Origin of the sequence: Cryobacterium adonitolivorans (genome assembly GCF_004402695.1) — a bacterium.
GTDB classification, from domain to species: domain Bacteria; phylum Actinomycetota; class Actinomycetes; order Actinomycetales; family Microbacteriaceae; genus Cryobacterium; species Cryobacterium adonitolivorans.
Window position 1 is genome coordinate 1 of record NZ_SOFL01000053.1, and the last position, 56,574, is coordinate 56,574.

Below are 56,574 nucleotides of genomic sequence, written 5' to 3' on the forward strand. Positions count from 1 at the left end.
CCGACGACGCTTGTCCGTTGCCCAGGTAGTCGCGGATGCTGTGGCCCAGGCCACGGCGCAATACGCTGCCCAGAGCGTGACACTGACGGTCACCATGACCCCAGCTGCCCGCGACGCTGCTGTCAGCGGGGACAGCGATCGCGTCGGTCAGGTCTTGACTAATCTCCTCGACAACGCTGTTCGACACACCCCGTCAGGCCGTGAGGTGGTCATCTCCGCCGCGGTAGTCGGCAGCATGGCAGTGATTGCGGTGTCCGACGAGGGCGATGGAATTCCGGGCGATCACATTTTGCATGTCTTCGAGCGGTTCTACCGAGTGGACGCCAGCCGGGACCGCGCCCACGGCGGCTCGGGCGTAGGTCTGGCGATCGCCAAATCCATCACCGAGGCCCACGGTGGAAGCATCCGCGCAGACAGCGCGGGTGCCGGCCGAGGCGCGACCTTCACCNCAGCGCTGAGGACAACTGGTTACAGAGGCCGAGCTCAGGCCACCGATATCAATTTGCCACGGCGACGGATCGGTTTCACCTGCGGAATTCGCCAAGAATCTGAATCTGTTCGCGGTATTGCTCGGACGTGAGCTCGCCCCGGGCGTATCGTTCGTCCAAAATCTGACGAGCACTGCTCAAACTCGTCGACATTTGCGTTGAGCCGGAGTCATTGCCTTGGTTGCTACGCCCACTGAAGATGCGCACAGTCAGAATGACAAGCAGCACGATGCCGATAAGAACTACCAGGCCTAACAGCCAGGACCAGCCCATGTCCCACCCGTATCCCCACATCATCGTGAACGCCTCACTCTCGCAGCGAATGCAGCTAATGAGAGCCATGGTACCCCTGGCGGGTATCGACGCATAGGGATCGGATGAATCCGAAGTCGGCCGGACCGCTTCGGTTAGGGGTAAAATTCCGCGTGGACTGCATGAGCAGGCGGCGGTGGAGTCCGAGTCCGAGAGACTCGAGTGCTTGCGTGAGTTGCTCAGTGGTGGGGAGGCCTGCCAATCCCGAGGGCGTGAAGTAGATCCGGCAGGCAAGATCCGTCGTTCGGCCGTCTGTGGCGAACAGGTCTTCTCCGTCAAGGGTGATTGTAGGGGAGCCAGCGAACGACACTTCGGCTGCCTCGTCGGGCGTCCGAAGTTGACGGTTGGCGGTGGCCCGGGCGGATCGGATCATGGCTCCGGTTAGTGGGTCGCACCAGGCCAGTCGAGGCACGTGGTTGCGGACCAGGATTCGAGAGACGGTGCGGGCCGGAACCCTGGTCGCGGCGGCGCGGTAGCTATTCACCCAGCGATGGGCGCACTGGCGGGAGATGCCGAGCTTTTTAGCGACGTGAGCGACAGGGCGACGATGATGCAGAACCCGAGTTATCAACAGGGTCCGGCCGTGGATATTGAGTCGCGCCTTAGCGCTGGTTCGAACGGCCGTAGTCGCGCACGTAGCGGCGCTGCGCCCCGCCCGGGTGGTTGCTCGCTACAGGTAGATCGACGATCGGCCGCAAAAGGCGAGGATGCCTGATTCCTCAACATGACCAAACCTCACAAACGGTCGCAACGAACCCTCTGAGACCAAAGGGGCCTGCCCGTTGGCCGATGACTAAGGAGAAAATCGTGAAACGACAATCAATGGGGATTCTCGGAGCTTCGACCGTGGCACTACTCGCCGCTGCACTCGGATCGGGGCCGGCGCAAGCGCATAGTTCTGAGTCCAAGGGCGCGGAGAAATCGGTGACGCTGTCCGCTGAACTCACAGAGCTGAACAATTCGGGGGCATCCGGAACAGCTTCCGCGGTAGTTCGCAACCAGAAAATTGAGCACATAGAGGTGCATGCGTCCGGGCTGACGCCAGACGCTCCGCACGCGCAACACATCCATTACGGGAATCAAGCGCTGAACGAGTGCCCCACCTTGGCACTGGACAGCAACGGTGACGGCCGCCTCAACACAGTGGAGGGTATTCCAGCATACGGACCAGTTGTCGTGTCGTTGAACACGGCTGGCGATACAACTCCGGCCAGCTTCCTGGACGTCTCCCGCTTCCCGGTTTCTGATGACGGTAGCTACCACTACAGCCGCGACAACATCCACATCACCAAGGTGGCGGGCACCGGATACCCCGGCCCCAACGGAACCGGAACGGCCAAGGAGATCGCGGACTCCATCCGCGATGGTGAGGGCGTCGTCGTGATCCATGGCGTCGACTACAACGGCAACGGCTCCTACGACTTCGGTGCAGGGGAAAGCGAACTCGACCCGACCTTGCCGGCAGAAGCGACAGACCCCGCCGCCTGCGGAGTCCTGCAGTAAAAAACACCTCACGCTTCACCTTCAACACGGCCGATGGCCCGTCCTCCTGGGCGGGCCATCGGCTTAGCACGCTGCGTCCCGCACTGTTGAGCGCCTCCGCTACAGACACCGATGGGAATTGGAGAGCACAATGGTGCGACGAAGATCGAAATCCTGCACATGATGAGTGCTCGAACTGGATTGCGGCTGGCAGTGGAGCGGAGGCGTGACCCTGGACTCGGCCTGAGGGGCTACTGCAGGAGTGCTACTGAGGCGAGATAACTCGGCTGGCTGACGTAGTAAGTGACACCTTCTCTATTGACCAGTGCAGGGTTGTCGTCGCCCCACCGCGCGCCCAGCATCGTACCGGAGATCGGATCGTCCGACTCTGTATACGCAGCTGCCGTGAGTTGCGCTCGCTGTGCGCTCCAGGCGCTCTCGTCCATCGCGATCTGGCCGTACCAGAGGGGGACATCGCCGCCGGCGCTGGTCCAATAGCAGCTCAACCCGCCCTGTTCGGCCATCGAGGCCATGAGGGCGCTGGGACCTCCGGGCAGGTCGGTGTGAAGGATCCAGCCTGCGGATGCGATGTCAGCCAGAGCTGGTGCTGTCAACATAGTCTCGCAGGTCGGATCGACAATGGGGCCGGCGGCGGACGGTTCCACGGTCGGCGTGACCGTGGGCTGAACGGTCGGCGTTGAGCTGGCCGACTTGTCCGGCGTCGTTGAGGGTGCTGTTGTCGTTGGCTGCACGCCCGCGGCGCAACCACTCAACATGAAGAGTCCGGCCAGAACCGCCGTTGATCCGCGAAACTTTAGCATTTCCCCCACCTTGCTGTGAACACTGGACGTCGCCGTGGCCTCGGACACACACTACTCCGACAGGCCGGTCAGGGCGGGGATGCCGATCAGTTCTACGGCCAGGAGCGGCACGATGGCCGTGTGGGCGTACCGGGTCCGGACCGCGTCGATCTCGGGGAGTTCGTTGGCGGCCCGGCGTCTCAGCAGTGCCGAGGTCGGTGCCGCCGCCGCGATCGAGTTGTTCACGACCCAGGCCCACGGTTCGATGCCGGCACGACGCAGGTCTTCCTGCAACCCGGCGGGACGACGTGCATCGTGGTCCCCATCTGCCGGGCGACCTCCCGGTGGTAGGAGCCCGTCGAATCCCGCAGCAGCAGGGTGTGCCCGGTGGGGGCCGTAACGAGCACCACAAACTTGTTCTTGCCCCCCCGGCTCACCCTGGAGAAGGCCTGGAAGACGGCGATCTCTTCGGTGCCCGGTGACCGCAGGTCTTAGCGCAGCATGGCCAACCCCTGCCTGTCGAGGTGGGCGCCCTTGGTGGCCAGGACGTGCTCGCTGTAGCGCTCGATCTCCACGGCCGGGTCGATGCGGGACACCTCGAGGTTGGCGAGTTCGCCGGCGAGCGTGTCGGTCAGGTGTGCGGCGGGGTTTGTCGTGGTGAGGTGCACGGCAAAGTCGCGTTCGGCCAGGGCGACGGCGACGCCGGCGGCACCGAGATGCCCTACATCGGTCGAACTGTCCCGATGCGCGGGGGCAGCTGGTCCGGACGTGGGCACCTCGGCGGCAGGCTCGGCGCTCGCAATGGTGTTGTCGCGGGGGAGCAGGCCGCGGGCCCCGCCACCGCAGCAGCCGTCAGCGGATTCGGCGGGCTGCGCGGCGCTGAGCAGCGACGGCCGGTCCTCGGCCGCGGGGGCGCCCAGGCCGGCCCACCTGGGGCGCGACGGGTCGCGGCCAGTGAGCACGGTGGCGCCGTCGACCATCGTGACGGGCAGACCTTCCTGGCCCACAGCGTGCAGGAAGCTGCACACGGTCTCGTTCTCCGCGAACGCCAGAGGCTCCTGGGCGAGGTTGAATCGGCGCACGCTGCCGCCGGCCGACGTGGCCCAGTCGATGTCGCCGAGACCGTCACGAGCTGCTGGTCGACGTCGACGCCACAAATGCCGGTGCCGCAGCACAGGCCGAGTTCGAAGATCTGGATGGTCGTCATGGGAGCCTCGGTATCCGCCGGACATGCGACACGGTGTCAAGCGCGTCCGGCCCTCGCATGATATCGACGTCCATCGATTTATACGGTCACGGTCGCACCGCGGGTGGGTAAACGGGGCGTGAACGGCGAGTGTGCGGCCAGAGACAAAATCGTTCCCGGATGCCGATCCCGGCGCGAATCGTCTATATTGACAGATATCGATCAATCGCCATCCGAAGGAAGCCCCATGCCTGACACTGCCGGTACGTCCGCGGCCAAGCCCACAGTCCTGTTCGTCTGCGTCCACAACGCGGGCCGATCCCAGATGGCTGCCGGCTACCTTACCGCGCTCTCCCACGGGCAGGTTGAGGTGCTCTCGGCTGGCTCAGAGCCGAAGGACCAGATCAACCCGGTCGCCATCGCGGCCATGGCCGAGGATGGCATCGACATCGCGCACAACGTGCCCAAGATCCTCACCACCGAGGCCGTCAAGGACTCCGACGTGGTCATTACCATGGGGTGCGGTGATGCTTGCCCAATCTTCCCCGGCAAGCGCTACGAGGATTGGGAGCTGGCCGACCCGGCCGGCCAGGGCATCGAATCGGTGCGCCCGATCCGCGACGACATCAAGGCTCGCATCGAGAAGCTGCTCGCCGAGATCCTCCCCGCCACCGTCTAGCCACCGACACCCGCACAGACAAGTCGTAGACACATGGATGTTTCGGACCGTCGCCCCCTGCCCGGGCTCGTCTACCCGGAGGCGTACCTTCACCGCCTCTCCGACGACCTGTCGCTCAAGTTCTCCGGCATCTTCGGCCTCGAAACCGTAGAGCGTTATGTCCTGGAGTCATACACCAGCCTGTTGCGCAGCTCGCGGGTGCGCGCTCACGTCGCCGCTCGCACGGTGCGGTTCGCCACTGACCGGCTCACCGCACTCGCCCTGGCGGAGGGAGCGATCGCGCGAGAGGTCCCCGAGGTGCTCTTCGTCTGCGAGCAGAACGCGGGTCGGTCTCAGATGGCCGCAGTACTCACCGCGCACCTCTCCGGTGGGCGGGTGCACGTGCGAAGCGCCGGCTCGATGCCGTCCGGCGAGATCCACTCCATAGTGCTCGAGGCCATGCGCGAGATCGGCCTGGACCTGGGCGAAGAGTTCCCCAAGCCGCTCACCGATGACGTGGTGCGGGCGGCCGACGTGGTCATCACGATGGGATGCGGCGACGCCTGCCCGGTCTACCCGGGCAAGCGCTACCAGGATTGGGATCTGGCTGACCCGGCCGGGCTGTCCCTGGAGTCGGTGCGGCGTATCCGTGACGAGATCAGCACCCACGTGGTGGCGCTGCTGGAGAGCCTCGGGGTCGAGGCGAAGGCCTAGCTCAACCCGCCGGGAAGCGCAGCGGCCGGGACAAGGCGGCGGGCGGCCGGCTATTCGGCGTTCGGGTTCTCTTTGTGCTTGGTGAGTTCGGCTCGATCGTCGGCGGAGGACTGGCGATCGCTCTTGGCGTGCGACCGGTCCAGTGCTGCTGCCCGGCGCTCTCCGTGGCCTGAATACGTCTCGCTGGTGTCCAGAAATGCCTCGAGGTCGGCGGCTTCCGCACGCTTGTCAGACTCGACATCGCGGATGTCGGCTTCATCATCCCGTCGGTGTGCGTCCACCAGGATCTTCTCGATCTTCTGATCCCGGGCCGATTGACGAGGAGTCTGGGCCTCGTCCGGCTCTTCCTCCGGCATCTGGGCTGATCCGGGTTCGGCCGAGTCGGCGCTGCTGTGCTGAGAGTCCGTTGGATTACCCACAGCCTCCATCTAACACCAATGGGTCGAAAGGAGCATCAGTGTCGTCGACGAAAACAGCGTCACCACAAGACAGAACGGCCCCGCACGAAGGTGCGGGGCCGTTCTGGTGGTGCAGGTCGAACGGTTACTGCGGTGACACGTGGAGCCTACTTGCCGGCCTTGCGGGCCGGCTTCTTGGCGTCCCCGGCCGGGGCGACAACCTCTGCACCGGTCTCGAGCGCGGCGTCAACGACGGCTGCGCGTCCGGCGCGAACCTCGGCGAACGACGTGCCGTAGTACGCGGCTTCCATGAGGGTCTTCATGTCGTCCAGCATCGGCATCCGCGGGTTGGCGGGTGCGCACTGGTCGCCGTAGGCGCCCATGGCGAGCGAGTCAAGGCGGCTGATGAAGTCTTCCTCCGGCACACCCTGTGCCTGGAAGGACGGCTTGATGCCGACCTGGTCGCGCAGTTTCTCGACGGCCTTGGCGTAGGACTCGACGCCCTCGGCCGGGGTCGATGCCGGGAGGCCGAGGTGCTTCGCGATTTCCTGGAAGCGCTCCGGGGCAATGTAGTGCTCGTACTTGGGCCAGCTGGTCAGCTTGGTCGGTACGGTGCCGTTGTACCGGATCACGTGCGGCAGGTAGGTCGCGTTGACCCGGCCGTGGATCAGGTGCAGCTGCGCGCCGGTGACGTGAGCCATCGCGTGGACTATGCCCAGGAACGCGTTACCGAATGCCATTCCTGAGATCGATGCGGCGTTGTGCATCTTCTCGCGGGCCTTGATGACGCTGTCATCGTTGCTGCCAATGGTGCCCTTGACGCTGGTTTCGATGTTCTCGAAGATCAGCTTGATGGCGTGCAGGCAGAGGCCGTCGGTGAAGTCGTTCGCGTATACCGAGACGTACGCCTCAGTGGCGTGGGTCAGGGCGTCGAAGCCGGAGTCGGCGGCGAGGAACGACGGCATCATGGCGGTGAGCACGGGGTCGATGATCGCGACGGACGGGATCAGCGCGTAGTCGGCCAGCGGGTACTTGACTCCGGTGACGTCGTCGGTGATGACGGCGAACGGGGTCATCTCGCTACCGGTGCCCGAGGTGGTCGGGATACAGACCAGCTTGGCGAGTTCACCGAGGTCGGGGAACTTGAACGCGCGCTTGCGCACGTCGAAGAACTTTTCCTTCATGTCGGCGAATTCGATTTCGGGGTGTTCGTACAAGAGCCACATGACCTTCGCGGCATCCATCGGCGAACCGCCACCGAGGGCGATGATGGTGTCCGGCTTGAAGGCGCGCATTTCCTCTGCGCCCTTCTCAACGGCGGCAACGGTGGGCTCGGGGAGCACGTTGTCGATGATCTGCAGGGCAACGCGGCCCTCGCGGCGGTTGAGCACGTCGAGGATCTTGTCGACGAAGCCCAGGCGGGTCATGGTCGAGTCGGTGACGATGGTGACCCGGGTGACGTCGCGCATGTCGGCCAGGTAACGAACCGCGTTCGGCTCGAAGTAGGTCTTTGCGGGGATCTTGAACCACTGCAAGTTGTTGTTCCTCCGGCCAATGCGCTTGACGTTGATCAGGTTGATCGCTGACACGTTGTTCGAGACGGAGTTGTGTCCGTACGAACCACAGCCGAGCGTGAGAGAGGGGATGAACGCGTTGTAGATGTCACCGATGCCACCGAGCGAGCTGGGGGCGTTGGTGATGATGCGAACGGCCTTGACGCGCTTGCCGAATTCCTCGATGATCTCGGGGTTCTCGCTGTGGATCGAGCCGGAGTGGCCCAGTCCGTCGAATTCCACCATCTGCTCGGAGAGCGAGATGCCCTCTTCGGCGTCCTTGGCGTGCAGGACGGCGAGCACCGGTGCCAGCTTTTCGCGGGTCATCGGTTCGTGCGGTCCGACTCCGGAGACCTCGACCAGGATGATCGACGTGTCTTCGGGAACGGTGAAGCCAGCCTGGGCGGCGATCCAGACCGGCGACTTGCCGACGACGGTCGGGTTGAGCTTGGCGCCGGCGCAGTTCTCCGAGTTGGCCTGCACGCCGAAGATGAACTCTTCGAGCATGGCCTTCTCGGCGGTGCTGGCTAGGTGGGTGTGCAGGATCTTGAACTCGGCCATGGCCTCTTTGTAGAGGGGCTCTTCAATGATGACGGCCTGCTCGGAAGCGCAGATCATGCCGTAGTCGAAGGACTTGGAGAGCACGACGTCGTTCACGGCACGCTTGAGCTTGGCGCTCTTCTCGATGAAGGCGGGCACGTTTCCGGCGCCGACACCCAGGGCGGGCTTGCCGCAGGAGTACGCGGCGCGGACCATGGCGTTTCCACCGGTCGCGAGGATGGTCGCGATGCCGGGGTGGTTCATCAGCAGGGTGGATGCCTCGAGCGAGGGGGTTTCGATCCACTGGATACAGTTCTCGGGGGCGCCGGCCTTGATGGCGGCGTCACGGACGACGCGGGCTGCGGCGACGGAGGACTGCTGGGCTCCCGGGTGGAATCCGAAGATGATGGGGTTGCGGGTCTTGAGAGCGATGAGGGACTTGAAGATCGCGGTCGAGGTGGGGTTGGTAACCGGGGTGATGCCGCAGATGACGCCGACGGGCTCTGCGATCTCGGTGATGCCGGTAATTTCGTCGCGACTGATGATGCCGACGGTCTTGAGGTTCTGCATGGAGTTGGTGACGTGCTCGCACGCGAAGAGGTTCTTCACGGCCTTGTCTTCGAAGACGCCACGGCCGGTTTCTGCCACGGCGTGCACGGCCAGTTCGGCGTGCTTGGACAAGGCGGCGACGGAGGCCTTCTTGACGATGAAGTCAATCTGTTCCTGCGTGAAGTTTGAGTATTCCTTGAGCGCGACCAGGCCCGCGGAAACCATGGAGTCGATCTGCGCAGCTAATGGAGTGGCGACTGGATGGTCTGTGATCGTCATTAGTATTCCTCCTGGACAACCCGATCTGGGATCTTTGTCTCTGGTTCTAACATAAGCTGCCGCAACGTCCAGGTCACGGGCCAAAGGTCCCACAGCACCGCCATTCTGGAGCCGTTCAGCCTCCGTTTGCCAGGCCGCGGACCGTGGCCACGGCCTCGCGCACACGGGCGGCAGCCTCGACGAGCTCCCCGGCCGTCGTGGTCGCCGACAGCGTGAATCGCACGGCCGTTTGGGCGAGGTCGCCGGGGATGCCGAGGGCGGTGAGCACGTGCGAGGGCTCGTCGCTACCCGCGGCGCAGGCCGACCCGCTCGAGCACACGATGTCGTGCCGCTCCAGTTCGAGCAGCACGGCCTCCCCGCTGGTGCCGGCGAACGTGAACGAGGCATTGCCGGGCAGCCGGTGCAGCGGATGCCCGGTGAGCCCAGCGCCCGGAGTGCTCTCGAGCACCGCCGTCACGAAACCGTCTCGCAGCTCGGCCAGGGCGGGCGCGAGCTCCCGCCGTTCGGCCTCGGCCAGGTCGAGGGCGACGGCCAGCCCCACGGCCCCGGCCACGTTCTCGGTGCCGCTGCGCTTGCCGCGCTCCTGGCCGCCGCCGTGCAGCACCGGTTCGACCTGCAGCCGACCGCGCAGGTACAGCGCGCCGACACCCTGCGGCGCGCCGAGTTTGTGCCCGGAAATGCTCAACGCGTCGACGCCGAGGTCGGCGACATTCAGCTCCAGCCAGCCGGCGGCCTGCACGGCGTCGGTGTGGAACGACACTCCGGCCGCGCGGGCGATCGCGGCGAGTTCACGGATCGGCTGCACGGTGCCGATCTCATTGTTGGCGTAGTGCACGGTGACGAGGGTGGAGTCCGGCCGGATGACCCCGGCGAGTTCGGCGGGATCGACGCGGCCGGAGGCATCCGTGGCCAGCAGGGTGATCTCGAAGCCGTGCAGGCGGTGCAGGTAGTCGCAGGAGTCGAGCACGGCCTCGTGTTCGAGGGCGGTGGTGATGATGTGCCGGCCGTGCGGGGCGCCCAGCGCAAGGCCCTTCACCGCGAGGTTGTCGGCTTCGGTGCCGCCGCCGGTGATGGTGACCTCGCCGGGCCGGCAGCCGAACACTCCGGCGATGCGGGCGCGCGCGGCCTTCAGCGTGGCGGCGGCGGCCTCACCCACCCGGTGGTGGCTGGACGGGTTGCCGAAGCCGCGGGTCATGACCGGCCAGATGGCTTCGGCGACCTCGCGGCGGAGCGGTCTCGTCGCGGCGTTGTCGAGGTAGATCATGACGGCTCCTGGGCATGGATGGTCGGATGGATGCTCAGGCCTGGGGGAACTCGGCGTCCGGCAGGATCACCACGTCCAGGCCCAGGTCAAGGGAGCGAACGCTGTGGGTGAGGGCGCCCACCGAGATGACGTCGACGCCGGATTCGGCGATGCGGCGCACGGTGTGGAGCGAGACCCCACCGCTGGCCTCCACGATAGCCCGGCCGGCGACCAGACGCACGCCCTCGCGGAGGCTGTCGGCGTCGAAGTTGTCGAGCATGATCGTGTCGATGCCGGCCGCGAGCACCGGTTCGATCTGCTCGAGGGTGTCCACCTCCACCTCGAAGTGGGTGGTGTGCGAGAGCCTGGCGCGCACGGCCAGCAAGGCCTCGGTGATACCGATGCCGCCGGCGCTCAGCACGGCGAGGTGGTTGTCCTTGGCCATCACGGCGTCGGAGAGGCTGAACCGGTGGTTGTGGCCGCCACCGTCGCGCACGGCTTGGCGTTCGAACGCGCGCAGGCCCGGTGTGGTCTTGCGGGTGTCGACGATGCGGGCAGCGGTGCCGGTGGTCTCGGTCACATACTGCGCGGTGAGGGCAGCGATTCCGCTCATCCGCTGCACGAAGTTCAGGCCGATCCGTTCGGCCTGCAGGATGCCGCGGGCCGGGCCTGACGCCTCGGCAAGCAGGTCACCGGCAGCGAAGGTGGCGCCGTCGGTGACGTGCAGGTGCACGGAGATGCGCGGGTCCACCAGACGGAACGCGGCCGCGAAGATGGCGCCGCCGCTGAAGACGCCGGCTTCCCTGGCGACCAGCTGGGCGGTGGCGACGGCGTCGGCGGGGATCAGCATCTCGCTGGTCAGGTCGCCCCACGGGGCGTCCTCGTCGAGGGCGGCCCGCACGACGGTGTCGATGGCGTGAGTGGTCAGCATGCGATGGCCTCCGAAGGCTGCGATGGAACGGTGACAAGAGGGCGGGTCAGCGATGACGGCCGGCGGGTGAAGCGCGGCCGGGCCAGCTCCGGCCGGCTGTCGGGGAAGTCGGCGCGGTGATGGGCGCCGCGGGATTCCTCGCGCGCCAGGGCCGCGGTCACGATGAGGCGGCCGAGGTCGAGCAGGTTGCCCGTCTCGAGCTCGGCGACGGTGGCCTCCGCCCGGTCGACGGCCCGCCAACCGGCCAGGGTCACGGCGGCACGGGTCAGGCCTGAACCTGACCGGTGCACACCCGCGGCCTCCCAGAGCTGCTCCTGCAGGGTGCTGCGGTCGACGAGCGTGCCTGCGTCATCCGCAGCGTTGCCGAATTCGGCGAGGATGTCGGTTTCGATGTCGTCGAACAGCGGCGGTCGTTGCTCCGGTTCACCGAGCGCGCGCACGGCCCGGTCGGCGAAGACCGCGGCTTCGAGCAACGAGTTGGAGGCCAGCCGGTTGGCACCGTGCGCTCCGGTGCGGGCCACCTCGCCCACGGCGTAGAGGCCCGACAGCGAGGCGCGGCCCCAGCCGTCGGTGGCGACGCCGCCCATCCAGTAGTGCGCGGCGGGAGCGACCGGGATCGGTACGAGAGCCCAGTCCAGCCCGGCGGCGCGGCAGGCGGCCGTAATAGTGGGGAACCGGCTTTCGAGCAGATCGCGGCCGAGCCCGGTAGCGTCCAACAGCACCGGCGCCCCGCCCTGCTTCTTCATCTGGGCGGCGATGCTGCGCGCCACGATGTCACGGGGCGCGAGCTCGGCATCCGGGTGGATGGCCGGCATGAACCGTTCACCGGTGCTGGTGAGCAGCACGGCGCCCTCGCCCCGCACGGCCTCCGAGACCAGCGGGGTGCCGGGAACCGCGAGCGCGGTGGGGTGGAACTGGTAGAACTCGACGTCGGCGATCGCCGCGCCGGCCCGCCAAGCGGCGGCAACACCGTCTCCCGTGGCGATGGCCGGGTTGGTCGTGTGCCGGTACAGCGCCCCCGCGCCGCCGGTGGCGAGGATCACGGCGTCGGCGGAGACCGTGTGCTGGGCGCCGCCGGGGCCGAGCAGGATCGCGCCGGTCACGCGGGGGGAGCCGGGGGTGTCGGCGAGGACCAGGTCGACGAGCATGGTGTGTTCGTGGATGGTGATCTGGTCGCCGCCGAGCGCGTGGGCGCGCTTGGCGCGCTCCTGCACCGTGGCCACCAGCGCGGTTTCGATGGCGGCGCCGGTGGCGTCGCCGCCGGCGTGCAGCACGCGCGACCTGGAGTGTGCGGCCTCGAGCCCGCGGGTGATGCCGGATTCGTCGCGGTCGAAGTCGACGCCGAACCGGATCAGGTCCCGGACCCGCGCCGGGCCTTCCTCGCAGAGCACTCGCACGGCGGCGGGGTCGCAGAGTCCGGCGCCGGCGCGCAGGGTGTCGAGGATGTGCGCGTCGGTGGAGTCGTCGGGGAACAGCGCCGCGGCGATGCCGCCCTGGGCGTAACGGGTGTTGCTGTCGGAGAGGGCGGCCTTGGTCACCAGGGTCACCCGGTGCCCGGCATCCGTCGCTCGCACCGCGGCGACCAGCCCGGCGAGGCCGCTACCGACAACCAGCACGCGGGTCATGGTCAGGCCCCGGTCACGACGGGGACGACGGAGCCGGCCGCGGGCGGCTTGGCCGCGAGCATCCGTTCGAGCGCCACCCTGGCGTGCCCGGCGACGTCGTCGGCGACCGTGATGCGGTTGAGCACTTCGGCCGGCACTCCGTCGCCGCCCACGAGGGCTTCGAGCACCCAGGCCAGGTAGCCGGAGTGGATGCGGTACATGGTGGAGCACGGGCAGACCACCGGGTCGAGGCAGAAGATGGTGTGCTGCGGGTACTGGGCGGCGAGGCGCTGCACGAGGTTGATCTCGGTGCCGATCGCGAACGTCGACGCGGCAGGTGCCGCCGCGATGGCCTTGGCGATGTAGTCGGTGGAGCCGTATTCGTCGGCCGCGTCCACGACCGCCATCGGGCACTCGGGGTGCACGATCACTCGCACACCGGGGTGGTCGACGCGTGCGGTCTCGATCTGGTCGACGGTGAAGCGTCGGTGCACGCTGCAGAAGCCGTGCCAGAGGATCACCCGCGAGTCTTCGAGCTCGGTCTCGGTGTTGCCGCCGAGGGCCTTGCGCGGATTCCACATCGGCATCTGCTCGAGGGGCACGCCCATGGCCTTGGCGGTGTTGCGGCCCAGGTGCTGGTCGGGAAAGAACAGCACCCGCTGGCCGCGTTCGAAGGCCCACTCGAGCACGGTCTCGGCGTTCGAGGAGGTGCAGACGATGCCGCCGTGCTCGCCGCAGAAGCCCTTGAGCGCTGCCGAGGAGTTCATGTAGGTGACCGGGATGACGGGAACGCGGCCGTCGGCATCCGGTCCGGTGCCGTAGAGCTCTTCGAGCTGCTCCCAACACTCGGTGACGGAGTCAATGTCGGCCATGTCGGCCATCGAACAGCCGGCGGCGAGGTTGGGCAGGATCACGGCCTGCTCGGGACGGGAGAGCAGGTCGGCGGTCTCGGCCATGAAGTGCACGCCGCAGAACACGATGGCTTCGGCATCCGGCCGGCTCTGGGTCGCGACGGCGAGTTGGAAGGAGTCGCCGATGAAGTCGGCGTGCTGCAGCACCTCTTCGCGCTGGTAGAAGTGGCCGAGCACCACGACACGGTCGCCCAGGGTGGCCTTGGCGGCGCGAATCCAATCGCCGAGTTCGCCGTTCGACGCGGTGCGGTAGCGGGCGGGCAGCTCACCCTGGCGGGGGGAGCCGGTGGGAATGACATCGCCCATCGATGAGCCGGGCCCGTAGCCGGGGTCCTTGGCGTCGAAGTACCACGGGTCCACCGCGAGGTCCGGGGTGCAGGTGCTGCCGGCAGATTCGCCCGTGCTGATCAGGCGGATGGTGCGGTCGACCGATGCGGTGGTCATGTCGTGCTCCTCGGGTAGTGCAGGGTGGATTGAAGGGGAGTCTCTGGCCAGCCGACCGTGGAGCCCAGGGGGCCCTGTTCGGCAAGGGAGTGGGAATCGTTGTAGCGGTAGAGCCGTGGGGGCCGGTGCGGTACCCCGGCCAGGCGGAGCCCGGTGTCAACCACGGTTCCGGACGACTCGATCATGCGGCGGAAATTCGCCGGGTCTAGCGCTCGGCGCAGGACCGCCTCGTGCACGTCGCGCAGCTGGGCGAGGGTGAACGTCTCGCCCAGGAAAGCGTGCGCGATGCGGGAGTATTCCACCTTGGTACGCAGGCGCCAGAGCGCGTATTCGACGATGCGGTTGTGGTCGAACGCGAGCTCAGGGAGCCGGTCGGCCGGGAACCACTGCACATTCTCGTCGACGGCAGCAAGGTCGGCCTCGGTGGACTGCACCAGAGCCCAATACACGATCGAGACGACGCGGCTGCCGGGGGAGCGGCTGAGGTCGCCGAAGGTGTACAGCTGCTCGAGGTACTTGGGGGAGAGGCCAGTGGTCTCGCGCAGGGTGCTGGCCGCGGCGGCGGAGAGCTCCTCCTCGGGCGGCAGCCAACCGCCCGGCAGCGCCCACAGGCCCAGGTACGGGTCCCGGGTGCGGCGAACCAGGGGAAGCCAGAGCGTCATGAAACCGGATTCGATGTCGGGCCGGAGAGCGAAAATGACCGTCGAAACCGCCAGCACGGGCGGGTGTGGATCGGTCATCGGGGCATCCCTTTAGTAAAGGTCAATGTGACTCTAACGTGAGGTCCATCATATAGTCATCCTGACCAGAAGTAGCAACCCGTGGGTAAACGTGCAGGTTCACGTGTGCGGCCTTGGCCAGGTCTGCCTCAGTTGACGTGCCGTGGCAGCCGGATCTCGACCGCGAGTCCGCTGCCGGTGTTGCGCAGTATTACGGCGCCGTGGGCCCGCTCGACGATGGCATGCACGATCGCCAGTCCGAGGCCTGATCCTCCGGAGCTGCTTGACCGGGAGTTGTCCGGCCGGGAGAACCTGTCGAAGGCCAGGGGGATGAACGATTCGGGAAGACCGGGGCCGGTGTCGACGACGGTGATCAGCGCTCCGGAGCCTGAGCGGGTGAGCGAGACCGTGACGCCGCCGTGGCCCGACATCGCCGTGATGGCATTCGAGATGAGGTTGTCGAGGAGCTGGCCCATGTTGGTGGTCGAGATGCCGTAGCGCCCCTCGGGATCGTCGCCGTCGATGCGGTAGACGACCTCGAGGTCATGGCCGTCCCTCACCACCCGAGCCCGGTCGACCGATGCCGTGACCTCGTCTACCAGGCCGGTCCAGTCGGTCTCGGGCGGCGACTGCTCGCTTTCCAGTTTGCTCAGCTCGAGCAGGTTGGTCGCCAGCCGGCTCAAGCGCCCGGCGGTCGCCGACGCTTCGCGGATGTCGCGCTCGAGGGCTGGAGCGTCGCCGGAGTCGAGATGGGCCAGTTCGAGCTGCGCCTGAAGCACCGCCAGCGGGGTGCGCAGTTCGTGGCTCGCGTCCGACACGATCTGTTTTTCGCGGTCAACGCCGCGCCGGAGCCTTTCGATGAAGTCGTTGAGGGTGCGGGCGAGCTGGCTGACCTCGTCCTTGCCGGCCGGCACCCGCAGGTGGGCCGAGGATCCTGTCGTGCTCAGGGTCTCAGCTTCCTCACGCAGGCGGGTCACCGGGCGCAGCGCCGCGCCGGTGAGAAGCCAGGAGGCCAGTCCGAATCCGGCGGTGAGGATCAGGGTGCCCAACGTCAGGACCCCGGTGAGCTCGTCGAGAAGCAAGGTGGGGGCCTGCTGGCTGCGGGCGGCGATGATGATCCAGTCGCCGGATTCCGAGCTCACTGGCGTCGCCGAGACCAGGTAGGTGGCGGCGGGGGTGTTCACGGTCTGCGGCTCGCCGCCAATTTCGGTCAGGGCGTCGATCTGCCGATCCAGGCTGCGCGGCAGCGACGATTTACGCACGGTCCCGGTCGGGTCGACGATGGCGAGCAGCTGGCCCTCGCTCGGGCTCTGGATGGCCTCGGTGGGGTTCGTCGCGAGCTGGCTGAGCAGGGACTCGGCGTCATTGCGCAACATCGTCTCGTTGGTCTCCGTGAGAATCGACTGCACCTCGAGGCGGAAGAAGAACGCGGCGGTGCTGAACAGCAAGGTCGCGACGAGGAGGCTTCCCACGGTGATGCGCGCGCGGATCGACAGCGCAGGCAACCAGTGGCCACGCGGATGATTCACCGGGAGGGCCGCCTCATTCGGCGAGCTCCACGGCGTAGCCGGTGCCGCGCACGGTGACGATGCGCACGCCGGCGGCCTCGGTGTCGATCTTGCGGCGCAGGTAGCTGATGTACTGGTCGACGATGTTGGGGTCGATGTGGTTGGTGCCGTTCCAGATCTCTTCGAGGATGGTGGTGCGGTCCACGGTGGTGCCGGCCCTGCTGCAAAGCAGTCGAAGCAGCGCCACCTCCTTGGGGCTCATCGACACCGCACGCCCGGCGACGGTCACCCGCAGGTCGCGTGAGTCCAGCACGATGTTGCCGATCTCCACGGTCGCCGGGGCGCCCATCGATCGGCGGCGCAGCAGGGCCCGCACCCGCGCGGAGAGTTCGGCGAACGCAAACGGCTTGGTGAGGTAGTCATCGGCCCCGCTGTCCAGGCCGAAAACCCTGTCGTCGACGGTGTCGCGTGCGGTGAGCAGAAGCACGGGCATGGTGTTGCCCGACTCGCGGATGCGCCGGCAGATCTCGAAACCCGACATCTGCGGCAGCATCACATCAATGGCGGCGAGGCTGAAACCGTCCCCGGCGATGGCGATGAGCGCGTCGATGCCGGTGGAGACCCGTGCGGTCTCGTAGCCTTCGGCCTGCAGTCCGCGTTCGATGAGAGCGCCCATCTGGTCATCGTCCTCCACGACCAAGATCTTCATCCGTCACCCTTCGCTCACATCAGGATCTCATGCTGACACGTTGCGGGACGCTTCGCTCGCGACCTGCCGCCGGCAGGCTGGGAAGCCGCCGCTAGGCTGGCGGCATGGTGGATGCGCGCGCGCGAGACGAACTCGGGGTGGCCGTGGCGCAGTTCGCGCCCGGCGCCGATCAGGCGGCGAACCTGGCCGTGATGCGCTCGCTGGCCGGCACCGCCGTGGCGCGTGGTGCCGGCATCGTGGTGTTCCCCGAGTACTCGTCATTCTTCGAGACCCGGTTGGGCGACGCATCCATTGCCGCCGCCGAACCGCTCGACGGGCCGTTCGTGGCCGCGTTGGGGCGACTGGCCGCCGATCTGGATGTGCACCTCGTGGCCGGCATGCTCGAGCGCACCGCCGACCCGGATCGGGTGCAGAACACTCTCGTCGCCGTCGACCCCGCCGGGCAGATCGTGGCGCGTTACCGCAAGCTGCACCTCTACGACGCGTTCGGTTCACGAGAATCCGACCGGGTGCTCGCCGGTGTCATCGAAGCGCCGGAGACCTTCGACGTTGCCGGTCTCACCGTGGGCCTGCAGACCTGTTACGACATCAGATTCCCCGAGGTGACCCGCCGTCTGGTCGATGCCGGCGCCGACCTCGTGCTGGTGCCCGCGGAGTGGGTGCGCGGACCGCTCAAGGAGCAGCACTGGCGCACCCTGGTCACGGCGCGGGCGCTCGAGAACACCGTCTATGTCGCCGCCGCCGACCATGCGCCGCCAAGCGGCGTCGGTGCGAGCATGGTGGTCGACCCGATGGGGGTCGAACTGGTCACGATCGGTGAGACCACGGATGTCGCCGTCGGCTGGATCTCGACCGCCAGGCTCGCCGAGGTGCGGAGGGTCAACCCCGGCCTTGCCCTGCGCCGCTTCGGCACGGTGCCCATTTAAGCGCTGTGCCCATCGAAGCGCTGTGCCATTAATGCCCCTACTCGGGCGCGGCCACCGACAACTTCGGCATCGCGGAGGCCGATTTCACCGCGAACGACGCATCCATGCCACCCGCGTGGCTGGATTCGATGCAGCGTTCTTCGCTCGTCGCGATGAGCCCCTGCGAGCTGTTGGCCGAACGAGTCAACTGCGCGATCCACTCCGGGTTGAGAGTGGGCGTGTGGCCGCCGGTGAACTTGAAGTACAGCGGTATGGCCGGATTCATCCACGCCGAGCTGCGGCCATCGCCGACCTCTACGGCGTTGCGCCAAGAGAACAAGAAGCTCTCGCCTCGGCGGAGTTTTTGCACGATCACGACTTGCAGATGCGTCAGGATCCTGTCGTCAAATTCAACGACGACCCGGTCATAGGACAGGGTGCCCATGAGTATTCACGTTCACTTCCAGATTGCCACGCACGGTGCCGGGAACGGGTGAAAGCGATGATGGGACACTGACAGAAGAACCGGAGAATTCCTCAACTCTCCTCTGACGCCCGGCAAAGCGCAAGGAATCCGGCCGAATGCAGAGCCGTGAGCGTGTCGACCGGCCGCTCGACGTGGCCGAAGTGGCCGGTGCCGGTGAGTACCCTGACTTCGAGGTCGGCGACGACACCGGCCAGTCGCCGGTCATCGTCGACGGTGACGAAGACATCACGGTCGCCGTGCACGGATCGCACCGGGCACTCGATGCGCGCCCAGGACGCGTCGGCGTCGTAGTGCCCGGCCCGGTTGGCAGCCAGAGCGAACGAGCGTGGCCGCGCTTCGGCAGCCAACGCCGCCACTACGCTTACGTCGACTCGGCGGACGGAGCTGAACAGCGGAGCCACTAAGGCACGCAGCAGGCCCAGCCGATGTAGACCGGCCGCCAGACCGCGGCCCGCGGCACCGAACACCGAGAGCACCCTCATCACGCCGAGCAGGGCCGTGAAGCCGGGCAGCACGGCGAACCGGGCCACCGGATGCCGCACGCTGTCGATGACGCTGAACGTCGTGGCGGATACCAGGCCGACGTAGGTCGTCTGCCGGGGCGTGCTCGCCGCGAGTTCGAGGGCGACGAATCCGCCCAGCGAGTGCCCGATCACCCGCCAGCGCCGATAGCCCAAGGCCCGCGCGATCTCCGCCACCGCAGCGGCCAACGATTCGATGGTCTCGGTGCTCTCGTCAAGCGGCAGGGGAGTATCGCCCCAGCCGGGCAGGTCGGGGATGATGAGGTCCGCGAGCGGGGCCGCAGCCGACCGGTCTGCCGCACTGATCAGCGGTGTCCAGGTGGTCCAGGATCCTGCCGCTCCGTGCAGCAGGATAGTCGCGGTGCCGGTGGCGCCCGTCGTTGTGCGCCGACCATGCCGCACCGTGATCGGCCCGAGGGCAGTGTCGATCACGCTCGTGCCAAGGCCCAGCCGGCCGGAGTCCTTCGATAATCCAAACGGGCAGTAATCCAGGTCGGTGTCGAAGCCGGCCGGGACGTCGGTGGCGGTGCTCATGACAGGGATTCGGTGCCGCCGGGCACCCGGATTGGTGGCCAGGCGAGTCTGAGTGCCGGCTGATCATCGGGCGGGTTCCGGAATACCTCGCCCGATCGCACAGTTTGCTGAACGGGACGCGTGTTCGACACCGGCGGCACAGCCGCGCATCCGCTGCGTCCACATCACACAGCTAGAAGGAGCACTACTTGAGTCTTTTCACCCCGCTGAACCTCGGCGCCCTGGAACTGCCCAACCGAATGGTTATGGCACCGTTGACCCGGATGCGGTCAGGGGTTGACGGCGTTCCGGGTGTGCTCAACATCGAGCACTACCGTCAGCGGGCCACCCTCGGTCTGATCGTGTCTGAGGGCGTCTACCCCGACAAGACCGGCCAGGGCTTCCCCGGCCAGCCGGGCCTGGTCACCGCGGAACAGGTCGACGGCTGGGCCAAGGTTGCCGACGCCGTGCACGCCGCCGGTGGACGCATCGTGGCGCAGGTCATGCACGCCGGTCGGGTGTCCCATCCCGAGATCAACGGTGGCCTCCAGATCGTTGCCCCCAGCGCCATCGCCATCCAGGGCGAGAGCCACACTTACAAGGGCAAGCTGCCCTACCCGGTGCCGCGCGCGCTTACTGTCGAGGACCTGCCCGGTATCGTCGACGGCTTCGTACAGGCCTCCCGCAACGCTGTCGCTGCCGGCCTCGATGGCGTCGAGCTCCACGCCGCCAACGGCTACCTGCTGCACGAATTCCTCTCTCCTGCCGCCAACCAGCGCGATGACGTCTACGGCGGCTCGGCCGGGAACCGGGCCCGTTTTGTGATCGAGGTGGCGACGGCTGTCGCCGCGGCGATCGGCGCCGACCGGGTGGGCATTCGCATCTCGCCCCAGCACAACATCCAGGATGCCCTCGAGACCGACGATGCCGACGTTCTGGCCACCTACGGTGCGTTGGTCGACGGCCTGGCCCCGCTCGGGCTGGCCTACCTCAGCATCTTGAACCGCGATCCTGCGGGCGAGCTGGTCCGTTCGCTGCGTACCCGGTTCGGCGGACCGCTGCTGGTCAACACCGGTTTCAGCGCGGTCACCACCCGCCAGGAGGCGATCGCCTTGCTCGACGACGGTCTCGGCGACGGCGTCGTCGTCGGTCGTGCCGTTATCGCCAACCCCGACCTCGTACGCCGCTGGCTGGAAAACCTGCCGCTCAACGAGCCCAACCCGGCCACGTTCTACGGCCCGGATGGCGTTGGGTACACCGACTACCCGGCCTACGCGAACTAGCAGGGGGCCGTTTCGTGCGCCGCGCCTGATTACAGGCGGGCGAGGCGCGCGGCGGCGTCCTCGAGCACATCGACGCGCTTGCAGAACGCGAACCGTACGAGCGACGCGTACTGCGCCTTGTGCTCAGGCAGGCAGAACGCCGTGATCGGAATTCCGACCACTCCGGCCAGATCGGGCAGGGCGCGGCAGAACTCGACGGCGTCGGGATGGCCGAGCGCGGCGGCATCCGCCACGATGAAGTACGACCCCTGCGGCACCGTGAGGGTGAATCCCGCGGCGCTGAGCCCGCCGGCCAGCAGGTCGCGCTTGACCTGCAGGTCGGCCGCGATGCCGGCGTAGTAGCTGTCGGGCAGGTCGAGGCCGATCGCCGTGGCCGGCTGGAACGGGGCGCCGTTGACGTAGGTGAGGAACTGCTTGACGGCGAGGATCGCCGTGACGATGGCCGCCGGGGCGCTCAACCAGCCGATCTTCCATCCCGTTGTGCTGAACGTCTTGCCGGCGGATGAGATCGTGACGGTTCGCTCGCGGGCGCCCGGCAGGGTTGCGACCGGCATGTGGGTAACGCCGAAGGTGAGGTGTTCATAGACCTCGTCGGTCACGATGAGGGCGTCGTGCTTGTGCGCGAGCGCCACGATCAGTTCCAGGGTCTCGCGGGTGAAGACCGTGCCCGTGGGGTTGTGTGGGTTGTTGATCAGGATGATCCGGGTGCGGCCGGTCACGACAGCCGCGAGCTCATCGAGGTCGGGTTGGAAATCGGGGGTGTGCAGCCGCACCGTGCGGTGCACGCCGCCGGCCAGGGCGATCAGGCCGCCGTAAGCGTCGTAGAACGGCTCGAAGGTCACGACCTCGTCGCCCGGTTCGAGCAGCGCCAGCAGGGTGGCGGAGAGTGCCTCGGTGGCGCCGGCGGTGACGAGCACCTCGGTGCCGGGGTCGACGGTCAGCCCGTAGAAGTGCTGCTGGTGACGCGCAATCGCCTCGAGCAGCACCGGTGCACCCCGCCCGGGTGGGTACTGGTTGACGCCGTCGCTGATGGCTTGACGAGCGGCTTCGAGCACAACGGCAGGACCGTCCTCATCGGGGAAGCCCTGGCCCAGGTTGATGGCGCCGGTGCGCATGGCGAGGGCGCTCATTTCCGCGAAGATGCTGGCGGAGACGGTGCCGTCGGCGGCGAGGAGCCCGGCTCCTCGGGCGGTACGACGCCAGGCGCCGGTGATCGTCATGTGGTGACCTGCTGCATACCCCCAAATTTACGACATCCTGCCCTTCGCTTCTGTCGCTCCCGCCGCCCCCGGAATCCCGGCGGATGTGCGCAACTCCTGCAATTTTCAAATCTGAGGCGCGTCGGCCCCGGAATCCCGGGGGTCTGTGCTGTGCGAGAGAAATCCAGCAGGAGTTGTGCACGGAATGGGGCGGATGGGGCTGTGGCAGGCCAACCCCGAGGACACTGCGCAGGATGCGCGACCCGCGAAGGATCACAGGAGCTACGTACGACAACCGCTGGGTTTGGGGCTGTGGATAACTTGCGCGTGGGGGTGGGGTGCTGCCCTACGGTGGCGGCATGGGGATCGTGGGCGTTGGGCGACGAGGTGTCGGACGGATGGTTACCGCTGCCTGTGTGGGTGGTCTGCTGTTGGGTGCGGTGGGCTGCACGGCGGCGCCGAAGCCCGCGCCACCGTCGGCCACGCCCACGATCGCCCCCATCTTCGTTTCCGACGAGGAGGCGCTCGCCGCGGCCACCGAGGCCTACGCGAATTACCTCAGCACATACGACGCAATTTGGACTGAGGGGGGACCGTCGGTGGATGACTATTTGGCACTCTCAACTGGTCCTGCGCACGAGGGCGAAGTGGCGGCAATGACGGCATGGCAGTCAAAAGGTTGGAAGGCTATTGGGCAATCGACCTTCGACTCCGTCCAACTCCAATCTGTTTGGGAGTCGGACTCGGGTCGCTGGCACATTCGAACCTATCTGTGCGCAGATGCAAGCGGTGGGGACGTGATCGACGCTTCAGGGCAGTCTGTCGCGAAGTCAGACCGGCCGCTGCGCTTGCCGTTGGAAGTCGAGTTCGTGACGGCCTCCGCAGCATCGTCTGATCTCAAAATCTCGGAGTCCAAAGTATGGTCCGGCTCAAACTTCTGTTAGTGGCCGTGGTCGCCATATTCGTCTGGACGGTACACGTCGATCCCGCCGTCGCGGCGCGGGTGTACTTCGCCGCTGGGGATTGCTCGGTAAATCAGTGGAGAGAAGGCGGCTGCGCAGGGGCGGGTGCGGCTGTCGGGAACGGCGGGGTGGACCTCAGCGCAGACCGGGAGGTTTACACGCCTGGACGGCAGGGCTCCGGTTCCGGCAACGGCGGGCGCGGCGGTAGCGGAGGCGGCTCGGGAGGCGGGGACTGGGACGGTTTGCCCGACGGCGTCAGCCTGGTTCCCGGGGGAGTGCCCGTCGACCAGGGCGACGCATCCGCTGGGCCAGGGTTGGTGCCGAGGCGCGGTACGGCGGTGGCGCCGGCCGACCCCGCGGTGCCGGTGTGCCAGCCTCAGACACCCTGCGACCCGGATCTGGTCGTGCGTGTGAGTGATCTGGTCAGCATCCGGGCCGACGCTCCCACACAGGGGATGGAACCAGACGGCTGGCTGGTGGTCGGCATTCCGACCAACTTCTTTGCCACGGCGTCTGCGCACGTCCGGTCCGGCCCACTCCTCGGCGATTCGGCCGAGGTGCGGTTCACCCCGGTGGGGTTCCGGTGGGACTACGGCGACGGAACGTCGCGCACGTCGGTTTCGGGCGGAGCGAGCTGGGCGGCCTTGAACCTTCCTGAGTTCTCAGAAACCGCGACCAGTCACGTGTTCGAGCAAACCGGAACGCTCTCAATCGGGCTCGTCGTGTCCTACTTGGCCGAGTATCGCTTCGCCGGTGCCGAATGGCGCGATGTGCAGGGTCTGGTGCTGGTGCCGACCAGCCCGATCACCGCGATCGCCGACCGTGCCGGCACGGTTCTCGTGGCCGAGTCGTGCTCCGGCAACCCCGGTGGTCCTGGCTGTTGAGCACCAGGCGTCCGTCGCCGGACCGCCGAGTTGCGCGAGCCGGGCAAGGTCACGGCTTCATCATTGACTGCTCCCAGTCTGCGCATATCAAACGTTCAGCTTGAGGCGAGAAACTATCTTCGCTTGGAAGGAGCACACCATGACTGACAGCACCCAGGACCCGGGCACCACCCCCGACCAGCCTCAGGACAGCGCACCGATCGAGGTCAACTCGTCGGGCGCAGCCGTCGCGGGCCACCCCGACGTTCCAACGACCACCACCGACGCCCCGAACGCCACCGCTGCACAGCCCACCGCAGTGCAGCCCACCGTTCCCCGGCCCGCCGACAACCAGCCCACCGAGGTTCTCGGTTCTGAAGACGGCTCGGTCGCCGCCCAGGCCCCCGCAGCCCCGGCGCCCACTGCCGCCGAGCACCAGCAGCCGGTGCACCCCTACACCCACGCTCCGGCGCAGGCCGCGGCCTACCCCACGGATGCATTCGGCCGCCCCATTCCGGGCCCGGACGGCTCCACCCCGATTTACGCTCCCACCCCGGCCCAGCAGCAGGCCTACGCCAACGCGAACGGTTACCCCGCGCAGCCGTTCGTCGGAACGAAGGCGCCCAAGGACCCCAACCGCCGCAAGAGCAACGTCGCCTTCGTCGCCGCGCTGGCCATCGCCGCCCTGGTCGGCGGGGTCTCCTCAGCCGGTGTTTCCGCCATCGTCTACTCGAGCCAGAGCAACGGCACCCCGGCCAGTGAGGCTCAGGGCCCGAGTTCCGTCGTCGTGAACAACAGTGACAGCGTCAACGAGATCACCGCCGTCGCCGCCAAGGCGTCGCCCAGCGTCGTAACGATCGAGGTCGCCGCGGGTGACTCCGGCGGCTCCGGCTCCGGCGTCATCCTGAGCGAAGACGGTTACGTCCTGACCAACACCCACGTCGTCACGCTCGACGGCGCCGCGTCAGACGCGACAATCCAGGTGAAGGCCAGCGACGGCAAGCTGTACGAGGCCACCCTGGTCGGCACCGACCCGGTATCCGACCTCGCCGTGATCAAACTCACCGACGCGTCGGGCCTCACGCCCATCAACTGGGCGGACTCGAGCGATCTCAACGTCGGCGACACCGCCATCGCGATCGGCGCGCCGCTCGGCCTGTCCGGCACCGTCACCAACGGCATCGTGAGCGCCCTCAACCGCAGCATCACCGTGGCCTCCTCTGCCGCACCCACCACGCCGGACGAGACCACGCCAGACGAGGGTGACGGCAACTTCTTCAACTACGACCTGCCCAACCGGGACGGTTCGACCCCGGACACCCAGGCCACGCAGAGCAGCATCTCGCTCGCGGTTATCCAGACGGATGCCGCGATCAACCCCGGCAACTCCGGAGGCGCCCTGCTCAACAGCAAGGGCGAGCTGATCGGCATCAACGTCGCCATCGCCAACGCCGGTGGCAGCTCGACCGCCACCACCGCCGGAAGCATCGGCGTCGGCTTCTCGATCCCGGCAAACCTGGCCAAGCGGGTCTCCGAGGAGATCATCGAAACCGGATCTGCCACGCACGGTCTGCTCGGCGCCAGCGTCACCGGCGCCACCAGCACCGACAGCGACACCGTCGGCGCCCTGATCAGCGAGGTGTCGTCCGGCGGAGCCGCCCAGAAGGCAGGGCTGAAGGCCGGTGACGTCGTCACCAACTTCAACGGTGTTCCCATCACCGACGCGACCGACCTCACCGCCCAGGTGCGTACCCTTGCGGCCGGTGCCACCGCCGACCTCACCTACGTGCGTGAAGGCGAGTCGGTAACGGTGTCAGTCACCGTCGGTGAGCTCACCAGCTAGCCCACATCAGCTCCTTCCTTCCTGCTGCGCCGCCGGTCCTGCACCGGCGGCGCAGCTGTGTCCCGGCGCGCGGCAGTCACCTCGAGGGGTGCACAGGCAACGCGGACCGAGTGAAAAGACTCGGCTGCTAGGCTCAGGCGATTGCCCGAATGAGTGGAAAGATGGCCAGCACAGTGCAGGAAAGCGCAGACACAGTGCTGATCGGCGTCTCGTACATCATGCCCGTGCTCAACGAGGCCAGCCATGTGCGAGCCGCGGTGCAGAGCCTGCTTGAGCAGGACTACGACGGCCCGTTCGAAGTCACCCTTGCCCTGGGGCCGAGCATCGACGGCACCACCGAACTCGTCGAGGAGATGGCCGCGGTGGATCCGCGCATCCGCGTCGTCGCCAACGAGGTCGGGTCGACTCCCGCGGGCCTCAACATCGCCATTCGCGCCTCCACCTTCCCGGTCGTGATCCGCGTCGACGCCCACTCGGTGCTGCCGCGCGACTACGCCCGCATCGCGGTCGACACCCTTCAGCGCACCGGCGCCGACAACGTCGGCGGCATCATGGATGCCCAGGGCACCGCCCCGTTCCAGAAGGCCGTCGCCCGCGCCTACAGCACCCGCATCGGCCTCGGCGGTACCCCGCTGCACGTGGGCGGCCCCGAGGGTGAAGCGGAGACCGTCTACCTCGGTTGCTTCCGCCGCGACAGCCTGCTGCGAGTGGGCATGTTCGACGAGGGCATCAAGCGCGGCCAGGACTGGGAACTTAACCGCCGCCTGCGCGAGCACGGCGGCTCGGTCTGGTTCACCCCCGCGCTGAAAGTCATCTACCGGCCGCGGCCCAGCCTGTCGCGCCTGGCCCGCCAGATGGTCTCGACCGGGCTGTGGCGCGGCGAACTGGCCCGCCGGTTCCCCGAATCCAACGGTATGCGCTACTTCGCCCCGCCCGTGATGGTGCTCGGCGTCACCATCGGCATCCTGCTGGGCCTGGCCGGCCTGGTGCAGGTCCTGCTGGGCGGTCCGGGCTGGTTGTTGCTGGGCTTCCTCGCCCCGCTGGCCTACCTGCTCATCGTCGTGGCGGCCACGGCCCTGTCGACCCGGGCCGACGGCGTTCGTGTCGCGCTCTGGTTTCTCGTAGTCTTGCCGTGCATTCACTTCTGCTGGGGTATCGGCTTCCTGCTGGGTTACCTCAAGCTCACCAACAACATCTCGGCACACACGGGAAGACATCAATGACGTCTGGTTCGCCCAACACGGCTCGGCCCTCTTCGATCGCCGAGCTTCGTGCCGTCGCGCAACCTCCCGAGGTGCGGATGCGCGCCAATGCCGAGCACTGGACGGCGTCGCTCTACCTGCGTGACCTGTCGCCGTACCTCACCTGGATGCTGCTGAAGACGCGCATCTCGGCCAACGGCGTCACCGGCCTGATGATCCTCGTCGGCTGGTCAACGGCCGCGGCCCTGCTCATTCCCGGCATCTGGGGTGCCCTGCTCGCCCTGGTACTCGGCCAGCTGCAGATGCTTGTGGACTGCTGCGACGGCGAGGTCGCCCGCTGGCGCAGAACGTCGTCGCCGGCCGGGGTGTTCCTCGACAAGGTCGGGCACTACTCCACCGAGGCCCTGATCCCCATAGCGCTGGGCATCCGCGCCGCGGCCTACCCGTTCGAAGCGCCCGCCGACTTCCTGTTCACCACGCTCGGCCTGGCCCTCGCGCTACTGATCGTGCTCAACAAGGCCCTCAACGACATGGTGCACGTGGCCCGCGCCAACGCCGGCCTGACCAAGCTGGCCGACAATAAGGGCGAGAAGGTCCCACAGGCCGGCCTGATCGCCACCCTGCGCCGCCTGGCCCGATTCCTACCGTTCCACCGCCTGTACCACTCGGTGGAAATGACGATGGTGATCTTCGTCGCCGCCGTCATCGGCCTCGTCGCCGGTCAGCCGATCACCGACCGGGTCTTCCTTGCTGTCCTTGTTCCCCTCGCGTTCCTCGCGCTGATCGGCCACTTCCTGGCGATCATGGCTTCGAAGCGGGTGCGCTCCTGAGGTCAGGAGACAGCGTTCCCGTCACCGTCGGCGTGGTCGTGCTCACCCAGGGCCGCCGCCCCGATGACCTCGAGCGTGGCATCCGCAGCCTGCTCGCCCAGGAAGATGTGCAGCTGGACATCGTCTGCGTGGGCAACGGTTGGCAGCCCACCGGCCTGCCCGCGGGCGTCGCCGTGCTGGCCCTGCCGGAGAACCTGGGCATCCCCGCCGGCCGCAATCGCGGTGTCGACCATGTCGCCGGCGACTACCTCTTCTTCCTCGATGACGACGCCAGCCTGCCGGATCCCCGTTTCCTGATCGACGCCGTCGGGGTACTGCGCACCGACCCCAGCATCGGCCTGCTGCAGCCGCAGGTGGTGGACCCGACCGGCCTGACCGCGCCGCGCCGTTGGATACCGCGCATCCGCAAGGGCGACGCCGCGCACTCCAGCGCCGTGTTCTCGGTGTGGGAGGGTGCCGTGCTGATGCCGCGGCCGGTTTTCATGGCCACGGGCGGCTGGGCCGAACCGTTCTTCTACGCCCATGAGGGCATCGAGCTGGCCTGGCGGGTCTGGGACCAGGGCCTGCGCAGCTGGTACGCAGGTGACCTGGTGGCGAACCACCCGGTGATCCTGCCCACCCGGCACGCTGATTTCTACAGGCTCAACGCCCGCAACCGTGTCTGGATCGCCCGACGTAACCTGCCGGTGCCGCTGATGCCGCTCTACGTGGGATCCTGGACGGCGATCCAGGTGCTGCGTGGCGCCCGCAACCCGGCCGCACTGAAGGCCTGGTTCCGCGGCTGGTGGGAGGGCTGGACCACCGACCCCGGCGAACGTCGTCCGCTGTCGGCAGGCACCATCTGGCGGATGACCCGCGCGGGCCGGCCTCCCGTCATCTGACCGGGATGCCTTACGATTGGCCACCTGTGCACCTCTTCCGGGGGGTCAGCGGGCCTTAGGTCCCGGCCCGGTGGGTAGGCTGGAACAGTGGTAAGCAGGAAAGACGTCAGACTCGCAGCAAAGCTGGTGAAGGATGTGCTCGGTTCTCGCAAGGCCCAGCGCCTGCTCACCGAGCGCCTCGCCGTACGCGGCCCGCTGCCCGCCCATAGCTTCAAGATCGCCGTGTACTTCGCGGATGGTCCGGTGAACCTCTACCAGATGCGCCAGTGGTACAAACCGCTCGCGAAGCTGGCCGAGACCTGGCCCGTGGTCCTCCTGAGCCGCACCGCCGGCGGCACGCTGAAGCTACTCGAAGAGAGCCCGCTGCCGGTGGCCTACGTGCGCAAGGTCTCCGACCTCGAACAGGTGGTCGCCGAGCAGGACATCCGCATCGTCCTGTACGTCAACCAGAACTCCCGCAACTTTCAGATGATGCGCTACGGGCGCCGCTGGCACGTTTTCATCAACCACGGTGAGAGCGACAAGATGTACATGACCACCAACCAGTTCAAGGCATACGACTACTCGTTCGTGGCCGGCCAGGCCGCCGTCGACAGGCTCGGCAAGGTGCTCTGGGACTACGACTTCGACAAGCGGGCGATCACGATCGGTCGTCCCCAGGCCGACCACTATTCGGGTCTGCTGCCGTTCACGCCCGATGAGCGCACCGTCGTGCTCTACGCACCTACCTGGGAGGGCGACCGCGCCGCCGCAGCGTACGGCTCCATCGCCACGCACGGTGTCGCCCTCGTCACGGCACTGCTGCGAAGCCCCAGGCACCGGCTGGTGTACCGCCCGCATCCGCGCTCCGGCGTCGTAGACCACGAATACGGTCTGGCGAACAAGCAGATCATGGCCGCGATCACCGCCGCGAACAGCCGCGATGCGAGTGCCCAGCACATCATCGACACAGGCGCGGAGCTCGGCTGGCAGCTCTCCGCCGCCGATGTCGCGATCGTCGACATCTCGGCGATGGTCTACGACCGCCTTGCGTCGGGCAAACCGCTCATGGTGACGCGTCCACTGAACCCGCTCGCCGCCATCGACACCAGCGGGTACCTGTCCGACTGCGAATGGCTCGGCGCGAGCGACACCGCCGACATCGCCCTGACCCTCGACGAACTCGTGAACGACGACGGCGCCGAGCAGCGCCTGCGCGTCTGGGTCGAGCAGTACTTCGGCGATCCCACGCCCGGTGCGCCCACGGCGCGGTTCCGTGCCGCGATCGAACACTTAATGACCGAGTGGGACCGATTCGCCGAGGTACACGCCGACGATGACGATGGCCTCGCCGAGTTCGTCGATGACGTCAGCGAGACCGAAGACGTCTGATCGGCCCGGTCCTGCCAGCCCGATCTGACGGCCCGGTCTGCCAGCCCTGTCCTGCCTAGACGGGCTCCGCCGGTGCGGCTGCGTCCGGCTTGACCTGGTCCGCGGCCGTCGGACGACGGCGCAGCGGCCGGGGGAGTGCTCGGAGCGCGCCGTGGCCCAGCTGGGTGAGCCGGTTGCCGGGAATCACGGCCCCATCTCGCAGCGTGATGGTGTGCACCCGCGGTTCGAGCTCCGGGCGTAACCCGGCGGGGGCCTGGCCGAAAGCGAGCCTGGACGATCCGATGACCCGCTTGCCGAGGATGTGGTTGCCCATCCCGCCGATCACTGCGCCAATGCCGAACGGCACGGCCTTGCCGATCAGGCTTGCCCCGCCCTTGGCGGCGAACTGCTTGATGAATGTTCGCTTGAGGCGGTCCGTCAGCGGCCCCATGATGGCGCGGGGCAGGCTCGTCGTCACCAGTTCGCCCCAGTACGCGGTGCGGGCCACGCCACCACCGGTGGCTTGGCCGGCGAGCTGGCGCACCAGGTCCGAACCTTCGTGGCCGAGCATCATCGTCATCACGAGGGCCCTGGCACGTTCTGGGTCGCTCACCGTGATCCCGTGCACCTCGCTGACGGACTGTGAGAAGAGCGCGGTCGCCTCGAGAAAACCGGCCGTCTCGACGCCGGACAGAGCCAGGGTGATGCCGGTGCCGACGCCCGGGATCACGGCCGTGGCACCGACCGCGGCACCGCCGCTGGTGACCGCGGCGAGATATCGTCGCTCCAGGATGCGCACGAGCTGTTCCGGTGTGGCCTCGGGGTGCCGGTGACGGATGCTCCGAATGTGCGCGAGGACGGCAGGGCGATGAATCGCCATGACCCTGTCGAATCCGGTGACGACACCGGTCGGGAGCTGGCCACCCTGCGGCAGCCCGCCGGTGGGCGACAGCAGGGGTGTGGGCTTCTTAGCCATGGTGCGGTCCTCCTCGATGCGGTGGGACGAGTTTACGGGCCGAAACTGGGCATCCGTCGATGCAACTCCCAGACAACGCGCCAGCCACGCCGATCAGGCCTTTTTGAAGCCGTACTCCGCGTTGTACCGGTCGAGGACCTCGTTGATCGGGGCGTCGAGAACCAGCTCGCCCTTGTCGAGGTACAGGCCTCTGGCGCAGAACCGGCGCAGGTCGCGTTCGTTGTGCGACACGAAGAACAGGGTGCGTCCGCCGGCCAGCAGTTCTTCGATGCGGCGGTAGCACTTCTCGCGGAACGCCTTGTCGCCGACCGCCAGGACCTCGTCGACGAGGATGATCGGCTCCTCGAGCCTGGAGATCACGGCGAACGCGATGCGCACCTTCATGCCGCTGGACAGGTGCTTGTACGGGGTGTCGATGAAGTCGTCGATCTCGGCGAACTCGATGATGTCGTCGAACCTGGAATCGATCTGCTTGCGGGTCATGCCGTGCAGGCCCGCCGTGAGGTAGACGTTGTCGCGCACGGTGAGGTCGTCGACGAAGCCGCCGGTGATCTCAATAAGCGGTGCGACGCCCTCGATGACGTCCACGGTGCCCTCGTCGGGCAGTACGACGCCCGTGACGAGCTTGAGCAGGGTGGACTTGCCCTGGCCGTTCCGGCCGACCACGCCGATCGCTTCGCCGCGTTGCACGGTGAACGACACGTTCTGCAGCGCCCAGAACTCGCCGGGCCTGGTGCGGCGGCGGGTGCTGGCGAACAGGTCTTTGAAACTGCGGCGGCTGCGCCGGTTGCGGCGGAACCTGATGCCGACGTCGTCCAGGGAGATGACGGTTTCGCTCATCAGATCTCCTTCAACACGGCGCGCTCGGTGCGGGAGAAGACCAGGAGGCCGATTCCGAGGAACGCCACCGACATGACCGCGCTGACGGCCACGACGAACCAGTCCAGTTCACCGGGGAAGAACGCGGCGCGGTAGAGGCTGAAGATGCCGCTGAGCGGGTTGAACGCCGCCCAGAAGTGCAGCTCCTCCGGTAGGTCGCTGGTGCCGTAGATGATCGGCGACGCGTAGAACAGAAAACGCAGGATGAGCTTGACGGCCCGCTCGAGGTCACGGAAGAACACGACCAGGGGAGCCACGATGAGGCCGACGCCGGCCGTGAGCACGGCCTGGATGAGGATGGCGAGCGGGAAGAAGACCGCATCGATGGTGATCTCGGCACCGGAGAAGACCGCGAAAATGATCAGCACCGGAATCGCGGCGATGAACTCGATGCCCTTGGAGAGCACCAGGCGGTTCACCCAGATGGTGCGGGGGATCCTGGTGGAGCGGATGAGCTTGGCTTCGCGGAGGAAGGCTCTGGTGCAGTCGGAGATGGCCCCGTTGAACCACATCCAGGGCAGCAGCGCGGAGAGCAGGAACACGATGTACGGTTCGTTGCCGACGGTGCGCTGGAAGACCTGCGTGAAGACGAACCAGTAAATGCCGGCCATGACCAGCGGGTCGAGGATCGACCAGAAGTAGCCGAGCACGGACGTGGAGTACCGAACCCGCAGGTCCCGCTGGGTCAACAGCCAGAGGGAATGACGGTACCGCGCAAACGGGGCGCGCTGTTCAGGACGCACCTGAGCGTAACTACTCACGCGCTCTATCGTATGGGAGTGGATTGGGGCGCCGCGCCATCGACGCGGTCGCCCCACGGCTCCAGGCTGATCAGACGAACAGGTTGGCGCGCTCGAGGTCTTCGGCGAAGTCGACCTCGACAGCGTAGAAGTCCGAGATGTCGACGGGCTCGACGAGCATGCGGTTCTTCTCGATCGCGAGCTCGATGCCGCGTTCGAAGTAGTCCTGGTCGCCGACCTTGCTGAGGTGGTGGATGAGCATGGTCTTGTCTGCGGCGGACACGTAGTTGATGCCGACGGCCTCGCCGAGCCCGTTCTTCACGGTCTTCGACAGCTCCTTGATGTAGCCCTCGGCGCTCGTCGTGTACTTGACTTCCTCGTCGGACACCTTGGACGTGTTGACAGTGACGAATGACTGGTCGCGCTTCATCATCGCCGCGGCGCGATCGAGGATGGCGGGATCGAACACAACGTCACCGTTCATCCACAACACACCACCGCTGGCGGACGCGCGGAGGGCGCGAAGCAGGCTCTTCGACGTGTTCGTCACGTCGTACTGCTCGTTGTAGACGAACGATGCCTGCGGGAAAGCCTCGATGATGTGCTCGAGCTTGTAGCCGACGACGATGGTGACCTTGGTCTTCTTGCCGAAGGCGTGCTCGATGTTGTCGAACTGCTGCTGCATGATTGTGCGGCCGTCGTTGAGTTCGGTCAGCGGTTTAGGAAGGGAGCGGCCGAGGCGGCTCCCCATTCCTGCTGCAAGTATTACAACCTGGGTGGTCACGAATATCTCCTAAGAAAGATCTGGGTGGCCCCGCAGCAGCCGGACGTTTTCGCCGAGTTTGCCTGCGGTTCACCCCTAAGTTCACGTATAGACACACCGTTATGCCACCTTCAGACTACCTGACGACCCCGTTCTGGGGGAAGGGACGGCCGGATGCGTGTCCGGATCGTGACGATTCGCGCGACCCTGTGACCTGCGATTCCGTCGCGAGTTTTGTTGGGAATCCGCCTGTGGCCGCCCTAGGCCCCAGCGAGGTCAGACGGTCCTTGGTAAGTTAGCGAGGTGACTCCAGTGCCTCCGAACTCCGAGCCTGACGAGCGGACTCCGGTCTTGCCCGTTCCCGATACGGAGCTGGAACGCGAGGGTAGTGCCATCGTGCACGACACCCCTGCGAACCGCCCCCCTGAGCCCGACCGCCTCTCTACGACCGCGCCGAAAACCGCCGCGGTGCCAGCCCGCAAGGCCCCGGTGCGTCGCGCGCCCCGGACCGCCACGCCCAAGGCCGGTGCGGCGTCGAGCGCACCCGGTGCCGGCACGTCGGTTTCGGCCGACGCTGCGACCCCCGATGATTCAGCCACGCCGGTGGCGCCCGCGCGGAGCACGACCCGCGCACCGCGCACCCCTGCCAGTCCGCGGGCCACGTCGACCCCTCGCGCTCCGGCCAGGAAGAAGCCGGTGGCAGCCGCGCTGTCGGAGGATGTTGCTGTACCGACCACGACTCCATTGACCCCCGGCGCCGGCACCACGGTCGTTGGCAACACCCCGCCGGTATCGGTGACGCGTACCCCCGCTGCCCGCAAGGCGCCGGTGAAGCCCGCGGCGTCGAAGGCGAACAGGCTGCCGGCCACCACGACGTCCACGGCGGATACCGCTGCCGCCGTAGAGGCTGCCGCGGTTGCCGCGGCCCCCGGCCAGGACCTCCCCGGCGGCTCCGCGGAGGTCGACCCCGAAAAGCCCAAGTCCGCTGCCGCCCGCTCGAGCAGCGCCCGGACCGCGGCGGCGAAGGCCGCCGCCGCCAAGGCCGCCGCGGCCAAGACCGAGTCGGCCACCAAGGCCGGCGCGGCGCGCGCTGCCGCGACCAAGGCCGCCGCGGCGAAGTCTGCAGCCGCCAGGACTGCCGCCATCGCTTCGGCACGCGCCGCCACAACAGCCGCTGCGGCCGCCGCTGCGGCGCGATTTGCAGCAGTGGACGACGCTGCAGTGGACGACGCTGCCGTCGCTGGGAAGCCTGCTGCAGCAGCTGAGCCCGCCGTCGCTGAACCCACCTCCGTAGGGCTCGATGCTACCGAACTCACACCCGAGCTCGCCGTCGACGCCACGATGGTTTTGCCAGTCGCCGCGCCCGCGCCTGCGCCCGCGCCGTCGGGCGATGACGAGACCATGGTCCTGACGATGCCGGCGACGCCGGACACGGACGACACTGTTGTGCTGGCCACGGCGCCGGCAGAGACCACCCCCGCCGTTGAGCCGGCCCAGCCGTCGAGGCGACCGTTCTGGCGGCTGCCCAGACTGGCTCCGAAGCAGACCGAGGTCGTGGCCCCGGCCGAACCCAGCTCTGCCGAGCCCAGCACTGCCGGCTCCAGCACTGCCGGCTCCAGCACTGCCGACTCCAGCACCGCCGAGCGCGGCGATGCCGTAACAGCCGCGGCGCCCGCGATCCCCATGGCCGCAGGTGCACCCGCCAACGCAACCGCGCCCGTCGTCATGGCCTCGGACACCGCCAGCCATGCCACCGCGGTTCCGGAACCCGTCATCGGCGCCACGGCACAGCGCATCCCGCCGGTCGTGCGCAAGCCGCAGGCCCCGCGCACCGGCGCATCCGCCGTCATCGCTGGGCTCGCCCCCGTGGAGATCGCGGTGAGCGGGCTGAACAAGCGCTTCGGCCAGAACGTCGCCGTCGCCGACGTCAACCTCGAGGTTCGGGCCGGATCGTTCTACGGCATCGTCGGTCCCAACGGCGCAGGCAAGACCACCACACTGTCGATGATCACCGGGCTGCTGCGGCCGGACTCCGGTTCGATCCAGGTACACGGCATCGACGTGTGGGCCGACCCGATCGCCGCCAAGCGCACCATTGGAGTCCTTCCGGACCGCCTGCGGCTGTTCGACCGGCTCACCGGTGCGCAACTTCTGTACTACTCCGGCGTCCTGCGCGGGCTCGAGAGCGAAACCGTGCGGGCCCGCTCCGCCGACCTTGCCGCGGCCTTCGGGCTCGAGGATGCCCTCAACCGCCTGGTCGCCGACTACTCGGCAGGCATGACCAAGAAGATCGCCCTGGCCTGCGCGATGATCCATTCGCCGCGCGTGCTGGTGCTCGACGAACCGTTCGAATCGGTCGACCCGGTGTCGGCCGTGAACGTCACCGAGATCCTGCAGCGCTACGTCGCCGCCGGCGGAACGGTGATTCTGTCCAGCCACGGCATGGACCTCATCCAGCGGGTCTGCGACCACGTGGCGATTATCGTGCAGGGCTCCGTGCTGGCCGCGGGAACAATCGACGAGGTGCGCGGCAACGTGTCACTCGAAGAACGTTTCGTCGACCTGGCCGGCGGACGAAAGGTTGCGGAGGGCCTGGAGTGGTTGCACAATTTCTCGGACTGAAGCTGAGGCTTCTCGCCAATCTGTTCCGGCGTAGACCCTGGCAGGTCGTGGGAGTGCTGCTCGGACTGCTGTACGGGTTGCTCGTCGCCGCCGCGCTGATGTCCATGCTCATCGCGTTCCGTTACGTCGACGACGTCGGCACCATCCGGGACGGCATCATCGTGGCCGGCTCGCTGGTGGTGCTCGGCTTCTTCCTTGTACCGCTCGTCTTCGGCGTGGACGACAGCATGGATCCGCGCAAGTTCTCCACCATGGGCATCCCGAACAAACAGCTGTCGTTCGGCCTTGCCGTGTCCGCACTGGTCGGGGTTCCGGCGACGACTCTGGCGCTGGTGCTGCTGGGCACCATCGTGACCTGGTCCAGGGGTGTGGGGGAGACCCTGTTCGCCATCGTGGCGGCCGCCCTTCTGCTGGCGACCTGCATGCTCGCCTCCAGGGTGAGCACGTCCATCTCTGCCTTCCTGCTCTCCACCCGCCGGGCCCGCGAGTTCACCGGCATCATCGGCATCCTGCTGATCGTCATGATCACCCCCGTGGTGATCCTGCTGGTCAACGTGGATTGGAGCCTGTACGGACTGGACCTGCTCGGCGGTTTCGCAGGCATCCTCGGCTGGACGCCGCTGGGCGCGGCGTGGGCCGTGCCGGGCGACGCGGCTGCCGGTGACTGGGGGATGTCCTTCCTCAGGCTCCTCATCGCCGCGGCGACCGTATACCTGTTATGGCTCGCATGGCAGGGTCTGGTGGCCCGGATGCTCGTCACGCCGGGTCGCGAGGCGCAGGCCAGGGCCTACGGCGGCCTGGGTTGGTTCGACCGGATGCCGCACAACCCGATCGGTGCGATCGCCGCCCGCAGCATCACCTACTGGGGCCGCGACCCGAGGTACTGGGTCTCATTGATCATGATCCCGATCGTGCCGGTCCTCGTGATCCTGCCTCTCGTCTTTGCCGGGATGCCGTTCGAGTACCTTGTTCTCATTCCCGTGCCGCTCATGTGCGTCTTCCTCGGCTGGACGCTGCACAACGACGTCGCGTATGACCACACCGCCATCTGGCTGCACGTGGTCTCCGGACCGCGCGGGGTGGCCGACCGCGTCGGCCGGCTCGTTCCGGCGCTCTTCGTGGGCATCCCGCTGATCGGGCTCGGCTCGGCCGTCAGCGTCAGCGTGCACGGCGACTGGGCGGTGCTTCCCGGGGTGCTCGGCGTAAGCACCTGCATCCTGCTCGCCGGGTTGGGTTTCTCCAGCTTCACGTCGGCCCGGTTCCCCTACCCGGCGACGAAGCCCGGCGACAGCCCGTTCGCGCAGCCTCAGTCGTCGGATACCGCCGCCGCGATTATCCAGTCGTTCACCTTCGTGGGGTCGATCGTCGTGGCGCTGCCGGCCATCGTGTGCGCCGTGCTGGGTGTTTTCGTGGATCCGCTGTGGAACCTACCGGCACTGTACTGGGGGCTCGGCATCGGCTTCGTCATGCTGATCGGTGGGGTGTGGCTGGGTTCGCGGACCTTCGAACGCCGTGGTCCGGAAATGCTCTCCTCCGCAATGCGCGCGTAGCTGCATACACTTGGTTTCATGACACACGACATTCGCGCGAGCATCGCAGAGCCCGGCCGCGGCCCAGGAACCGGTGGCGGAACATCCACCCTCGATCGTGAACTCGAGGAACTGCTCAACCAGGAGCAGATCGAGCCCGGTGACCACGAACGCTTTTCGCACTACGTGCCGAAGGACAAGATCCTCGAGTCCGCGATGACCGGCAAACCGGTCAAGGCGCTGTGCGGAAAGAAATGGCTGCCGGGCCGCGACCCGGAGAAGTTCCCAGTCTGCCCGACCTGCAAGTCCATCTACGAAAAGATGAAGCAGGACTAAACCGGTCGCTGATCCTAGCGGTACACCGTCGGGATGACGGTGTCGCCGCGGCCGAGCCTGAACGCGTCGATCGGCAGCTCGCGCATCGCCGCGGCGTTCTGTTCGCGGGCCAGCCGGGTCCCGGCTGCGCCCAGGTAGCGTTCGTCGAGAACTCCGGCCTCCATGAGCGGCACCAGCAGCGACCGCTCCGTGGCACCGGAGACACTCGGTTCATGGGCGGCCGGCGCCGGCGCCGGGCCGTCGGTCGCCACCATCACAATCTCTTCGCGGGCCGTGCCAGACGCATCCAGCAGGCGCAGGGCGCTCTTGCGTCCGCCGACCGAGGCCTTGGAGGCTGCGGTCTTCGCTACCGACACCCACTCGTCTGCCGCGTTCTTGTGCGCCACCAGCTTGTAGACCATGCCGGCAGCCGGAGCGCCGGACCCGGTCACGAGTGAGGTGCCCACCCCGAACGCATCCACCGGTGACGCCGACAGCGCCGCGATCGAGTACTCGTCCAGGTCGCTGGTGACGGTGATCTGCGTGTTCACGGCGCCGAGCGAATCCAGCTGGGCACGGGCGGCGGCTGCGACGGTGGGCAGGTCGCCGGAGTCGATGCGGATCGAACCCAGGCCGGTGCCGGCGACGGAGACGGCCAGTTCGATGCCGCGCTCGATGTTGTAGGTGTCCACGAGCAGCGTGGTCGACGCGCCGAACGCGTCCACCTGGGCGCGGAAGGCGTCCTCCTCGGTGTCGTGCAACAGCGTGAAAGAGTGCGCGGCGGTGCCCATGGTGGGGATTCCCCAGCTGCGGCCGGCTTCAAGGTTGCTGGTAGAGGCGAAACCGGCAATGTAGGCGGCCCGGGCCGCGGCGACGGCGGAGTGTTCGCCTGTGCGGCGGGACCCCATCTCGGCCAGCGGCCGGCCCAGGCTCACGGACACCATGCGGGCGGCGGCACTGGCAACGGCGCTGTCGTAGTTGAGGACGCTGAGGATCAGGGTCTCGAGCACGACGCACTCGGCGAAGGTGCCGTCGACCTGGATCAGTGGGGAGCCCGGGAAATACGCGTCCCCTTCCCGGTAGCCCCAAATGTTGCCGCTGAAGGAGTAGTCAGCCAGCCAGTCGAGGGTGGGCGGGCGCACCACGTTGTTGTCGCGCAGCCAGTCGAGCTCGGCGTCGCCGAACCTGAAATCGCGGATCAAGTCGAGCAGCCGGCCGGTGCCGGCCACAATCCCGTACCGCCGGCCGGCTGGCAGCCGCCGGGCGAAGGCCTCGAACATGCACTCGCGGTTCGCGGTGCCGCTCTGGATCGCGGCATCCACCATGGTGAGTTCATAGCGGTCGGTTCGAAAGGCAGAAGTCTCGGTCACGCGAGAAGCCTAGCTGCCCCGCCGCGGTCCGGGCTGTGCACACTCTCCCGTCGCCGAGATGCCGCGAAAGCCCCGTTTCAGCCATCTCAAATGGCACTTTGCGTCAAGTCGGCAGAGCCGTTTTCGCCGAGATTTGCCAAACGGACCCTTCAGATGCTCTGAACGGGCCGTTGCCGCAACTCGCGGATCCCGGTAGGGCCTACAGGGCGCCGAAGGCGACGATGCAGTTCTGGCCGCCGAAGCCGAAGGCGTTCACCAGCGCATGCTTGATGGGCTGGATGCGCGCGGTGAGCGGCGTGTAGTCGAGGGTGCAGTCCGGGTCTGGAGTGCGCAGGTTGATCGTGGGCGGAACGATGCCGTTCTTGATCGACAGGGCCCCGACCAGGGCGGACAAGGCTCCGGCAGCACCGATCATGTGCCCGGTCATCGACTTCGGCGCGGTGATCGAGATCTTGTCGGCGAAGTGGCGCAGCGAGTTGCGGATGGCGAGGGTCTCGGCCTTGTCGTTGGCCTGGGTGGAGGTGCCGTGGGCGACGATCATGTCGATGTCGGCCGGGTTGAGCCTGCTCTTGTCCAGGGCGCGGGTGATGGCCTGGCTGGCGTAGGTGCCCGACGGGTCGGGAGCCACGATGCTGAAGCCGTCGCTGGTGAGAGCGCCACCGAGCACCTCGGCGTAGACGCGGGCGCCGCGGGCGCGGGCGTGGGAGAGCAGCTCCATGACGAACACCACGGCCCCCTCGCCGAAGACCAGGCCATTGCGGTTGGCGTCGAACGGGCGGCTGGCCTCGGTGGGTTCGTCGTTGTGGGTGGACGCGGCGTGCATGGCGTTCAGCCCGGCGAACATCACCGGGGTGATGGCGGCCTCGACGCCGCCGGCGATCACGACGTCGGCGTCACCGGTGACGAGCATGGTGCGGGCCTCGAGGAGGGCGTAAGCGCCGCTCGCGCAGGCAAGGGCGCTGGCGTTCACCGGGCCGTGCACGCCCAGGTCGATGGCGATCTCGCAGGCGGCCATGTTCATCAGCGACTGCGGAACGAAGCGGGGGGAGATGCGGCGGGGGCTGCCGGCGTTGACGTGCTCGGTGGCATCCTGGATCTCGGCGTAGCCGGACACGGCGCTGTTCACGATGACCGCGGTGTGGATGCCCTCCATCGACGGGCCGAAGCCGGCATCGGCGACGGCCTCACGAGCGGCGGCGATGGCCATCTGCGACGCACGGGAGGCGCGCTTGACCTGCTTGATCGACATCCGGGTGGCGGGGTCGAAGCCCTTTACCTCGCCGGCGATCTGGGTCGGCAGGTCTGTAGCGTCGAACTGCGTGATGCGGGCGACGCCGCTGCGACCATTGGTCAGAGCATCCCAGGTTTCGGTCCACGAATTGCCGAGCGGTGTTAGGGCTCCCAGTCCGGTGATTACGACTCGATCATTCATGACGATCATCTCCTCAGACGGCGCGGGGGACGTCTCCGGTGCGGGCTCTGCCTGGTTGGCCTGGCCCATATGCCGAGTGTAGTTACGGCTATATTCCGCCCCACGTACGTTGGGCCGTTATGGGCATATGGCGGTGTCACGCGTGCCCGAATGCCGAACCCGGCTAGGCTTGATCGACGTGGATGATGCACCGATTGGGATTTTCGACTCCGGGGTCGGCGGACTAACCGTCGCCCGGGCCATCAAGGACCAACTGCCCAATGAGTCGATCCTCTATATAGGCGACACCGCTCATTCGCCCTATGGGCCGAAAAAGATCGCCGACGTGCGCGAATACGCGCTCGAGGTTCTCGACGACCTGGTGTCCCAGGATGTGAAGTTGCTGGTAATCGCCTGCAACACCGCTTCGGCCGCCGTGTTGCGCGATGCCAGGGAACGATACAGCGTTCCGGTGATCGAGGTGATCCAGCCGGCGGTGCGCCGTGCGGTGGGCACCACACGAAACAAGAGGGTCGGCGTTGTCGGCACAGCGGGCACCGTGAACTCGCGTGCCTACAACGACGCGTTCGCCGCTGCCACCGACATCCAGCTGTTCTCGCAGGCCTGCCCGCGGTTCGTGGAGTTCGTCGAGTCCGGCGTCACCACCGGCGCAGAGGTGCTGCGGGTCGCCGAGGAATACCTCGCTCCGCTCAAGGCCGCCGACGTGGACACCCTCGTGCTCGGCTGCACCCACTATCCGTTCCTGCGTGGCGTGATCTCTTACGTCATGGGTGACGCGGTGACGCTGGTCTCCAGCCACACCGAGACCGCCAACGACGTCTACAGGGTGCTGGTGAGCCAGGGCCTCGAACGGGTGGGTACCGCCCCGCCCAGCTACCGCTACGAGGCCACCGGCGAGAGCGCCGACGACTTCCTCCGCCTCGCCCATCGCCTGCTCGGCCCGGAGATCTCCCACGTGGACCTCGTCGCGACCGGAACCATCAGCCTGAGCGAGGTGGCCAGAGTGGCCGCCTCGACCGCCCCACCCCGCCTTTTCAGCCCCCGTCTTTCCAAGGAGAACCCGTGACCGACATCCTGCGCGCCGATGGCCGCACCAACGACCAGCTGCGCCCCGTCACCATCGAACGCGGCTGGAGCGACCAGGCTGAGGGATCCGCGCTGATCTCCTTTGGCCGCACCAAGGTGCTCGCCACGGCGTCGTTCACCAACGGAGTGCCGCGCTGGATGGCAGGCAAGGGCAAGGGCTGGGTCACCGCGGAGTACTCGATGCTGCCGCGCTCGACGAATTCCCGCATGGACCGTGAGTCGGTCAAGGGCCGCATCGGCGGCCGTACCCACGAGATCAGCCGGTTGATCGGCCGGAGCCTGCGCGCCGTCGTCGACATGAAGGCCCTGGGCGAGAACACCATCGTCATCGACTGTGATGTGCTACAGGCCGACGGCGGCACCCGCACCGCTGCCATCACCGGGGCATACGTGGCCTTGGCCGACGCCCTCGAATGGGGTCGCGAGAAGAAGTTCATCGCCCAGAAGGCTCAGCCGCTCACCGACAGCGTCGCCGCCGTCTCCGTGGGCATCATCGCCGGCGTCCCGATGCTCGACCTCGCCTACACCGAAGACGTTCGAGCCGAGACCGACATGAATGTCGTCGTCACCGGCCGCGGCAAGTTCATCGAGGTTCAGGGCACGGCCGAGGGTGCCCCCTTCGACCGCAGCGAGCTGGACTCCCTGCTCGACCTGGCCCTCGGCGGCGCGATCACGCTCACCGAACTGCAGAAGACCACGCTGGGCCGCTGACATGCGCGTCGTTCTCGCCACCCACAACGCCCACAAGGTCGAGGAGCTGCGCCGCATCCTCGCGCCGATGCTGCCGGGCCTGGAGGTGCTGGCCTACGACGGTCCGGAGCCGGTGGAGAACGGTGCGACGTTCACCGAGAACGCGCTGATCAAGGCGCGCGCCGCCGCCGCGCACACCGGCCTTCCCGCCATCGCGGATGACTCCGGCGTCTGCGTCGACGTGCTCGGCGGCGCCCCCGGTATCTTCTCCGCCCGGTGGGGCGGACCGGCGCGGGATTCGGAGGAGAACCTGCGCCTGCTGCTCTGGCAGCTCAGCGACATGACCGACGAACACCGGGCCGGGCACTTCACCTGCGTGGCCGCGCTGGCGCTGCCGAATGGTGTGGAGCGGGCGGTCACGGGAGAGTGGTCGGGCCGGATCCTGCGGGAACCGGCCGGCGCCGGCGGCTTCGGCTACGACCCGATCTTCCAACCGGATGGGCACGACGTGTCGGCCGCCGAACTGCCCGCAGACGTGAAGAACGCCGAGAGCCACCGGGCCGTCGCGTTCGCGGCCCTCGGACCGGTGCTCACCGAGCTTCTAGCGAACAGCTACTAGCGACCTGAGAACGGCACTCATTCCCAACTAGCCGCCGGGCTGGCTTTCGCCTGGGCAGGCTCGTAGCGTTGAGGCATGGGCCACGATCACGCATCCGCTTCGACGAGCAATCGCTCGCGCCTGTCGATCGTCATCGGACTGGTCGCGGCGGTGCTGGTCGTCGAAATTGTCGGCGCTTGGTTCACCGGCTCGCTGGCGCTGCTCGCCGACGCCGGCCACATGTTCTCCGACCTGGCCGGTCTTATCATCGCTCTCACGGCTACCGTCGTCGCGGCCCGACCCGCCACCGACCGGCAGACCTTCGGCTACCAGCGGGCCGAGGTGTTCGGTGCGCTGCTCAACGGCCTGATCCTGCTCGTGGTGGCGGGCTTCGTGGTCGTCGGCGCTATCAGCCGTCTGACCTCCGGCGACCCGGCGGAGGTGCTGGCCGCCCCCATGCTGATCGTGGCCCTCGTCGGCCTCCTCGCCAACATCGTCGGGATCTTGCTGCTGCGTCCGGCGGCGGCCGGGTCGATCAACATGCGCGGCGCCTACCTCGAGGTCCTCGGCGACGCGTTGGGATCGGTGGCCGTGATCGTGGCCGCTGTCGTCATCCTCCTGACGGGCTTCGCGCAGGCCGACGCCATCGCCTCACTGGTGATCGCCGCGATGATCATTCCACGGGCCTTCGGGCTGCTGCGCGACGTCGTGCGGGTGTTCAGCGAATCGGCTCCCGCGGATACCGACGTGCGGGCGATCCGGGAGCACCTCGAGGGCACCGCCGGCGTCGTGGCCGTGCACGACGTGCACGTGTGGGCGATCACGTCGGGGTCGCATGTGTTCAGCGCCCACATCGTGGTTGAACCGGAACTGCTGGCGGCCGGGAAGTCTGGCGAATTGCTCCGCGAGCTCTCCGGATGCCTCTCCGAGCACTTCGACGTCGAGCACTCCACGTTCCAGCTCGAGCCGGCGGATCACGCGGCGGATGCCGAACACGAGCACCACTCGCACCGCTGAAGCCCAGTGCGCTGACGAACTGAGGATTGGCGTCAGGCTTCGTGCTTGCCGTCGTTGTCGGTGTTGAAGGTCTCGGGGTCGAGCACGAGCTTCTTCGGGTCCACGGTCACGCCGGCGCGGGCCTGGCGGCGGGCCTTCACGGTCGACTGCACGTAGTGGTAGATCGTGGGGAGCAGCGTGAGCACCACGGCGCCCAGCAGGATCAGGTCGATGTAATCACGCACGAAGTCGGCCAGCGGCGGGATGTAGCCCAGGAAGTAGCCGAAGAAGGTGAGGCCAGCACCCCAGATCATGGCGCCGATGAAGTTGTACAGGCTGTACTTGCGGTAGTCCATGTGCCCGACGCCCGCAGCGACCGGGGCAAAGGTTCGCACGATCGGCACGAAACGGGCAGCGATCACGGCGAAGCCGCCGAAGCGCACGAAGAAGGCGTTGGTGCGTTGCACGTTCTTCACGCTGAACAGGCCGGATTCCTTGCGTTCGAACACCCGCGGGCCGAGCCGGTGGCCGATCAGGTAGCCGACCTCGCCGCCGATGAATGCGGCGCCGCCGATGGCCAGGGCCACCCACCAGATGTCGATGGTGATGATGTCGAAGAAGACGAACAGGCCGGTGATCACGAGCAGGGTGTCGCCGGGGAGCAGGAAACCGATCAGGAGGCCGGTCTCAGCGAAGACGATCGCGCACACGCCAAGCAGCGCCCAGGGCCCGAATCCGTTGATGAGGATCTCAGGGTCGAGCCAGGGGATGAGTGCTGTGTTAATCACGAAGAAAACTCCAGTCGTCGGCGGCTAGATCGGCCAGTCGGCGGTGATCGCTTGCGTCGCTACAGGTTAGCGCGTTCCAGCACCTGAAGGCCTGATGAACGGGTGGGCTAACCCCCCAATGTGTTGTGAGAACCGGTGGCAGTGCGGGCATCGAGGCGGAGCTGGGCGCGGTCCGCGAACCAGGTGCGCAGGCCGAACACGATGGACGCCGTGATGAAGAAGCCGGCGATAACGTAGGCGGCGCTCTTCACCCCGGGGATCGCCGCGGCGTAGTAACCCGTCAGGGTGATTCCCACACCCCAGGCCAGCGCTCCGACGATGTTGCTGGAGAGGAACTTGTAGTAATTCATGCGGCCGACTCCGGCCACGACGGGAACGAACACCCGCGCCCAGGGCATGAAGCGGGCCACGACCACGGCCCACCAGCCGTACTTGAGGTAGAAGGACTCGGTCTTCACAATCGCAAGCTGCGTGCGCCGGCCGCCGCGTTTGTCGAGGTAGCCGCGACCGTATCGTCGTCCGATCAGGAAACCCACCTGGTCGCCGAGGAACGCGGCGATACCGACGCCGACGGCGAGCACCACGATGTTCAGGCTCGTCGTGGAGGCGGCCACCAGACCGGCGCCGAACAGGAGCGAGTCACCCGTGATGAACGGGATGAACACCCCCAGGAACAGGGCGGTGCCGGCGAACACGAGTGCCCAGACGAGCAGGTAGAACACCACGACACCCGCGCTCGAGAGGAAGTCGCTGAGTTGGCCGTCCAGGGCTGCGGCGCGCACCATCGGCTAGCGCGCCAACCCGTCGAAGACGGCACCGTTGTAGGTGAAGGCGGCATCGACCTCGGCGACGAGGGCGTCCACCTCGGCCGGCGCGAGTGACATGGCGTTCAGCCGATCGCGGTAGGAGCGCTTGTATTGCACGATGTTGTTGATCGCGTCGAACCTGTAGAAGCCCAGCTGTTCAGGCACTGCGCCGTAGTACCGGGCCACGAGAGCCGCAATGGCCTGGCCGCCCGAGAGGTCACCGAGGTAGCGGGTGTAGTGGTGGGCCAGGCAGCGCACCCTGTCGGCACTGGTGAGTGACTGCAAGTGGGCGATGTACTCGGTGGTGGCGGGCAGCGGCGGATGCTCCCGGCGCCAGTCGTTGACGCCGAGCGCGGCGAGGTCGCTTTCGATGGCGGGCAGCCGATCGAGGGCGGGGTCGAAGACGTCGATGCGGTCGACCTGGGAGACCCGGTCGATGAGCTGTTCGAGGGCCTCGTAGACCCACGCGTACTGCCCGATGTACCGGGTGTAGTCCGCGAGCGAGAGTGCGCCGCTCATCAGCTCGGTAATGAAGGACCGGGTTTCGGTATCACGATGTTGGTTGCTCGAGCTGGTGCGAAGGTAGTCGGCCAGGCTCTGCTGCTGGTCCAGGGGGTGCTGCTGGTCCAGGGGGTGCTGCGGTGAGATGGGGGTCGCGGTCATGAGAACCGATCTGCTGGGAGTCGAGTAAGGCAATCCTAACCAGAGCGAATTCAGGGTGGCCAGAATTGAAGAGAATTCTCGGTTGCAGCGGAGCCGGACGGCAACTGAGTGCCGACAGCCGGCACCCGTCGGTGCGGGAGAAGGGACTTGAACCCTCACGCTCGAAAGCACAGGTACCTAAAACCTGCGTGTATACCAATTTCACCACTCCCGCAGTGCCGCTCCAGTCTAGAGTGTGCCCCGGTTGCGCGGCGGAGTGTCGGGGCGGTCACCCGGCGCGGGCTGTGGATAACTTGCACGCGCGGGTCCGGTTGTGCAGCAGGATTCCCTCATGACTGAGGCCGTGCGCATCATCACCGAGCAGGTGCGGCTGCGCGTGCGCCGCGACGGCGTCGACCTGGCCGCCGACGACGCGCTCGCCGACCAATACGTGCGCGACGAGGTGCGCCGCTACAGCGAGCGGGCCCTTGGCGGGTCGCTGCCGTTGCTTACCGACGAGTTCCAGGCTGCCAGGGAGGTGGTCGCCGCGCTCACCGGGTTCGGCGCCCTGCAACCCTTCCTCGACGACCCCGACATCGAGGAGATCTGGATCAACTCACCCAGCCGGGTGTTCGTCGCCCGAGACGGTGTGCCCGAACTGACCCCGATGGTGCTCAACGAGCGCGAGGTGCGCGACCTGGTCGAGCGGATGCTGCAAGCGTCCGGGCGCCGGGTCGACCTGTCCTCCCCGTTCGTGGATGCGTCCCTGCCCGACGGGTCCAGGCTACACGTCGTAATTCCGGACATCACCCAGCGGTACTGGTCGGTAAACATCCGCAAGTTCACCCGGCGCATCCGGGATCTTACCCAGCTCGTAGCACTGGGCGCGCTCACCCAGCCGGCGGCGGAGTTTCTGCGCGTGTGCGTGCGCGGCGGTCAGAACATCCTCGTCTCCGGCGCCACCCAGACCGGCAAGACCACCATGCTCAACGCCCTTCTGTCGGCCACGCGCCGCACCGAACGCATCATCACGGTGGAGGAGACCTTCGAACTGAGCGTAGGCGCACGCGATGTCGTGGCCATGCAGTGCCGGCAGCCCAGCCTGGAGGGCGCGGGGGAGATCACCCTGCGGCGGCTGATCAAGGAATCACTGCGAATGCGGCCAGACAGGCTCGTCGTGGGCGAGGTGCGGGAAGCGGAGAGCCTCGACCTGCTGATTGCGCTCAACAGCGGACTGCCCGGCATGTGCTCGATTCACGCCAACAGTGCCCGTGACGCACTCGCCAAGCTGTCGACCCTGCCGCTCCTGGCCGGGCGCAACATCGACTCCTCGTTCGTGCTGCCCACGGTGGCCGGCTGCATCGACATCGTGGTGCACTGCGAGATGGACCGGCATGGGCGCCGACGTGTGACCGAGATCATCGCGCCGAGCGGTCAGCTCACCGGCTCCACCATCGAGGCCAGCCCGCTCTTCCTCATGAAAAACGGGGTGTTGGAGCACACCGGTGGGTTCCCCACCAAGCTCGCCAAGTTCCGGGCCGCCGGGCTGGACCCGGCCGAGGTGTTGCGGAGGGGAGCGGCATGACCCTGGTGCTGGGCAGCCTGCTCGGTGCCGGGCTGGTGCTGCTGAGCGCACCGTTACTGTGGCCGGCCACCCCTGGTGCGTCCCGCGGCGGCCGACTGGTGTCGGGCTGGCGAGCCCGGCTCGCGCAGGCCGGCTTCGGGTCGGTGCCGGTGTCGGTGTTCGCCACGCTGTCTGCGGTGCTCGCGGTGGCCGCAGCCGCGCTCGCCGAGGCGGTGCTCGGCGTGCGAGCGCTCACCCTGGTTGTCGGTATGGTCTGGCTGGTGCTGCCCACCCTCGTCGTGCTGTGGCGGGCCAGGGCAAGGCGGCGGCTGAACCGTACGGTCTGGCCCGATGTGGTCGACCACCTGGTCTCCGCCGTGCGGTCGGGGCTGGCGCTGCCCGATGCCGTGAGCAGCCTGGCGCAGGCCGGGCCGGTGGTCGCCCGTACGGCGTTCGCCGAGTTCGAGCGGGAGTACCGCGCCACCGGCAACTTCGGCTACAGCGCCGACAGGCTCAAAGCCTCCCTCGCCGACCCGTTCGCGGACCGGTTGATCGAGACGCTGCGGATGGCACGGGACGTGGGCGGCAGCGACCTCACCCTGGTGCTGCGCAGCCTGTCGAGCTGGTTGCGGCAGGATGCCGCGGTGCGGGCCGAGGTCGAGGCCAAGCAGTCCTGGGTGGTGAACGCCGCCCGACTGGGCGTGGCGGCGCCGTGGATTGTGCTGGTGCTGATTAGCAGCCGGCCGGAGGCGGCACAGGCGTTCAACACTCCGGCCGGCACCGTCGTCATCCTGGGCGGTCTCACCGTCTCGGTGCTGGCCTATCGCGTGATGCTCATCGTGGGTCGTCTACCGGAGGAACGACGGTGGTTTCAGTGACGGCGGTCGCCTGGGGTGCCTTCTTCGGGTCGGTGCTGGGTATCGGACTCTGGTCGCTGGTGAGCCTCACCCCACGGCTGAGCCGACCCCGGCTCGCGAACCGGTTGGCGCCGTACCTACTCGACGTGTCGGCCGAGGCCCGGGTCTTCGTGGGCCGCCGCTCGGTCGACCCGATCCCGGTCCTGGGCACTCTGTTCTCGCCGGTGTTCGAGGCCCTCGCACAGGCCCTGGCCAGTGCGCTCGGTGGCGCGGACGTCATCGAGCGTCGCCTCCGGCAATCGGGCTCCTCCCTCACCGTCGACGCCTTCCGCTCCGAGCAACTGGTCTGGGCGTTGATCGGCGCCGCCGGCGCGCTACTGTTCGCGCTTGGCACGCCGCTGGGCCGAAGCTGGCCGCTGATCGTGCAGGTCGCGGTGCCCGCTGTGGCGGCGGGGGCGGGGGTGTTGTTGCGGGACACCCAGTTGAAACGGGCGGCGACTGCACGCCTGGCTCGTATTGAAAGTGAGTTGCCCACCATCCTGGAATTCCTCACCCTGTCCCTCGCGGCCGGCGAGGGAATCCTCGATGCCCTGCGCCGCGTTTCCCGCAGCACCTCGGGGGAGTTGTCCCGCGAGTTCGCCGGGGTGATCGGCGACGTTCACGCCGGGGTGTCGCTCAGCACGGCGCTCACCGAACTATCCACCCGGATGAGCCTCATGTCGCTGACCCGGTTCGTGGACCAGGTCGTCGGGGCGATCGACCGCGGCTCCCCGCTCGCTGAAGTGCTGCGGGCCCAGGCCCAGGACGGACGGGAGGAAGCCAAACGGCACCTGCTCGAGGCCGCGGGCAAGAAAGAGGTGGCCATGATGGTGCCGCTGGTGTTTCTGATCCTGCCGATGACCATTCTCTTGCTCACACGTCGCTAACCTGTACTTTGTGAAGCCTCCCATTGCTGCTGCTGCCTACGCCAGAATCTCCTCCGACCCCACAGGCCAGGGCCTTGGCGTTCAGCGGCAGTTGGAGGACTGCCGGAAACTGGCCGAATCTCGCGGTTGGTCAATAGCTGAGGAGTACGTCGACAACGACGTATCCGCGTTTGGACCCAAATCGCGTCCCGCCTACGTTCGTATGTTGGATGACCTAGCGCGCGGTTTGCGCGACGGTGTGGTGGTGTACAACCTCGACAGGCTGCACCGTCAGCCACGTGAGCTTGAGGACTTCAATGCAATCTGCAAGCGCGCGGGCGTAAGGCATGTCATCACCGTCACTGTGGACGTTGACCTGGGAAACGATGACGGCCTCTTCATGGCGCGAGTTATTGCAGCATTCGCCGCGAAGGAGAGCGGTCGGAAGTCGGCCCGTATCAAAAGGCAGGCACTCCAGCGCGCAGAGCAAGGAAGGCCCAGCCCGTCATTTAGGCGTCCTTTCGGGTACACGCAGGATCAGATGTTCGTTGTGGAATCCGAAGCCGCGGTCATCAAGGATCTAGTGGCCCGCTATATCGCGGGAGAGTCGATCAGTTCGTTGACTGCCTGGCTCTCACGCGAAGAAGTGCCAACGGTTTCTGGCGCGGCATGGTCTCCAACAAGCGTGCGAAGCGTCATTCGCTCCCCACGAATCGCTGGGTTGCGTACTCACAATTCCGTAGTCATAGCTAAGGCTCTATGGCCTGCGATCATCTCTGAGGCAGAGCACGACCAAGTGATTGCCATGTCGAAGACGAAGCAGATGCAGAACCGACGGGCACCACGTCGATATCTCCTGTCGGGCCTGCTCAGGTGCGGTCGGTGCGGGAGCAGGATGGCGTCGTCGTCCAAACACGGAAAGCGATGGTACATCTGCCCACAGTCCCAAGGGCTCGCATCCTGTGGTCGGCTGTCGCTCGCGGCGGAATCAGCTGAACTCTGGATCGCGGAGGGTGTCCTAGCTCGGCTGGATTCGCCTGCGATGACGGCAACGTTAGCTGGCGGATCTGCGAACAATTACGTTCAGCCAGCCCTGGCCAAGGAACTTGAAGCCGACAGGGAGCAGCTTGTTGACCTTGGCCGAATGTTTGGCAACCGAGAAATTGGGGCGGAGGTTTGGAAAGCGGCAAGGGAGCCTATCGAATCACGTGTGCGGGTTGCAGAGCGGCGGCTAGCTGCTTCGTCACGAAATGATGCCCTGGGTGGGCTACCTCTTGGTTCTCCTGAACTGAGAAATAAGTGGACACAGCTCAATCTGACGCGACAGGCGGCGATTATCGGCGCAGTCATTGATCACTTAGTTGTGGCTCCCGGCATTCCATGGGCGCGCGCCTTCGACCCTGACAGGCTTTCGCCAGTGTGGCGGCTGTAGGAGCCTAAGCAGGCTCGGGCTCAAGCAGCGTTCGCCAATGGCGGGCCGTGTGTCGCGCCTAGAAGCACGGCGACGGTCTGGATGGTGCGAGAGTCCGCTATGGACAGCGGGACGTTCTGAGCCTCGCACGACGCCTGGAGCCAAGCCATCAGCTGTTCTCGGTCGGGCGCATAAGTTATCTGCCCCATTGTGCCCACACGACCGGAGGTCCTTCCCATGTCGGCTCGGAGCGCGAAAGCCATTCAGTGGCGGGATACGACCCCATTGCTGAAGATGCCTGGTTAATGACGTCCTGGGCACTCTTCCCGACGAGTGCAACAGCCTTGGGCTGGAAACCTTGCGCCACGTCATACCGATGCATTCCTAGAACGCTCTGTGCACCCAGGAAGGTTTTCGAAACGTATTTGGCTAAGTACGACGCTGCGATGCGTGATTCGGAAAGTGAACCCGAGCCAACGGGAAGGTCTCCGATGAGCTTTATGTGTACGAATCCGTGGCCCCATGCTTTGTCAATGAGCTGTCGTTTTACGAACTGACCAACAGCGAAATGCGCGTGCAGGCCGTGTCCACCTGGGTGCCATTCGGGAACCCAGGCATAGGGGAGCGGGCCAACCTCAGCGCGAAGATTGCGGAAGAACTGTCCCAGGTCTTCTCTGACTTGATTTGGGTCATGGCACCCCTCACCTCGATAAGTCAAAGTTCCCAAGCGGTTCAGACGATTTGCGGCACAATATCTGCGCAACTTGGAGCGAGCGCGGCGTCCAGCCTCTTCCAACGACCGTTCAGGATTGGTTGCTTTTCCAGCTGGCACAAACGAAGATGCGCGTCGAACGGAGCCGCGAAAGCTACCCCCACCTTCACCGGCGGCTGGATACAGGGAGAACTGCCACCCCGAATCGGGCCGAGCGAGACTGCTCAGTGAAAGTCCGCTTGCGGTAGAGGTGCTCAGCGTCCTTCCTGAAGGAGCAGAGTCGCTAATTGTGGTCATGGGGTTTTTCTTCCGAGTTACGTTGCTAATACAAGAAAAGGAGGAGACAGGTTTCCACGTGCGAACGTGGCCCATCGGTTGTTGTGCTGTTCTCCGGAGGCAGCGCCATCCGGACTGCGTCGGCACTCGGCGCTCCGTACTTCGTCGTTCTTCGCCCCTGGCGGGGCTACGCACTCCTCGCACATCGGCGCTCGGCCTCCTTGCCGGATGGCGCTCTCGGCGAGTGCTCCGGCATGAGCCAAGGGAGCGCGCAAACTCGCGCACTCCCTTGGGTGCCACTATCTGACGCGCGCCCCGGGGTCGACGCGCGCTTCAAGTTCAGCTGCCTTGGAAATCGCGCTGGAAAGCATGTCCCCAGCCACTTCGAAATCGGCAGCTATCTCTCGCACTCGAATCACGGATTCTGTCATCAGTCGCCGCTCAGTCGGGTGCCATCTGAATGGAGGCTCCCTCTTTGACGAATCATTGAGCGATTCCACGGCTGCCCTGTACTGCACTTCGAAATTCCAGAGGGAATCGACCATCCCTGCAATTCGTTTGATGCCGTTTACACCACCCGCGTACCGTTTGACAGGTTGGAGCAGCTGACGCAGGGACTCAGTGACGCGAATGAATCCCGGCCCGTTGTCGGGCACGAACACGAGCTCCAGCAGGTCGAGCTTCCTAGCCGTTACCGGCCCCCGACATGAGCTGGTCATGCGGAACGCCGGGCCATCGATGATTTCCTTGTGAAGAGCTTTGATTGCTCCGCCGTAGTGAACCTCGAATCCCCGCAGCACGGACACGACTGCAAGCGCGCAATCGGCGTCGTAGGTCTCCGGACGGAGCGGAGGAACTTCCGGCTCACGCACGGGCGCTGACCAACGAGATGCCCTCGGCTGCCCAGTAGAAGACGGCGTTGGTTCCGGAAACGTATGCCCCTGCTTCCAACCCGTGAAACTGGATTGGGACTCCGGGGTTGACGGTGGGCGGCTGCTCCGATGGGACAGTCACCTTCACCGAAACCTGTCGGGCGACGATGAAAGCCACGACGGTCCACAACAGGCGCTTTCCATCCTTAGTGCGCTTCTGCTCCCTCGTTGTGAAATCCACCTTCGGCTCCACCGACAGACCGAGCACGGGACCGATGTCGCCGACTGGAACAGTTGATGCGTTGTTGTTGCTCATGATTTCTCTTTTCTTTAGGTGTTGGGGAACTACGGGTGTATTCCTCCTCCAGCTCCACCTGGCTTCTTGCTTCATGCGCGGCAGCTGACGTTTCCTGTGAGGGTTGGTCGTTTTGTGCTGCCGGTGTTTACATGCGCGGCAGCTGACGTTTCCTGTGAGGGTTGGTCGTTTTGTGCTGCCGGTGTTTACATGCGCGGCAGCTGACGTTTCCTGTGAGGGTTGGGTTGGTCGTTTTGTGCTGCCGGTGTATGCATGCGCGGCAGCTGACGTTTCCAGTGAAGGATGCACGTTCGGTCCTGCCGGTCGTGGCACGCTCGGCAGAAAAAGGCGTCCCCAGTGGGAGACCCTGGCGTCACCAACGCGGACAGTCCGAACTCGCTGGGGCGGACCGGGCGGCGAGTCGAGGTCGACCCGCCTACGAGCTGCCGCAGTTATCCTTCGGATAACTTTTGCCACGAATGCCGAACGGCTGGCTTGTATTGAACGTCGCGACCCAGCGCGGGGGAAGCTGTTGCTTCGTTGTGATCGGAGTGGTGTTGTCGAGTCTTAAACTGCGTACAAATCGAGGGGGACATGATGCCAGAGGACTACCACCATCAATTCTTGAGGGAGCGCTCGCAGGAGTTCGGCGAAGACCGTTGCTTCATCTGCGGTCGCCACATACCGCTCGGTGATCCCTTTCGCACCGAGGAGCATGTGTTTCCGAAGTGGCTGCAGCGCGAACTGGATCTCTGGGACGGCACGGTTCATCAGCTGAACGACGAACGCCTGGCATATCGTCGGCTTACCGTGCCATGTTGCAGCCCGTGCAACGGGGGAGACCTCAAGGCCGTAGAGGATCGAGTGAAGGCCGCGTTCCTAGAAGGGCTAGAGCCCTTCAAGAGATTGGATCGTCGCGACCTGTTTATCTGGTTCGGGAAGATCTATTACGGCATCGTCTACAAGGAAAGCCTCCGTCCGATGCTCGCCAGGGACCAAGACGGGCAGCGGCTTGTCCCAGAGTCACATCTCAAGACTGTGGCCTTCCATCACTTCTTGCTGCAATCGGCAGGAGGACACGTCAGTTGGCATCCTGAGCAGCCAGGACCCGCCAGCTTTCATTTCTTTGAATGTCTGGACTCCGACACTTCGACACGCCGGTTCGACTACCTGGATGATCTCTTCGTCCCGGTCCTCGGCCTTCGACTCGGGAAGATCGGTGTCGTGTGCGTTCTTCAAGACTGGGGGCGGTCCGAAAACGTTCAACAGCTCCAGCTCAACGCAGCTCGTGAAATGCAGTTGCATCCAACGCAGTTCCGAGAGGCCTACGCGAGATTGAACTACATGACAAAGGTGTCTTGGAGCGACAAGAAGCACATGATCATCGGGGGAGACGGCTCGGCAGTCGTCATGGCGGGTGATCCGGGAGAGTTCACTGGAACATTCGTGGTCGAGGACTACGCACAAATCTTGTCGTCGGTCTGGGAAGTGCCGCTTTCCTCTATATACCGGGACGGCTCCACCTTCTCAACAATCTGTGACCCGCTCGGACGTCCAACGCCTGCCAAGAGTCATGACGTGCTGTTCTGCGCCCCACTGGGTAGTACAGGACTTTGGCCGGGGCATCTGGTGGATACGAGCAGCCACGAACATGAGGCGCTTCCCTAGCTCAGGCTTCCCATGCCAAGTCGAGACGACGAAAACGCGCACGAGCTAACTCAACGTATGAGCTTTCGAGATCAACGGAAACAACCCGACCGCCAGCCCTGACGACCGCTTCTGCAACTGCTCCACTCCCACAAAACGGGTCAAGCCAAGTTGTCCCGTGTTTGACCCCCACGAGTGTACAAAGCCATTCAAGTAGGGCCTGGCTCTTCACCGTGGGGGCGCTTACTCCGTTCACTCGAGGTCGCTCAGACAGTGGCGCACGGGGCGCATATTTCAATGAAGAGAAGAACCGGCTTGGTCGGTCCTTCCCATCGGCGTACTTGGTTCTGCCCTGTTCATCAATCGCCCGGAGCCCGCAGTCCTCAGAACATGCGGACGCGACGCACCCTCTAGCGTGTTCAAACAGGATGTTGGTGGGGTGCCGACCATCCGGCGCTGGTGTTGACCTAATCGCAGGTCGGGACACCGACCAAGCAGCAGACGGCGTTACACGTCCAGGGGTTCTTGCTCGACCCAGGTCGTCTGTCGGGATTCGAAGCGCTGCAGTGTGGAATCCGCCTGTGCCGCCGTTAGCGATCGCTCCAACGAGGGACTCATTCCGTTGCAAATTACGGGCGAGGGTAATCGGTTCGTACGCGGGCTTCAGATGTGACGTGTATCCCGTGTAGTCCGACGACAGGTCTTCAAAGCCAGTGCGATTTAGCTCGGTATCGATGCCGCGATTCCCTGGATTGAACCCATGGCTCTTCACATGGGCGACGGAATCGACGATCCGCCATCCTCCGTCTTCTATAGCGGTGGCCTGACGATGGCCGGTTCGACTGTGGCCGAAGGAAGCAAGGTTGCCGCCAGGCCTGACCACTTGCCTTAGCGCGGACCAGAAGGATGGGTCGAAAGCGATTCCGCTGGTGTCCCAATGCGAGCCTGAGCGACGGTCAGCAGTGATGCCAAGACCGTAAGGGGCATCGGAAATCACGCCGTCGAACTCCCCGGTATGCCCGGTAGACAGATAGTCGCGAATGTCGGCATTGATAAGTGTCGCTGCATCGCTCGGCATTCCCATAGGCCCAACGATACGAGACGGTGGTTCGGCCAGCTCCCTCGGACTCAACGGCACGCAGTCGATTGCCGACTCCAGGGTTGCGTCGTGCGCCGTCCTTCGCCACTGAGAGTTAACGGTTAGATGGGGGAATGCCGACCAGTGCTGCCGATGATTACGTCTCGGTCCTCCGTGATATCCAGCTTTCGCCTCATGCCGTCGAACCGGAGGCCCAGCTGACCAGGCCAGTCGCGGATCTGTTTGAAGGCCTCAGCCGGGAAGCAGGCATTGGCGTACTCTTCCTGCAGCGGGAGGCTCAGCTTGAAGGAGTGCGACCTGATTTCGCAGCATCGATAGATGGACGGCCTTGTGGATGGGTAGAGCTCAAGCGGCCAGGCCACTCCCTCGAAGGATCAGAGTGGATGGGACGCGAAATAGCGCAATGGGCTTCGCTGGCCCAACTCGACTCCCTTCTGGTCTGCAACGGGGAAGCAGTTCGCCTTTACCGCGCGGGTGAGCAGATTGGCGAAGAAGCTATCCTGCCATCTGACGACGGCACATGGGACGGGGCGCCCCTAGTCGCGTTATTGCAACTTTTCGCGACGATGAGACCGCCAGTGATTCGTGGTGTTCACCAGCTGGCAGTGGTCCTAGCCCCTATGGCGCGGCTATTGCGGGAACGAGTAGCCGCCGGTCTGACCGATGAGACGCCAAGGCCCGTCATCGCACAAGCGAAGGCGGTGTGGGCGGCAAACGTTCACGAGAAAGTAACCGACTCTCAATTTGCGTCCGACTTGGCACAGGTGATTGCCTACAGCCTCGCCATCGCAGCGTTGAGCGGCGGCGGAGATTCGAACGACGACGGCTTTGTGTCCT

The 56,574-nt window shown here is 66.3% G+C and carries 54 protein-coding genes, 1 tRNA gene and 2 pseudogenes (1 of these 57 only partly in view); 26 read left to right on the forward strand and 31 right to left on the reverse strand.

Going from position 1 to position 56,574, the window contains the following annotated elements; translation table 11 throughout:
• Positions 1–94: 94 nt before the first annotated feature.
• A complete protein-coding gene (locus tag E3O42_RS15940; protein WP_478213367.1) occupies positions 95–580 on the forward strand; it encodes a sensor histidine kinase in 486 nt (161 codons plus the stop codon).
• 560 nt (positions 581–1,140) lie between these two features.
• On the opposite strand, the pseudogene E3O42_RS18650 reads toward E3O42_RS15940, so the two are convergent.
• Positions 1,141–1,389: pseudogene (locus E3O42_RS18650) on the reverse strand (IS481 family transposase); the annotation flags it as partial.
• Positions 1,390–1,607: 218 nt separating this feature from the next.
• Between E3O42_RS18650 and E3O42_RS15960 the strand changes: the two are divergent.
• Positions 1,608–2,303 carry a hypothetical protein gene (locus E3O42_RS15960; RefSeq protein WP_134454910.1) on the forward strand — a complete coding sequence of 232 codons (696 nt, stop codon included), beginning with the start codon at positions 1,608–1,610 and terminating at the stop codon, positions 2,301–2,303.
• Between the two features lie 230 nt (positions 2,304–2,533).
• Here E3O42_RS15960 and E3O42_RS15965 read toward each other — a convergent pair whose 3' ends face one another.
• From E3O42_RS15965 to arsD, 4 genes and pseudogenes are all read right to left on the reverse strand, one after another.
• Positions 2,534–3,103: a hypothetical protein gene (locus tag E3O42_RS15965; protein ID WP_134454912.1), complete on the reverse strand. Its 570-nt coding sequence runs from the start codon at positions 3,101–3,103 to the stop codon at positions 2,534–2,536.
• Positions 3,104–3,154: 51 nt separating this feature from the next.
• Positions 3,155–3,376 (reverse strand): hypothetical protein, encoded by a 222-nt coding sequence (locus tag E3O42_RS18305; protein WP_166788023.1) that lies wholly within the window; start codon positions 3,374–3,376, stop codon positions 3,155–3,157.
• Positions 3,325–3,570: an ArsA-related P-loop ATPase gene (locus E3O42_RS18995; protein ID WP_198414169.1), complete on the reverse strand. Its 246-nt coding sequence runs from the start codon at positions 3,568–3,570 to the stop codon at positions 3,325–3,327. The genes E3O42_RS18305 and E3O42_RS18995 overlap by 52 nt, the downstream gene beginning before the upstream one ends.
• A gap of 3 nt (positions 3,571–3,573) precedes the next feature.
• Positions 3,574–4,289 (reverse strand): annotated as a pseudogene (arsD, locus tag E3O42_RS18315) (arsenite efflux transporter metallochaperone ArsD).
• 226 nt (positions 4,290–4,515) lie between these two features.
• On the opposite strand from arsD, the gene E3O42_RS15975 reads away from it, so the two are divergent.
• Positions 4,516–4,947 carry an arsenate reductase ArsC gene (locus E3O42_RS15975; protein WP_134454914.1) on the forward strand — a complete coding sequence of 144 codons (432 nt, stop codon included), beginning with the start codon at positions 4,516–4,518 and terminating at the stop codon, positions 4,945–4,947.
• A gap of 33 nt (positions 4,948–4,980) precedes the next feature.
• Entirely contained in the window at positions 4,981–5,640 is a 660-nt protein-coding gene (locus E3O42_RS15980; RefSeq protein WP_134454916.1) for an arsenate reductase ArsC, read from the forward strand.
• 50 nt (positions 5,641–5,690) lie between these two features.
• Here E3O42_RS15980 and E3O42_RS15985 read toward each other — a convergent pair whose 3' ends face one another.
• The 9 genes from E3O42_RS15985 to E3O42_RS16025 form a co-directional block, all read right to left on the reverse strand.
• Positions 5,691–5,996, reverse strand: a complete 306-nt coding sequence (locus E3O42_RS15985; protein WP_134454918.1) for a hypothetical protein — start codon at positions 5,994–5,996, stop codon at positions 5,691–5,693.
• A 209-nt stretch (positions 5,997–6,205) separates the two neighbouring features.
• The gene (gene adhE / locus E3O42_RS15990; RefSeq protein ID WP_134454919.1) at positions 6,206–8,959 is read right to left on the reverse strand and encodes a bifunctional acetaldehyde-CoA/alcohol dehydrogenase; all 2,754 of its coding nucleotides are present in this window, start codon (positions 8,957–8,959) and stop codon (positions 6,206–6,208) included.
• A 115-nt stretch (positions 8,960–9,074) separates the two neighbouring features.
• Positions 9,075–10,223: a cysteine desulfurase family protein gene (locus tag E3O42_RS15995; RefSeq protein ID WP_134454921.1), complete on the reverse strand. Its 1,149-nt coding sequence runs from the start codon at positions 10,221–10,223 to the stop codon at positions 9,075–9,077.
• 34 nt (positions 10,224–10,257) lie between these two features.
• On the reverse strand, positions 10,258–11,133 hold the full coding sequence (nadC, locus tag E3O42_RS16000; RefSeq protein ID WP_134454923.1) for a carboxylating nicotinate-nucleotide diphosphorylase: 876 nt from the start codon (positions 11,131–11,133) through the stop codon (positions 10,258–10,260).
• Positions 11,127–12,758: an L-aspartate oxidase gene (nadB, locus tag E3O42_RS16005; protein ID WP_134454925.1), complete on the reverse strand. Its 1,632-nt coding sequence runs from the start codon at positions 12,756–12,758 to the stop codon at positions 11,127–11,129. The genes nadC and nadB overlap by 7 nt, the downstream gene beginning before the upstream one ends.
• A 2-nt stretch (positions 12,759–12,760) precedes the next feature.
• Positions 12,761–14,092, reverse strand: a complete 1,332-nt coding sequence (gene nadA / locus E3O42_RS16010; protein WP_134454927.1) for a quinolinate synthase NadA — start codon at positions 14,090–14,092, stop codon at positions 12,761–12,763.
• Positions 14,089–14,832, reverse strand: coding sequence for an NUDIX hydrolase (locus E3O42_RS16015; protein ID WP_134454929.1), 744 nt, complete (start codon positions 14,830–14,832; stop codon positions 14,089–14,091). Before E3O42_RS16015 ends, nadA begins: the two co-directional genes overlap by 4 nt.
• Before the next feature lie 128 nt (positions 14,833–14,960).
• Entirely contained in the window at positions 14,961–16,340 is a 1,380-nt protein-coding gene (locus E3O42_RS16020; protein ID WP_134454931.1) for a sensor histidine kinase, read from the reverse strand.
• 13 nt (positions 16,341–16,353) lie between these two features.
• Positions 16,354–17,028, reverse strand: coding sequence for a response regulator transcription factor (locus E3O42_RS16025; protein ID WP_134454933.1), 675 nt, complete (start codon positions 17,026–17,028; stop codon positions 16,354–16,356).
• A 104-nt stretch (positions 17,029–17,132) separates the two neighbouring features.
• Here E3O42_RS16025 and E3O42_RS16030 point away from each other — a divergent pair, with 104 nt between their 5' ends.
• The gene (locus tag E3O42_RS16030; protein WP_134454935.1) at positions 17,133–17,954 is read left to right on the forward strand and encodes a carbon-nitrogen hydrolase family protein; all 822 of its coding nucleotides are present in this window, start codon (positions 17,133–17,135) and stop codon (positions 17,952–17,954) included.
• 37 nt (positions 17,955–17,991) lie between these two features.
• On the opposite strand, the gene E3O42_RS16035 is transcribed toward E3O42_RS16030, so the two are convergent.
• Positions 17,992–18,378 carry a DUF7882 family protein gene (locus E3O42_RS16035; RefSeq protein ID WP_241984876.1) on the reverse strand — a complete coding sequence of 129 codons (387 nt, stop codon included), beginning with the start codon at positions 18,376–18,378 and terminating at the stop codon, positions 17,992–17,994.
• A gap of 92 nt (positions 18,379–18,470) precedes the next feature.
• Positions 18,471–19,475, reverse strand: coding sequence for an alpha/beta fold hydrolase (locus E3O42_RS16040; RefSeq protein WP_134454936.1), 1,005 nt, complete (start codon positions 19,473–19,475; stop codon positions 18,471–18,473).
• A gap of 188 nt (positions 19,476–19,663) precedes the next feature.
• Between E3O42_RS16040 and E3O42_RS16045 the strand changes: the two genes are divergently transcribed.
• Positions 19,664–20,737: an alkene reductase gene (locus E3O42_RS16045; protein WP_134454938.1), complete on the forward strand. Its 1,074-nt coding sequence runs from the start codon at positions 19,664–19,666 to the stop codon at positions 20,735–20,737.
• Between the two features lie 29 nt (positions 20,738–20,766).
• On the opposite strand, the gene E3O42_RS16050 is transcribed toward E3O42_RS16045, so the two are convergent.
• Positions 20,767–21,957, reverse strand: coding sequence for an aminotransferase class I/II-fold pyridoxal phosphate-dependent enzyme (locus E3O42_RS16050; RefSeq protein ID WP_134454940.1), 1,191 nt, complete (start codon positions 21,955–21,957; stop codon positions 20,767–20,769).
• Positions 21,958–22,334: 377 nt separating this feature from the next.
• Here E3O42_RS16050 and E3O42_RS16055 point away from each other — a divergent pair, with 377 nt between their 5' ends.
• The 7 genes from E3O42_RS16055 to E3O42_RS16085 all read left to right on the forward strand — a co-directional run bounded on the left by E3O42_RS16055 (position 22,335) and on the right by E3O42_RS16085 (position 29,888).
• On the forward strand, positions 22,335–22,880 hold the full coding sequence (locus tag E3O42_RS16055) for a hypothetical protein (RefSeq protein WP_134454942.1): 546 nt from the start codon (positions 22,335–22,337) through the stop codon (positions 22,878–22,880).
• Between the two features lie 356 nt (positions 22,881–23,236).
• Complete coding sequence (locus tag E3O42_RS16060; RefSeq protein ID WP_134454944.1) at positions 23,237–23,782, forward strand: hypothetical protein; 546 nt, start codon at positions 23,237–23,239, stop codon at positions 23,780–23,782.
• Between the two features lie 139 nt (positions 23,783–23,921).
• Positions 23,922–25,604, forward strand: coding sequence for a S1C family serine protease (locus tag E3O42_RS16065; protein WP_134454946.1), 1,683 nt, complete (start codon positions 23,922–23,924; stop codon positions 25,602–25,604).
• A gap of 161 nt (positions 25,605–25,765) precedes the next feature.
• Positions 25,766–26,827: a glycosyltransferase family 2 protein gene (locus tag E3O42_RS16070; RefSeq protein ID WP_241984877.1), complete on the forward strand. Its 1,062-nt coding sequence runs from the start codon at positions 25,766–25,768 to the stop codon at positions 26,825–26,827.
• Positions 26,824–27,636, forward strand: coding sequence for a CDP-alcohol phosphatidyltransferase family protein (locus E3O42_RS16075; RefSeq protein ID WP_134454948.1), 813 nt, complete (start codon positions 26,824–26,826; stop codon positions 27,634–27,636). Before E3O42_RS16070 ends, E3O42_RS16075 begins: the two co-directional genes overlap by 4 nt.
• Before the next feature lie 32 nt (positions 27,637–27,668).
• Positions 27,669–28,517: a glycosyltransferase family 2 protein gene (locus E3O42_RS16080; protein WP_241984878.1), complete on the forward strand. Its 849-nt coding sequence runs from the start codon at positions 27,669–27,671 to the stop codon at positions 28,515–28,517.
• Between the two features lie 87 nt (positions 28,518–28,604).
• A complete protein-coding gene (locus tag E3O42_RS16085; protein ID WP_134454951.1) occupies positions 28,605–29,888 on the forward strand; it encodes a hypothetical protein in 1,284 nt (427 codons plus the stop codon).
• Between the two features lie 55 nt (positions 29,889–29,943).
• On the opposite strand, the gene E3O42_RS16090 is transcribed toward E3O42_RS16085, so the two are convergent.
• The 4 genes from E3O42_RS16090 to E3O42_RS16105 all read right to left on the reverse strand — a co-directional run bounded on the left by E3O42_RS16090 (position 29,944) and on the right by E3O42_RS16105 (position 33,246).
• Entirely contained in the window at positions 29,944–30,843 is a 900-nt protein-coding gene (locus E3O42_RS16090; RefSeq protein WP_241984879.1) for a hypothetical protein, read from the reverse strand.
• Positions 30,844–30,936: 93 nt separating this feature from the next.
• Positions 30,937–31,683 carry an ABC transporter ATP-binding protein gene (locus E3O42_RS16095; RefSeq protein ID WP_134454953.1) on the reverse strand — a complete coding sequence of 249 codons (747 nt, stop codon included), beginning with the start codon at positions 31,681–31,683 and terminating at the stop codon, positions 30,937–30,939.
• Positions 31,683–32,483, reverse strand: coding sequence for an ABC transporter permease (locus tag E3O42_RS16100; RefSeq protein ID WP_241984880.1), 801 nt, complete (start codon positions 32,481–32,483; stop codon positions 31,683–31,685). The genes E3O42_RS16095 and E3O42_RS16100 overlap by 1 nt, the downstream gene beginning before the upstream one ends.
• 70 nt (positions 32,484–32,553) lie before the next feature.
• Positions 32,554–33,246: a phosphocholine cytidylyltransferase family protein gene (locus tag E3O42_RS16105; protein ID WP_134454955.1), complete on the reverse strand. Its 693-nt coding sequence runs from the start codon at positions 33,244–33,246 to the stop codon at positions 32,554–32,556.
• A 1,662-nt stretch (positions 33,247–34,908) separates the two neighbouring features.
• Here E3O42_RS16105 and E3O42_RS16120 point away from each other — a divergent pair.
• The 3 genes from E3O42_RS16120 to E3O42_RS16130 are packed head-to-tail and all read left to right on the forward strand — an operon-like array spanning position 34,909 to position 37,712.
• Positions 34,909–35,847 (forward strand): ABC transporter ATP-binding protein, encoded by a 939-nt coding sequence (locus E3O42_RS16120; RefSeq protein ID WP_134454959.1) that lies wholly within the window; start codon positions 34,909–34,911, stop codon positions 35,845–35,847.
• The gene (locus tag E3O42_RS16125; protein WP_241984881.1) at positions 35,823–37,397 is read left to right on the forward strand and encodes a hypothetical protein; all 1,575 of its coding nucleotides are present in this window, start codon (positions 35,823–35,825) and stop codon (positions 37,395–37,397) included. The genes E3O42_RS16120 and E3O42_RS16125 overlap by 25 nt, the downstream gene beginning before the upstream one ends.
• Before the next feature lie 18 nt (positions 37,398–37,415).
• On the forward strand, positions 37,416–37,712 hold the full coding sequence (locus E3O42_RS16130) for a DUF3039 domain-containing protein (protein WP_134454961.1): 297 nt from the start codon (positions 37,416–37,418) through the stop codon (positions 37,710–37,712).
• Between the two features lie 14 nt (positions 37,713–37,726).
• Here E3O42_RS16130 and E3O42_RS16135 read toward each other — a convergent pair whose 3' ends face one another.
• Both E3O42_RS16135 and E3O42_RS16140 read right to left on the reverse strand, forming a co-directional pair.
• Complete coding sequence (locus E3O42_RS16135) at positions 37,727–39,061, reverse strand: nicotinate phosphoribosyltransferase (RefSeq protein WP_134454963.1); 1,335 nt, start codon at positions 39,059–39,061, stop codon at positions 37,727–37,729.
• A 199-nt stretch (positions 39,062–39,260) separates the two neighbouring features.
• The gene (locus E3O42_RS16140) at positions 39,261–40,493 is read right to left on the reverse strand and encodes a beta-ketoacyl-[acyl-carrier-protein] synthase family protein (RefSeq protein WP_198414163.1); all 1,233 of its coding nucleotides are present in this window, start codon (positions 40,491–40,493) and stop codon (positions 39,261–39,263) included.
• A 178-nt stretch (positions 40,494–40,671) separates the two neighbouring features.
• Between E3O42_RS16140 and murI the strand changes: the two genes are divergently transcribed.
• From murI to E3O42_RS16160, 4 genes are all read left to right on the forward strand, one after another.
• Positions 40,672–41,559 carry a glutamate racemase gene (gene murI / locus E3O42_RS16145; protein WP_134454965.1) on the forward strand — a complete coding sequence of 296 codons (888 nt, stop codon included), beginning with the start codon at positions 40,672–40,674 and terminating at the stop codon, positions 41,557–41,559.
• Positions 41,556–42,290: a ribonuclease PH gene (gene rph, locus E3O42_RS16150; protein ID WP_088455547.1), complete on the forward strand. Its 735-nt coding sequence runs from the start codon at positions 41,556–41,558 to the stop codon at positions 42,288–42,290. The genes murI and rph overlap by 4 nt, the downstream gene beginning before the upstream one ends.
• A 1-nt stretch (position 42,291) precedes the next feature.
• Positions 42,292–42,888 (forward strand): RdgB/HAM1 family non-canonical purine NTP pyrophosphatase, encoded by a 597-nt coding sequence (rdgB, locus tag E3O42_RS16155; RefSeq protein WP_134454967.1) that lies wholly within the window; start codon positions 42,292–42,294, stop codon positions 42,886–42,888.
• Positions 42,889–42,963: 75 nt separating this feature from the next.
• Positions 42,964–43,884: a cation diffusion facilitator family transporter gene (locus tag E3O42_RS16160; protein ID WP_134454969.1), complete on the forward strand. Its 921-nt coding sequence runs from the start codon at positions 42,964–42,966 to the stop codon at positions 43,882–43,884.
• Positions 43,885–43,916: 32 nt separating this feature from the next.
• Here the strand turns inward: E3O42_RS16160 and E3O42_RS16165 are convergent, their stop codons facing one another.
• The 4 genes from E3O42_RS16165 to E3O42_RS16180 all read right to left on the reverse strand — a co-directional run bounded on the left by E3O42_RS16165 (position 43,917) and on the right by E3O42_RS16180 (position 46,334).
• Positions 43,917–44,648 (reverse strand): DedA family protein, encoded by a 732-nt coding sequence (locus E3O42_RS16165; RefSeq protein WP_420897894.1) that lies wholly within the window; start codon positions 44,646–44,648, stop codon positions 43,917–43,919.
• 110 nt (positions 44,649–44,758) lie between these two features.
• The gene (locus E3O42_RS16170; protein ID WP_174844285.1) at positions 44,759–45,436 is read right to left on the reverse strand and encodes a DedA family protein; all 678 of its coding nucleotides are present in this window, start codon (positions 45,434–45,436) and stop codon (positions 44,759–44,761) included.
• Positions 45,437–45,439: 3 nt separating this feature from the next.
• Positions 45,440–46,120: a biliverdin-producing heme oxygenase gene (locus E3O42_RS16175; protein WP_134454972.1), complete on the reverse strand. Its 681-nt coding sequence runs from the start codon at positions 46,118–46,120 to the stop codon at positions 45,440–45,442.
• Positions 46,121–46,252: 132 nt separating this feature from the next.
• Positions 46,253–46,334: transfer RNA gene (locus E3O42_RS16180), tRNA-Leu, on the reverse strand.
• A 117-nt stretch (positions 46,335–46,451) separates the two neighbouring features.
• On the opposite strand from E3O42_RS16180, the gene E3O42_RS16185 reads away from it, so the two are divergent.
• From E3O42_RS16185 to E3O42_RS16200, 4 genes are read left to right on the forward strand one after another with little or no spacing between them, the layout of a single operon-like run.
• On the forward strand, positions 46,452–47,684 hold the full coding sequence (locus E3O42_RS16185) for a TadA family conjugal transfer-associated ATPase (RefSeq protein ID WP_134454973.1): 1,233 nt from the start codon (positions 46,452–46,454) through the stop codon (positions 47,682–47,684).
• Entirely contained in the window at positions 47,681–48,541 is an 861-nt protein-coding gene (locus E3O42_RS16190; RefSeq protein WP_134454975.1) for a type II secretion system F family protein, read from the forward strand. The genes E3O42_RS16185 and E3O42_RS16190 overlap by 4 nt, the downstream gene beginning before the upstream one ends.
• Positions 48,529–49,446, forward strand: a complete 918-nt coding sequence (locus E3O42_RS16195) for a type II secretion system F family protein (RefSeq protein ID WP_241984882.1) — start codon at positions 48,529–48,531, stop codon at positions 49,444–49,446. The genes E3O42_RS16190 and E3O42_RS16195 overlap by 13 nt, the downstream gene beginning before the upstream one ends.
• A gap of 10 nt (positions 49,447–49,456) precedes the next feature.
• Positions 49,457–50,857, forward strand: a complete 1,401-nt coding sequence (locus E3O42_RS16200; protein WP_198414164.1) for a recombinase family protein — start codon at positions 49,457–49,459, stop codon at positions 50,855–50,857.
• A 175-nt stretch (positions 50,858–51,032) separates the two neighbouring features.
• Here the strand turns inward: E3O42_RS16200 and E3O42_RS19000 are convergent, their stop codons facing one another.
• The 3 genes from E3O42_RS19000 to E3O42_RS16215 all read right to left on the reverse strand — a co-directional run bounded on the left by E3O42_RS19000 (position 51,033) and on the right by E3O42_RS16215 (position 53,012).
• Positions 51,033–51,920: a rolling circle replication-associated protein gene (locus E3O42_RS19000; RefSeq protein WP_420897893.1), complete on the reverse strand. Its 888-nt coding sequence runs from the start codon at positions 51,918–51,920 to the stop codon at positions 51,033–51,035.
• A 203-nt stretch (positions 51,921–52,123) separates the two neighbouring features.
• Positions 52,124–52,696 carry a hypothetical protein gene (locus tag E3O42_RS16210; RefSeq protein WP_134454979.1) on the reverse strand — a complete coding sequence of 191 codons (573 nt, stop codon included), beginning with the start codon at positions 52,694–52,696 and terminating at the stop codon, positions 52,124–52,126.
• The gene (locus E3O42_RS16215) at positions 52,689–53,012 is read right to left on the reverse strand and encodes a hypothetical protein (RefSeq protein WP_134454981.1); all 324 of its coding nucleotides are present in this window, start codon (positions 53,010–53,012) and stop codon (positions 52,689–52,691) included. Before E3O42_RS16215 ends, E3O42_RS16210 begins: the two co-directional genes overlap by 8 nt.
• A 573-nt stretch (positions 53,013–53,585) precedes the next feature.
• On the opposite strand from E3O42_RS16215, the gene E3O42_RS16220 reads away from it, so the two are divergent.
• Entirely contained in the window at positions 53,586–54,659 is a 1,074-nt protein-coding gene (locus tag E3O42_RS16220; protein ID WP_134454983.1) for a hypothetical protein, read from the forward strand.
• A gap of 1 nt (position 54,660) precedes the next feature.
• Here E3O42_RS16220 and E3O42_RS19005 read toward each other — a convergent pair whose 3' ends face one another.
• Positions 54,661–55,722: a DNA methyltransferase gene (locus tag E3O42_RS19005; RefSeq protein WP_134454985.1), complete on the reverse strand. Its 1,062-nt coding sequence runs from the start codon at positions 55,720–55,722 to the stop codon at positions 54,661–54,663.
• A 128-nt stretch (positions 55,723–55,850) separates the two neighbouring features.
• Here E3O42_RS19005 and E3O42_RS16230 point away from each other — a divergent pair, with 128 nt between their 5' ends.
• Positions 55,851–56,574 carry the 5' end (the start) of a type ISP restriction/modification enzyme gene (locus E3O42_RS16230; protein WP_134454987.1) on the forward strand. 2,495 nt of this gene lie beyond the right edge of the window, so the window shows 724 of its 3,219 coding nt (coding positions 1–724); the start codon lies at positions 55,851–55,853; the stop codon falls past the right edge of the window.

Coding starts and splice junctions, on each gene's coding strand:
- E3O42_RS16055 (WP_134454942.1), top strand. CDS start 22,335: ATGGTTACCGCTGCCTGTGTGGGTGGTCTGCTGTTGGGTGCGGTGGGC.
- E3O42_RS15980 (WP_134454916.1), top strand. CDS start 4,981: ATGGATGTTTCGGACCGTCGCCCCCTGCCCGGGCTCGTCTACCCGGAG.
- nadA (WP_134454927.1), bottom strand. CDS start 14,092: ATGACCACCGCATCGGTCGACCGCACCATCCGCCTGATCAGCACGGGC.
- adhE (WP_134454919.1), bottom strand. CDS start 8,959: ATGACGATCACAGACCATCCAGTCGCCACTCCATTAGCTGCGCAGATC.
- E3O42_RS16170 (WP_174844285.1), bottom strand. CDS start 45,436: ATGGTGCGCGCCGCAGCCCTGGACGGCCAACTCAGCGACTTCCTCTCG.
- E3O42_RS16215 (WP_134454981.1), bottom strand. CDS start 53,012: ATGAGCAACAACAACGCATCAACTGTTCCAGTCGGCGACATCGGTCCC.
- E3O42_RS16050 (WP_134454940.1), bottom strand. CDS start 21,957: ATGACGATCACCGGCGCCTGGCGTCGTACCGCCCGAGGAGCCGGGCTC.
- E3O42_RS16070 (WP_241984877.1), top strand. CDS start 25,766: ATGGCCAGCACAGTGCAGGAAAGCGCAGACACAGTGCTGATCGGCGTC.
- E3O42_RS16025 (WP_134454933.1), bottom strand. CDS start 17,028: ATGAAGATCTTGGTCGTGGAGGACGATGACCAGATGGGCGCTCTCATC.
- E3O42_RS16140 (WP_198414163.1), bottom strand. CDS start 40,493: ATGAATGATCGAGTCGTAATCACCGGACTGGGAGCCCTAACACCGCTC.
- E3O42_RS19000 (WP_420897893.1), bottom strand. CDS start 51,920: ATGGGCCACGTTCGCACGTGGAAACCTGTCTCCTCCTTTTCTTGTATT.
- E3O42_RS16075 (WP_134454948.1), top strand. CDS start 26,824: ATGACGTCTGGTTCGCCCAACACGGCTCGGCCCTCTTCGATCGCCGAG.
- E3O42_RS15975 (WP_134454914.1), top strand. CDS start 4,516: ATGCCTGACACTGCCGGTACGTCCGCGGCCAAGCCCACAGTCCTGTTC.
- E3O42_RS16090 (WP_241984879.1), bottom strand. CDS start 30,843: ATGGCTAAGAAGCCCACACCCCTGCTGTCGCCCACCGGCGGGCTGCCG.
- E3O42_RS16095 (WP_134454953.1), bottom strand. CDS start 31,683: ATGAGCGAAACCGTCATCTCCCTGGACGACGTCGGCATCAGGTTCCGC.
- E3O42_RS16030 (WP_134454935.1), top strand. CDS start 17,133: ATGGTGGATGCGCGCGCGCGAGACGAACTCGGGGTGGCCGTGGCGCAG.
- E3O42_RS16185 (WP_134454973.1), top strand. CDS start 46,452: ATGACTGAGGCCGTGCGCATCATCACCGAGCAGGTGCGGCTGCGCGTG.
- E3O42_RS15965 (WP_134454912.1), bottom strand. CDS start 3,103: ATGCTAAAGTTTCGCGGATCAACGGCGGTTCTGGCCGGACTCTTCATG.
- E3O42_RS16015 (WP_134454929.1), bottom strand. CDS start 14,832: ATGACCGATCCACACCCGCCCGTGCTGGCGGTTTCGACGGTCATTTTC.
- E3O42_RS16065 (WP_134454946.1), top strand. CDS start 23,922: ATGACTGACAGCACCCAGGACCCGGGCACCACCCCCGACCAGCCTCAG.
- rdgB (WP_134454967.1), top strand. CDS start 42,292: ATGCGCGTCGTTCTCGCCACCCACAACGCCCACAAGGTCGAGGAGCTG.
- nadB (WP_134454925.1), bottom strand. CDS start 12,758: ATGACCCGCGTGCTGGTTGTCGGTAGCGGCCTCGCCGGGCTGGTCGCC.
- E3O42_RS16160 (WP_134454969.1), top strand. CDS start 42,964: ATGGGCCACGATCACGCATCCGCTTCGACGAGCAATCGCTCGCGCCTG.
- E3O42_RS16130 (WP_134454961.1), top strand. CDS start 37,416: ATGACACACGACATTCGCGCGAGCATCGCAGAGCCCGGCCGCGGCCCA.
- E3O42_RS19005 (WP_134454985.1), bottom strand. CDS start 55,722: ATGGGAATGCCGAGCGATGCAGCGACACTTATCAATGCCGACATTCGC.
- E3O42_RS16175 (WP_134454972.1), bottom strand. CDS start 46,120: ATGACCGCGACCCCCATCTCACCGCAGCACCCCCTGGACCAGCAGCAC.
- E3O42_RS16220 (WP_134454983.1), top strand. CDS start 53,586: ATGATGCCAGAGGACTACCACCATCAATTCTTGAGGGAGCGCTCGCAG.
- E3O42_RS15985 (WP_134454918.1), bottom strand. CDS start 5,996: ATGCCGGAGGAAGAGCCGGACGAGGCCCAGACTCCTCGTCAATCGGCC.
- E3O42_RS16190 (WP_134454975.1), top strand. CDS start 47,681: ATGACCCTGGTGCTGGGCAGCCTGCTCGGTGCCGGGCTGGTGCTGCTG.
- E3O42_RS15995 (WP_134454921.1), bottom strand. CDS start 10,223: ATGATCTACCTCGACAACGCCGCGACGAGACCGCTCCGCCGCGAGGTC.
- E3O42_RS16040 (WP_134454936.1), bottom strand. CDS start 19,475: ATGAGCACCGCCACCGACGTCCCGGCCGGCTTCGACACCGACCTGGAT.
- E3O42_RS16120 (WP_134454959.1), top strand. CDS start 34,909: ATGGCCGCAGGTGCACCCGCCAACGCAACCGCGCCCGTCGTCATGGCC.
- E3O42_RS16035 (WP_241984876.1), bottom strand. CDS start 18,378: ATGGGCACCCTGTCCTATGACCGGGTCGTCGTTGAATTTGACGACAGG.
- nadC (WP_134454923.1), bottom strand. CDS start 11,133: ATGCTGACCACTCACGCCATCGACACCGTCGTGCGGGCCGCCCTCGAC.